Annotated in this window: 43 protein-coding genes (1 of these 43 running past the window's edge); 24 read left to right on the forward strand and 19 right to left on the reverse strand. The window is 71.9% G+C overall.

The features are described from left to right. Window positions 1-439 precede the first annotated feature (439 nt). Window positions 440-889, forward strand: a complete 450-nt coding sequence (locus tag ACFV0T_RS33120; protein ID WP_385787410.1) for a PTS glucose transporter subunit IIA — start codon at window positions 440-442, stop codon at window positions 887-889. A 78-nt stretch (window positions 890-967) separates the two neighbouring features. Further along, window positions 968-2,638, forward strand: coding sequence for a phosphoenolpyruvate--protein phosphotransferase (gene ptsP, locus ACFV0T_RS33125; protein WP_385787413.1), 1,671 nt, complete (start codon window positions 968-970; stop codon window positions 2,636-2,638). Window positions 2,639-2,707: 69 nt separating this feature from the next. Here the strand turns inward: ptsP and ACFV0T_RS33130 are convergent, their stop codons facing one another. Further along, window positions 2,708-3,601, reverse strand: coding sequence for a hypothetical protein (locus ACFV0T_RS33130; RefSeq protein WP_385787416.1), 894 nt, complete (start codon window positions 3,599-3,601; stop codon window positions 2,708-2,710). A gap of 206 nt (window positions 3,602-3,807) precedes the next feature. Beyond that, window positions 3,808-5,775, reverse strand: a complete 1,968-nt coding sequence (locus ACFV0T_RS33135; RefSeq protein WP_385787419.1) for an acetoacetate--CoA ligase — start codon at window positions 5,773-5,775, stop codon at window positions 3,808-3,810. Window positions 5,776-5,989: 214 nt separating this feature from the next. On the opposite strand from ACFV0T_RS33135, the gene ACFV0T_RS33140 reads away from it, so the two are divergent. Further along, window positions 5,990-8,368: a glycoside hydrolase family 31 protein gene (locus ACFV0T_RS33140; RefSeq protein WP_385787422.1), complete on the forward strand. Its 2,379-nt coding sequence runs from the start codon at window positions 5,990-5,992 to the stop codon at window positions 8,366-8,368. Here ACFV0T_RS33140 and ACFV0T_RS33145 read toward each other — a convergent pair. Then, complete coding sequence (locus tag ACFV0T_RS33145; RefSeq protein WP_385787425.1) at window positions 8,359-8,895, reverse strand: NUDIX domain-containing protein; 537 nt, start codon at window positions 8,893-8,895, stop codon at window positions 8,359-8,361. The genes ACFV0T_RS33140 and ACFV0T_RS33145 overlap by 10 nt on opposite strands. Window positions 8,896-9,122: 227 nt before the next feature. Here ACFV0T_RS33145 and ACFV0T_RS33150 point away from each other — a divergent pair, with 227 nt between their 5' ends. The 5 genes from ACFV0T_RS33150 (at window position 9,123) to glpK (ending at window position 15,360) form a co-directional block, all read left to right on the forward strand. After that, the gene (locus ACFV0T_RS33150) at window positions 9,123-9,542 is read left to right on the forward strand and encodes a Zn-ribbon domain-containing OB-fold protein (RefSeq protein WP_385787533.1); all 420 of its coding nucleotides are present in this window, start codon (window positions 9,123-9,125) and stop codon (window positions 9,540-9,542) included. A 4-nt stretch (window positions 9,543-9,546) separates the two neighbouring features. Beyond that, entirely contained in the window at window positions 9,547-10,737 is a 1,191-nt protein-coding gene (locus ACFV0T_RS33155) for a lipid-transfer protein (RefSeq protein WP_385787428.1), read from the forward strand. 151 nt (window positions 10,738-10,888) lie between these two features. Beyond that, window positions 10,889-12,541: an EAL domain-containing protein gene (locus tag ACFV0T_RS33160; RefSeq protein WP_385787431.1), complete on the forward strand. Its 1,653-nt coding sequence runs from the start codon at window positions 10,889-10,891 to the stop codon at window positions 12,539-12,541. Between the two features lie 528 nt (window positions 12,542-13,069). Then, window positions 13,070-13,819 carry an MIP/aquaporin family protein gene (locus tag ACFV0T_RS33165; RefSeq protein ID WP_385787433.1) on the forward strand — a complete coding sequence of 250 codons (750 nt, stop codon included), beginning with the start codon at window positions 13,070-13,072 and terminating at the stop codon, window positions 13,817-13,819. Window positions 13,820-13,839: 20 nt separating this feature from the next. Further along, window positions 13,840-15,360, forward strand: coding sequence for a glycerol kinase GlpK (gene glpK / locus ACFV0T_RS33170; RefSeq protein ID WP_385787436.1), 1,521 nt, complete (start codon window positions 13,840-13,842; stop codon window positions 15,358-15,360). 126 nt (window positions 15,361-15,486) lie between these two features. Here glpK and ACFV0T_RS33175 read toward each other — a convergent pair whose 3' ends face one another. Genes ACFV0T_RS33175 through ACFV0T_RS33195 form a run of 5 tightly spaced genes read right to left on the reverse strand, consistent with a single transcriptional unit; the run spans window position 15,487 to window position 23,433 of the window. After that, a complete protein-coding gene (locus ACFV0T_RS33175) occupies window positions 15,487-16,092 on the reverse strand; it encodes an ATP/GTP-binding protein (protein ID WP_385787438.1) in 606 nt (201 codons plus the stop codon). Beyond that, complete coding sequence (locus tag ACFV0T_RS33180; protein ID WP_385787441.1) at window positions 16,073-19,708, reverse strand: hydantoinase B/oxoprolinase family protein; 3,636 nt, start codon at window positions 19,706-19,708, stop codon at window positions 16,073-16,075. Before ACFV0T_RS33180 ends, ACFV0T_RS33175 begins: the two co-directional genes overlap by 20 nt. Before the next feature lie 24 nt (window positions 19,709-19,732). Continuing rightward, entirely contained in the window at window positions 19,733-20,128 is a 396-nt protein-coding gene (locus ACFV0T_RS33185; RefSeq protein ID WP_385787444.1) for a DUF742 domain-containing protein, read from the reverse strand. Window positions 20,129-20,137: 9 nt separating this feature from the next. After that, window positions 20,138-20,572, reverse strand: a complete 435-nt coding sequence (locus ACFV0T_RS33190; RefSeq protein ID WP_385787447.1) for a roadblock/LC7 domain-containing protein — start codon at window positions 20,570-20,572, stop codon at window positions 20,138-20,140. Continuing rightward, a complete protein-coding gene (locus ACFV0T_RS33195) occupies window positions 20,569-23,433 on the reverse strand; it encodes a nitrate- and nitrite sensing domain-containing protein (RefSeq protein WP_385787450.1) in 2,865 nt (954 codons plus the stop codon). Before ACFV0T_RS33195 ends, ACFV0T_RS33190 begins: the two co-directional genes overlap by 4 nt. 418 nt (window positions 23,434-23,851) lie before the next feature. On the opposite strand from ACFV0T_RS33195, the gene ACFV0T_RS33200 reads away from it, so the two are divergent. After that, complete coding sequence (locus ACFV0T_RS33200; RefSeq protein WP_385787452.1) at window positions 23,852-24,550, forward strand: hypothetical protein; 699 nt, start codon at window positions 23,852-23,854, stop codon at window positions 24,548-24,550. A 50-nt stretch (window positions 24,551-24,600) separates the two neighbouring features. Here the strand turns inward: ACFV0T_RS33200 and ACFV0T_RS33205 are convergent, their stop codons facing one another. Then, a complete protein-coding gene (locus ACFV0T_RS33205; protein WP_385787455.1) occupies window positions 24,601-25,785 on the reverse strand; it encodes an NAD(P)/FAD-dependent oxidoreductase in 1,185 nt (394 codons plus the stop codon). Next, entirely contained in the window at window positions 25,782-26,105 is a 324-nt protein-coding gene (locus tag ACFV0T_RS33210) for a bifunctional 3-phenylpropionate/cinnamic acid dioxygenase ferredoxin subunit (RefSeq protein ID WP_385787458.1), read from the reverse strand. The genes ACFV0T_RS33205 and ACFV0T_RS33210 overlap by 4 nt, the downstream gene beginning before the upstream one ends. Before the next feature lie 405 nt (window positions 26,106-26,510). Between ACFV0T_RS33210 and ACFV0T_RS33215 the strand changes: the two genes are divergently transcribed. The 8 genes from ACFV0T_RS33215 to ACFV0T_RS33250 all read left to right on the forward strand — a co-directional run bounded on the left by ACFV0T_RS33215 (window position 26,511) and on the right by ACFV0T_RS33250 (window position 38,527). Continuing rightward, window positions 26,511-27,341 (forward strand): IclR family transcriptional regulator, encoded by an 831-nt coding sequence (locus tag ACFV0T_RS33215; RefSeq protein ID WP_385787461.1) that lies wholly within the window; start codon window positions 26,511-26,513, stop codon window positions 27,339-27,341. Between the two features lie 203 nt (window positions 27,342-27,544). Beyond that, window positions 27,545-28,630 (forward strand): S-(hydroxymethyl)mycothiol dehydrogenase, encoded by a 1,086-nt coding sequence (locus tag ACFV0T_RS33220; protein WP_385787464.1) that lies wholly within the window; start codon window positions 27,545-27,547, stop codon window positions 28,628-28,630. Between the two features lie 283 nt (window positions 28,631-28,913). Further along, complete coding sequence (locus ACFV0T_RS33225) at window positions 28,914-31,439, forward strand: FAD-dependent oxidoreductase (protein WP_385787466.1); 2,526 nt, start codon at window positions 28,914-28,916, stop codon at window positions 31,437-31,439. 9 nt (window positions 31,440-31,448) lie between these two features. Continuing rightward, a complete protein-coding gene (solA, locus tag ACFV0T_RS33230) occupies window positions 31,449-32,603 on the forward strand; it encodes an N-methyl-L-tryptophan oxidase (RefSeq protein WP_385787469.1) in 1,155 nt (384 codons plus the stop codon). Between the two features lie 11 nt (window positions 32,604-32,614). Continuing rightward, a complete protein-coding gene (locus tag ACFV0T_RS33235) occupies window positions 32,615-33,757 on the forward strand; it encodes an aromatic ring-hydroxylating dioxygenase subunit alpha (RefSeq protein WP_385787471.1) in 1,143 nt (380 codons plus the stop codon). Then, the gene (locus tag ACFV0T_RS33240) at window positions 33,738-35,204 is read left to right on the forward strand and encodes an aldehyde dehydrogenase family protein (protein ID WP_385787474.1); all 1,467 of its coding nucleotides are present in this window, start codon (window positions 33,738-33,740) and stop codon (window positions 35,202-35,204) included. Before ACFV0T_RS33235 ends, ACFV0T_RS33240 begins: the two co-directional genes overlap by 20 nt. A gap of 181 nt (window positions 35,205-35,385) precedes the next feature. Continuing rightward, window positions 35,386-36,957 (forward strand): APC family permease, encoded by a 1,572-nt coding sequence (locus ACFV0T_RS33245; protein WP_385787476.1) that lies wholly within the window; start codon window positions 35,386-35,388, stop codon window positions 36,955-36,957. 19 nt (window positions 36,958-36,976) lie between these two features. Continuing rightward, window positions 36,977-38,527, forward strand: a complete 1,551-nt coding sequence (locus ACFV0T_RS33250) for a GMC family oxidoreductase (RefSeq protein ID WP_385787479.1) — start codon at window positions 36,977-36,979, stop codon at window positions 38,525-38,527. A gap of 3 nt (window positions 38,528-38,530) precedes the next feature. Here ACFV0T_RS33250 and ACFV0T_RS33255 read toward each other — a convergent pair whose 3' ends face one another. The 4 genes from ACFV0T_RS33255 to ACFV0T_RS33270 form a co-directional block, all read right to left on the reverse strand. Further along, window positions 38,531-43,147: a hypothetical protein gene (locus tag ACFV0T_RS33255; protein WP_385787480.1), complete on the reverse strand. Its 4,617-nt coding sequence runs from the start codon at window positions 43,145-43,147 to the stop codon at window positions 38,531-38,533. Window positions 43,148-43,200: 53 nt separating this feature from the next. After that, on the reverse strand, window positions 43,201-44,079 hold the full coding sequence (locus tag ACFV0T_RS33260) for a hypothetical protein (protein WP_385787483.1): 879 nt from the start codon (window positions 44,077-44,079) through the stop codon (window positions 43,201-43,203). A 52-nt stretch (window positions 44,080-44,131) separates the two neighbouring features. Next, window positions 44,132-45,658, reverse strand: a complete 1,527-nt coding sequence (locus tag ACFV0T_RS33265) for a hypothetical protein (protein ID WP_385787486.1) — start codon at window positions 45,656-45,658, stop codon at window positions 44,132-44,134. Between the two features lie 101 nt (window positions 45,659-45,759). Continuing rightward, window positions 45,760-46,455 carry a GntR family transcriptional regulator gene (locus tag ACFV0T_RS33270; protein WP_385787488.1) on the reverse strand — a complete coding sequence of 232 codons (696 nt, stop codon included), beginning with the start codon at window positions 46,453-46,455 and terminating at the stop codon, window positions 45,760-45,762. A gap of 173 nt (window positions 46,456-46,628) precedes the next feature. On the opposite strand from ACFV0T_RS33270, the gene ACFV0T_RS33275 reads away from it, so the two are divergent. From ACFV0T_RS33275 to ACFV0T_RS33295, 5 genes are read left to right on the forward strand one after another with little or no spacing between them, the layout of a single operon-like run. Beyond that, window positions 46,629-47,948 carry an MFS transporter gene (locus tag ACFV0T_RS33275; RefSeq protein ID WP_385787490.1) on the forward strand — a complete coding sequence of 440 codons (1,320 nt, stop codon included), beginning with the start codon at window positions 46,629-46,631 and terminating at the stop codon, window positions 47,946-47,948. Continuing rightward, window positions 47,945-48,790, forward strand: coding sequence for a putative hydro-lyase (locus tag ACFV0T_RS33280; RefSeq protein ID WP_385787493.1), 846 nt, complete (start codon window positions 47,945-47,947; stop codon window positions 48,788-48,790). The genes ACFV0T_RS33275 and ACFV0T_RS33280 overlap by 4 nt, the downstream gene beginning before the upstream one ends. A 20-nt stretch (window positions 48,791-48,810) precedes the next feature. Continuing rightward, window positions 48,811-49,569 (forward strand): LamB/YcsF family protein, encoded by a 759-nt coding sequence (locus ACFV0T_RS33285; protein ID WP_385787495.1) that lies wholly within the window; start codon window positions 48,811-48,813, stop codon window positions 49,567-49,569. Next, the gene (locus tag ACFV0T_RS33290) at window positions 49,566-50,183 is read left to right on the forward strand and encodes an allophanate hydrolase subunit 1 (RefSeq protein WP_385787498.1); all 618 of its coding nucleotides are present in this window, start codon (window positions 49,566-49,568) and stop codon (window positions 50,181-50,183) included. The genes ACFV0T_RS33285 and ACFV0T_RS33290 overlap by 4 nt, the downstream gene beginning before the upstream one ends. After that, entirely contained in the window at window positions 50,180-51,049 is an 870-nt protein-coding gene (locus ACFV0T_RS33295) for a biotin-dependent carboxyltransferase family protein (protein WP_385787501.1), read from the forward strand. The genes ACFV0T_RS33290 and ACFV0T_RS33295 overlap by 4 nt, the downstream gene beginning before the upstream one ends. 4 nt (window positions 51,050-51,053) lie before the next feature. On the opposite strand, the gene ACFV0T_RS33300 is transcribed toward ACFV0T_RS33295, so the two are convergent. The 5 genes from ACFV0T_RS33300 to ACFV0T_RS33320 form a co-directional block, all read right to left on the reverse strand. Beyond that, complete coding sequence (locus ACFV0T_RS33300) at window positions 51,054-51,902, reverse strand: SGNH/GDSL hydrolase family protein (protein ID WP_385787504.1); 849 nt, start codon at window positions 51,900-51,902, stop codon at window positions 51,054-51,056. Then, entirely contained in the window at window positions 51,899-53,065 is a 1,167-nt protein-coding gene (locus ACFV0T_RS33305; RefSeq protein ID WP_385787507.1) for a glycosyltransferase, read from the reverse strand. Before ACFV0T_RS33305 ends, ACFV0T_RS33300 begins: the two co-directional genes overlap by 4 nt. After that, window positions 53,062-54,195, reverse strand: a complete 1,134-nt coding sequence (locus ACFV0T_RS33310) for a glycosyltransferase family 4 protein (protein WP_385787510.1) — start codon at window positions 54,193-54,195, stop codon at window positions 53,062-53,064. Before ACFV0T_RS33310 ends, ACFV0T_RS33305 begins: the two co-directional genes overlap by 4 nt. A gap of 139 nt (window positions 54,196-54,334) precedes the next feature. Beyond that, window positions 54,335-55,753 carry a HEAT repeat domain-containing protein gene (locus ACFV0T_RS33315; RefSeq protein ID WP_385787512.1) on the reverse strand — a complete coding sequence of 473 codons (1,419 nt, stop codon included), beginning with the start codon at window positions 55,751-55,753 and terminating at the stop codon, window positions 54,335-54,337. Between the two features lie 400 nt (window positions 55,754-56,153). Next, window positions 56,154-56,546: an ankyrin repeat domain-containing protein gene (locus tag ACFV0T_RS33320; RefSeq protein WP_385787515.1), complete on the reverse strand. Its 393-nt coding sequence runs from the start codon at window positions 56,544-56,546 to the stop codon at window positions 56,154-56,156. Between the two features lie 325 nt (window positions 56,547-56,871). On the opposite strand from ACFV0T_RS33320, the gene ACFV0T_RS33325 reads away from it, so the two are divergent. Both ACFV0T_RS33325 and ACFV0T_RS33330 read left to right on the forward strand, forming a co-directional pair. Beyond that, entirely contained in the window at window positions 56,872-57,066 is a 195-nt protein-coding gene (locus ACFV0T_RS33325) for a hypothetical protein (protein ID WP_385787518.1), read from the forward strand. 40 nt (window positions 57,067-57,106) lie between these two features. Beyond that, window positions 57,107-57,671 carry the beginning of a hypothetical protein gene (locus ACFV0T_RS33330; RefSeq protein ID WP_385787521.1) on the forward strand. Its footprint extends 1,019 nt past the window's final position, so only the first 565 of its 1,584 coding nucleotides appear in the window; the start codon lies at window positions 57,107-57,109; its stop codon lies off the right edge, out of view.

Here is a 57,671-nt window from a genome sequence, read left to right on the forward strand (position 1 = left end):
CCCTCTCGGGCTTTCCTCCGGGCGCTTCCCTTCGGTCTTGCGTTTCCGACTCTATCAGATCTTTCCGACCCGATTTCCTCGGTGCTTTCCAGGTTTCCGCTTCCGCGTTTCCCTTTCCGGCGATTCCGACTCTATCAGTGTTTTTCCGTCTCTCTGACCACCGTCCTGCAGGCATGCAGAAGATGACCCCGAGATAGGATCTGACAAGTTGGGTTCCGCTGAGCAAGGGCACCAAGTGGCGCCGCTCGTTCTCAAGCAGGGGTACGACTGTACACGGGGCCGCGGAGCGGGTGCAAATCGATTCGGGATGTGGTCTAGACCATGATTCGGGAGCTCTCGTGCGGAACCGGCACTTCATATGACATACCCTGCTGCCCAGTGCGCCGTTCGATACCAGCAGTGACGGCCCCTATGCAGCTCCATCTCCGGGAGGCTTCCCATGACCACCGTGACGTCCCCTATCGCAGGACGCGCCATCGGACTGGCAGCTGTGCCGGATCCCGTCTTCTCCGGGGCCATGGTCGGTCCGGGGACCGCCATCGACCCCGCGCGTGAGCCTTCGGAGGCGGTCGCTCCGGTGGACGGAGTCATCGTTTCCCTTCACCCGCACGCGTTCGTCGTCGTCGACGAGAGCGGTCACGGGGTCCTCACCCACCTCGGGATCGACACCGTGCAGCTCAACGGCGAGGGATTCGAACTCCTCGTCAACAAGGGAGACACCGTGACGCGCGGCCAGGCCGTGATCCGCTGGAACCCGGGCGCCGTCGAGGCCGCCGGCAAGTCCCCGATCTGCCCGATCGTGGCCCTGGAGGCCACAGCCGAGGCGCTCTCCGAGCTCCGTGACGACGGCGACGTCAAGGCCGGCGACAGCCTCTTCCTCTGGAGCTGACGTCAGTGCCGTCTTATGACGGCGCGCAGGACAACCACCGCGGCGGCGGGACCCGCCGCACTATCGGAGACGGGTGAGATGGAGACAACGCTGCGAGGCGTCGGCGTGAGCCACGGTGTGGCGATCGGCGAGGTTCGGCACATGGGAACGGCGGTGCTCGAACCGCCGGCCAAGCAGATCCGGGCGGAAGAGGCGGAGCGCGAGCAGGGACGGGCCCGACAGGCCGTCGAGGCGGTGGCCGCCGACCTGATGGCGCGCGGCAATCTGGCGGGCGGCGAAGCCCAGGCGGTGCTCGAGGCGCAGGCCCTGATGGCCCAGGACCCCGAGCTGATGGCGGATGTGGACCGGCGGGTAGCCGTCGGCAGCACCGCCGAGCGGGCGGTGTACGACGCCTTCGCTTCCTACCGCGAGCTGCTCGCGAACGCCGGGGAGTACCTGGCCGGTCGAGTGGCCGACCTCGACGACGTGCGGAATCGTATCGTCGCCCGGCTTCTTGGGGTGCCCATGCCGGGTGTCCCGGACAGCGACGAGCCGTACGTCCTGGTCGCGCGTGACCTCGCCCCGGCCGACACGGCACTGCTGGACCCGACGCTGGTGCTCGGCTTCGTCACGGAGGAGGGCGGGCCGACCAGCCACAGCGCGATCCTCGCGCGAGCGTTGGGTGTTCCGGCCGTGGTGGCGCTGCCCGGTGCCGGGGAGCTGGCCGAGGGAACGCTGATCGCCGTCGACGGCAGCACCGGCGAGATCTTCGTGAATCCGAGCGATGAGAAGAAGGCGCAGTTGCGCGCGGCGGCCGCCGAGCGCAAGGCCGCACTGGCGGCCTCGAGCGGGCCCGGTGCCACCGCCGACGGTCACAAGGTGCCGCTGCTGGCGAATGTCGGAGGCCCGTCCGACGTGCCGGCCGCTGTCGCGGCCGGTGCCGAGGGTGTCGGCCTGTTCCGGACCGAGTTCCTCTTCCTGGACGACAGCAAGAACGCTCCCTCCGAGGAGAAGCAGATCGAGGCCTATCGGCAGGTCCTCGAGGCGTTTCCCGAGGGACGGGTCGTCGTCCGTGTGCTGGACGCGGGTGCGGACAAGCCGCTGGACTTCCTGACCCCGGCCGACGAACCGAACCCGGCGCTCGGCGTGCGCGGTCTTCGGACCCTGCTGGACCATCCCGATGTGCTGCGCACCCAGCTCACCGCGCTGGCGAAGGCGGCCGAGGGCTTGCCCGTCTACCTCGAGGTGATGGCCCCGATGGTGGCGGACCGTGCCGACGCCAAGGCGTTCGCCGACGCCTGTCGCGAGGCCGGACTGCGGGCGAAGTTCGGTGCGATGGTGGAGATTCCCTCGGCCGCGCTGCGGGCGCGTTCGATTCTTCAGGAGGTCGAGTTCCTGTCGCTGGGGACGAACGATCTCGCGCAGTACACGTTCGCCGCCGACCGTCAGGTGGGCGCGGTGTCCCGGCTCCAGGACCCGTGGCAGCCCGCGCTGCTCGACCTGGTCGCGTTGTCCGCGGAGTCGGCGACGGCCGAGGGCAAGAGCTGTGGTGTCTGCGGTGAGGCGGCGTCCGACCCGCTGCTCGCCTGTGTGCTGACCGGTCTGGGTGTCACCTCCCTTTCCATGGGTGCGGCGTCGATTCCCTACGTCCGCGCGGCTCTGGCGAAGTACACGCTGGCCCAGTGCGAGCGGGCCGCCGCGGCGGCGCGGGCCGCGGACAGCGCCGAGGAGGCGCGCGAGGCGGCTCGGGCGGTGCTGTCCGGCGAGTAGCCGGACCGCACCGTCCGCCGGCTCTTGTCGAGGGGCGCTCCACCCGTGGGTGGGGCGCCCCCGCTGTGTTCAGTGGTGGTGGCCCGGCTTCGGCTCCTCGTCTCCGAGGTCGGGTGGTTCGCAGTAGTCGACGCCGGACTCCGGGGAGATGATGTCGCCGTTCTCGACGTCCGTGCAGTAGGCGTCGAACACCTCGCCCGCGGTGAGGGGTGCGAGACCGTCGCCACGCAGTCGCCAGCCGTAGATCCGGTCGGGGCTGCCGGGTGCGCTGGTCCTCATGACGAGTCCGCCGGGGCTGTGGGTGGCGATTCCGAGGGCCAGGACCGTCGTGAATTCGAGTGCTTCCGCCTCGTCGAGACTTGTGGTGCCGTCGATGTCGTCGTCGGCGTGGAGTACGGCGGCGAGTGGTTCCGGTGTGCCCGAGACGCTGCACACGAGGTGTCGGTCGCCGGGTGGGGCGGTGTCGAGGATGCGGGCCAGGAGGTTCGAGGCGTTGGTGAAGGCGGCGCGGCCGATGTCCTCGCCGCAGGACGCGCAGGCGCCGAGGCGGGCGAGGAGTGTCGTCGCGTACTCCCAGGTGGCCTGCCGGACGGCTTCGTCGACGAGGTCCGGCACAAGGTCGCTGAGGGGCTGGCCCTCGTAGGCCACGGTGGGGCCTGTGGCCGCGAGTTCGGCGGTGAAGCGTGTGCGGCTCGACGGGGTGTCGGGGTCGAGGCCGCCGGCCGTGCAGTACTCGGCGTACTCCTGTGGGTCGAAGAGGGCGATCGTGGTGTGGTTGCCCTCGGCCGCGCGGGTCTTGAGGAGTGTCTCGACCTGTTCGAGGTAGGTCGTGTGGTCGTCGAAGGTGAAGCTGCGGTAGTGCCGCATGGCGTGGAAGTCGTGTTCGTCGGTCAACAGGCCGATGGTGCCCGCGATTTCGCGGCGCAGGACGCGTCGCATGGTCCGGTGGTCGGTGTGCGCCATGTTTCCCCCTGTGCACGGTCGATCAATGCTCACTCACAGTAACCGGCGGCACTGACAGCGGGAGTCCGGCGAGGGGATCCAGGACTACCTGGCGTCTGATCATGCAGGTCAGAGCGCCGATGCGTGGCGGCCTGCGCCGGACTTCGCCGTGACGCTCGGCGCAGTCCGGCGCGGCTACGGAAGGTGACCGGCCGTCCGAAGGCCGGTCAGGCGCGTTTGCGGGCCAGGTCCTCGTAGAAGTGCAGCAGGTCCAGGTTGTCGATGGAACCGGGGTTGACCGCCTTCTCCAGCGGAGTGCCCTGGAGCAGGCGCTTGACCGGGACCTCGATGCGCTTTCCGGTCAGAGTGTGGGGGATTCCCGGGACCTCGACGACCTCGTCGGGGACGTGGCGTGGTGAGAGCTGTTCCCTGATGGTCTGCTTGATGCGCTCCAGGAGGGCGTCGTCGAGCGCCGCGCCGGGGGCGAGGTGTACGAAGAGGGGCATCCAGTAGCCGCCGTCGGGCTGTTCGACGCCGATGACGAGGGATTCCTTGATCTCGGGGAGTCGTTCGACGGCTTCGTAGATGTCGGCCGAGCCCATCCGGACACCTTGGCGGTTGAGGGTGGAGTCGGAGCGGCCGTGGATCACGACGGAGCCGCGGGAGGTGACCGTGATCCAGTCGCCGTGGCGCCACACGCCGGGATAGGTGTCGAAGTAGCTGTCGTGGTAGCGACTGCCGTCGGGGTCGTTCCAGAAGCGGATCGGCATCGACGGCATGGGGTTGGTGACGACGAGCTCGCCGACCTCGTCGACGACGGGCCGGCCGTTCGGGTCCCAGGACTGCAGGTCGGTGCCGAGGCCGGGTGCCTGGAGTTCCCCGACGTACACGGGGAGGGTGGGTACGGCTCCCGCGAAGCAGGAGCAGACGTCCGTGCCTCCGCTGACCGAGGCGATCCAGAGGTCGTCGCGCACCTCGTCGTGCAGCCACCGGAACCCGTCGGGCGGCAGGGGCGAGCCGGTCGTGGCGACGCACCGCACGCGGGAGAGGTCGAAGTCCCGCGCCGGATGGACGCCCGCCTTGCGGCACGCCATGACGTACGCGGCCGAGGTTCCGTAGAGGGTGGCTCCGGTGCGTTCGGCCACCCGCCACTGGGCACCGGTGTCCGGGTAACCGGGGCTGCCGTCGTAGAGGACGATCGTCGTGCCGGTCAGCAGGCCGGAGACGAGGAAGTTCCACATCATCCAACCGGTCGAGGTGTACCAGAAGAAGCGGTCCTCGGGGCCCAGGTCGCAGTGCAGGCCGAGCTGTTTGAGGTGCTCGACCAGGATGCCGCCCTGGGACTGGACGATGGCTTTGGGCAGGCCTGTCGTACCGGAGGAGTACAGCACCCAGAGGGGGTGGTCGAAGGGGACCTGCTCGAAGACGGGGTCCACGTCCGCGGCGGTCAGAGCCGACCACTCCAGCGCCCCTTCGGGGGCCTCGGTGCCGAGGAGGGGGATGTGGACGACGGCACGCAGGGTCGGCAGCTCGCCTCGCAGTTCGGCGACGGTCTCGCGGCGGTCGTGCTGCTTGCCTCCGTAGCGGTAGCCGTCGACGGTGAACAGGACCACGGGTTCGACCTGCTGGAAGCGGTCCAGGACGCTGCGGGCGCCGAAGTCGGGGGCACAGGACGTCCAGACGCCGCCCACGGCGGCCGTCGCCAGAAGCGCGACGACGGCCTCCGGGATGTTGGGGAGGTATCCGCTGACGCGGTCTCCCGGGCGTACGCCCAGCGCGCGCAGCTCGGCGGCCAGGGAACCGACCTGGCGGCGCAGTTCGGTCCAGCTCACCGGGCGCGGCTCGTGGGTCTCGTCGACGTACAGGAGCGCCGGTTCGTCCGAGCGGGTGGCGCTCGCGCGCAGAGCGTGCTCGGCGTAGTTCAGCGTCGCCCCGGGGAACCACTGCGCGCCGGGCATCGACCGATCGCCCAGCACGCGCGCGTAGGGCGTCGAAAACCGTACGTCGAACCACTCCGTGAGGGCCTGCCAGAACGTCTCCAGCTCGTCGACGGACCAGCGGTGCAGCGCCGGGTAACCGCCCTCGGCCGGGCCTGCGTATCGTTCCGCCGCCCAGGTCTGGAACCTTGTGACCTGGGCCTTGGCCATATGATCCGGATCGGGCTGCCAGAGAGGCTGGGGGTTCACGGTCGACATGGGGCGGCTCCCGGACTGTGCGCGTCGTGTGCGTCGGTCGCGCACGGGCTGGGGGTGTGCGCGTGACGCGGCTGACACGGACGATGCCATGTGATCGACTTCTGCACCAGGGTGCGCCGCACATAGTCCGTGCCATGAAGGTGTGGTCCCGTCACGGGTGAACGGAAGTTGAACGGCACGCATGCGTGGGGCAGTCAATGGCAGGGTGAGCAGCATGGACGGTCGTGACCTGGTGCGTTCGGTGAAAGCGGTCGGCTCCGCGGGGGCGACCCAGAGGTTGCGCACGGTCCGGGCCGCGTGGCGCAGGAGGCGTGCCGACGCCGCCGCGCTGCCGTCGCGGGGCGCCGAGCGTGCCCGGGTGCCCGGTGCCGTCCAGGGCGCGGAGCCGGGGCCTGGGGGTGGCACGGTCCGGTTCAGCCGTTCCGAGCTGCGGATTCTCGTCGCCGTCAACGGTGCGGTCTTCTGGGGGTGGGACGGGGCGGGTCCCGAGCCGTCGTACGCGCTGGCTGGGCGTTGTCCGGATCCCGATCCGCGGGCGGTGCTGGAGCCGGACAAGGACGGCGGCTGGCGGGTCGTGGCCGAGCGGGTGACGGTCGCCGTCTCGCGGCACGGCGCGGTCGAGGTGCGCACGCCGGGAGGCGTGACCCTGCGCCGCGACCTGCCGCCCCGCTGGTGGGAGCCCGTCGGCGGCGGCCCGGCGCGCTGGATGCAACGGTCCGAGGTGTCCGCCGACGCGCGGTTCTTCGGGCTCGGGGGGCGGTCGTCGGGTCCCCGCCTGGGGGACGGAACGTACCGTCTGTGGAACACCGATCCCGGTCGTCCCTTCACGCCCGGCGACGATCCCCTGCACCTGACCATGCCGGTGCAGCTCGTGGTGGCCGACGCGGCCACACATCTGGTGTTCCACGACACGTCGTGGGACGGCACGGTGGCCCTGCGGGAGGGCGAGGAGGGCGCCGGTTCCGGACACGACCGGGCCGGCCGGTGCGAACTGCGCGTGGACGGCGGTCCGCTGCGCTGCTGGGTGATGGTGGGCACCCCCGCGCGCGTGCTGCTCGCCTGGGCCTCGCTCACCGGTGCGCCCGCGCTGCCGCCGGCGTGGGCTCTCGGTCACCAGCACGTCCGCCGGGGTTTCGGCGACGAGCAGGAGCTGAGACGGGCCGTCGCCGGATACCGGGAGCACGGTCTGCCGCTCGACGCCGTCCACCTCGACGGCGCCCACTTCGACGGACACCAGGGGTTCACCGTCGACCCCGGCCGCTTTCCCAAGCTGCCGGCGTTCGCCAAGGAACTGCGCCGGGAGGGAATCCGTCTGGTGTCGGTCGTCGATCCCGCGGTCAATGTCGCGCCTGGGAACGCCGTCTACGACAGCGGGGAAGCCCTGGGTGCCTTCGTCCGGGACGCCTGCGGGGAACTCGTCCACGGGGTGGCACGGCCAGGGGAGGCGGTGTACCCGGACTTCACCCACGCGCGCGTGCGCAAGTGGTGGGGCGGTCTGTACGCGGAGCGGCTGGCGGAGGGCTTCGCGGGGTTCTGGCACGACATGAACGAGCCGACCTCGTTCACGGCCTTCGGGGAGTCGACGCTGCCGCGGTCGGCCCGGCACTCGCTCGACGAGCGGGGCGGTGACCACCGCGAGGCGCACAACGTCTACGCGCTGTGCATGGCCAGGGCCGCGTACGAGGGGTTGCGCGAACTGGCTCCCCAGGAGCGCCCGTTCGTCGTCTCCCGCTCGGGATGGGCCGGCATGCAGCGGTTCGGGGGCGCGTGGTCGGGCGGGGTGGCCACGGGCTGGGCCGGGCTGCGGACCTCGCTGTCGCTGGTCATGGGGCTGGGGCTGTGCGGAGTGCCGTACTCGGGGCCGGACGTGGGCGGCCGCGACGGGACCGGTTCGCCCGAGCTGTATCTGCGCTGGTTCCAGCTGGGCTCGTATCTGCCGTTGTTCCGCACGCAGGCGGGCCCGCGCGCGGGACGCCGGGAGCCGTGGGAGTTCGGCGCCGACACGTTGGAGCACGCGCGCGTGGCGCTCGCGGAGCGCCGGCGGCTGCTGCCGTACTTCATGACGCTGGCACATCTGGCCCGGCGTACCGGAGCGCCGTATGTGCGGCCGCTGTGGTGGAGCGCCCCCGAGGACCGCGTACTGCGTGACTGCGGCGACGCGTTCCTTCTGGGTGACTGCCTCCTGGTGGCGCCGGTGCTCGATCCGGGCGCGGACCGGCGTGCGGTGCAACTGCCGCGGGGGCTCTGGTACGACACGGCGACGGAGCAGGCCTACGAAGGGCCCGGCCAGGTGCTCGTCGACGCCCCCGTGGCACGTATACCGGTGCTCGCGCGCGCTGGTGCCGTCATCCCCGTGCGCGGCGAGGACGGCTGCCTCGAACTGGAGGTGTGGGCACCGGCCCTGGGACGCACGGGAGGCGGCCTGGTGGTCCAGGACGGGGGCGACGGCTGGGACGAGCCGGAGATCGAGCGCTACACGGCCCGCTGGGAGGGCCGCCGCGTGGTGGTCGAGCGGGAGGGTGAGGACGGCGTGCGCGAGCCGTCCCACCCGGTGCGCGTGCGAGGGCTCGCCGGGCGCGGGGCTCAGACGTAACGGCCCTCGAAGAACGCGCGCACGGCCAGCGTGTGCAGGGGGAAGGCGAGCTCCTCCGGCCTGCGCAGGAGATGCCAGCCCTCCGTCTCGTCCGTGGCGGCGGACTCCGGAAGGCGGTCGGCCGGATATTCCGGGAGGAGGCCGAACAGCAGCAGGTGGCCGTCGGGAGAGCTCATCGCGTCGGCGAGCCGCACCTCGCGGCTCACGGCGTCGATGCCGGTCTCCTCCTTGAGTTCGCGGACGACGGCGTGGCGCCAGTCCTCACGGTCGTCCAGGTAGCCGCCCGGCAACGCGATACCCCCACGCGCGGGAGCGATGGTGCGGGTGATGACGACCAGCGCGGTGCCTTTCGTGTCGTACACGGGCTGGAGCGCGACCGCCACGGGAAGCGGATTACGGTAGGCCACGGTGCCGCAGACCTGGCAAGTGCGGGGCCAGCCGGAGATGCCCTCTCCGAAGGGCGATCCGCAGCTCGAACAGTGTGAGCCGGGCGCGGAGTTGGGAGCGGAGTGTTGGGTTTCGGACACGCGGCGGACTGTATCCGATCACGTAGTTGACGTCTTCCCCGGGCTCCTCGGTGGTGCCCGGCGAGCGACTTGGCGGGCACCGGGAAGCCGAATCGGGCGGCAGGAGCCGAGTGCGTGAGGGAAGCCGTCGTATGCGGTCCTGCCCAATTCCGTTGTCCCGTGGCACACTCCTGACGTGCCGTCAGTTTCGTTGCAGGGGAGGCATCGTGGAGCGTGCACGGACACCCGTGGTTCCGGGGTGGTTCACGGGCGGCGCGCAGGACTTCAGGCTTCTCGGCACCCGCTGCGCGGCCTGCGCCTGTGTCTTCTTCCCCCGCGAGGACACCCACTGCCGCAACCCCGGGTGTCCCGGCGGCGAGCTCGCGGAGGTGCCGCTGTCGCGGCGCGGGCGCGTCTGGTCGTACACGGACAGCAGATACCGGCCACCGTCACCGTATGTGACCGACCCGGAACTTCCTTGGGAGCCGTACGCGTTGATCGCTGTGGAGCTGGAGTCCGAGCGGATCGTGGTGCTGGGACAGGCGGCTCCCGGGGTCACCGTCGCCGATCTGACGGTGGGCATGGAGGTGGAGGTCGTCCCCGGAGTGCTGCACGAGGACACGGAGACGACCTGGACGACCTGGCAGTGGCGGCCGACGGGGGTGTGACGGCATGGCGGACGACGTGGCGGTGCTCGGCGCGGGGATGCACCCGTGGGGCAAGTGGGGACGCGGCTTCGTGGAGTACGGCATGGTGGCGGCTCGCGCGGCCCTCGCCGACGCCGGTCTGGAGTGGCGGGACATAGGCTCGATCGTGGGCGCGAACACGGTCCGCGGCGGCTATCCGGGATATGTGGCGGGGGCGACGTTCGCGAAGGCGCTGGGCTGGCAGGGTGCCCAGGTCACCAGTGTGTACGCGGCCTGCGCGTCCGGGGCGCAGGCCGTGAACACCGCGCGGGCGCAGATCCTCGCGGGCCTGGCGGACGTCGTGCTCGTGGTGGGGGCGGACGCCGCGCCGAAGGGGTTCTTCCGGCCGGCGGGCGGAGACCGGCCCGACGATCCCGACTGGCTGCGCTTCCGGGTGCTCGGGGCGACGAATCCGGTGTACTTCGGGCTGTACGCGCGCAGGCGCATGGCCGTGCACGGGGACACACCCGAGGACTTCGCCCAGGTGAAGGTGAAGAACGCGGCGATGGGATCGCTGAATCCGTACGCGCGCTACCGCGCGCGGGTCACCGCCGAGGAGGTCGCCGCCTCCGCCGTGGTGGCCGATCCGCTACGGCTGCTCGACATCTGCGCGACCTCGGACGGCGGGGCGGCTCTGGTGCTGTCCAGCATGGACTTCGCGCGTCGGAACGGGTCGAGAGAACCGGTGCGGATCCGGGCGGTGTCGACGCTGACGCCCCGGTACCCCAGCGCGGTACTCGACCTTCCGGACATCGCCACGGACTCGGCCGCGGCGGTGGAACCGGCCGTCGAGTCGTTCCGTGCGTCGATCGGCCTGGCCGCCTACGAGGAGGCCGGCCTCGGACCCGAGGACCTGTCCCTGGCCGAGGTCTACGACCTGTCCACCGCTCTGGAGTTGCAGTGGTACGAGGATCTGGGGCTGTGCGGCGAGGGCGAAGCCGTGAAGTTGCTGCGCGAGGGCGCGACGGGACCGGGCGGGCGCATACCCGTGAACGCGAGCGGGGGGCTGGCCTCCTTCGGGGAGGCGGTTCCCGCCCAGGCGATCGCCCAGGTGTGCGAGCTGACCTGGCAGTTGAGGGGGGCCGCGGGCGAGCGCCAGGTCGTGGGGGCGCGCGTGGGGATCAGCGCCAACCAAGGACTGTTCGGGCACGGGTCGGCGGTGATCGCCGTACGCTGAGCGAAGGAGGCCCGGGAGGCGGCTGCCGCCGGGGGCGGTGGTCACGGTCGCGCGGACCGGCTTCCGCACGCTGTGTGATCACCTCGGAATCCTGCGTGAACGTCTTATGAACTGGGCCTGAGCGCTCTCCGGTAGGGCCATCATGCTTCCCGTGCCCTCCTGGACGGATACTCTCCGTTTCGCTTTCCAACCGGTGATCAACCTCTCGACCGGCGGGGTCGCGGGGCTGGAGATCCTTGCCCGACCGGAGACCGGCGACATCCTGGCCGAGGCCCGTCGTGACCCCGAACTCGACGGCAGGCTGGCGGTGTTGGCGGTCCGTGCGGCGACGCGCAAGGAGACGCTGCTGCCGCTGCACGTGAACGTGTTCGCCGGCACCCTGGCCGACCTCGGCGGGCTCACCCCGCTGCACGAAGCGGTGCGCCAGGCGGGCCGACTGCCCTGGGAGGTGACCGTCGACGTCGGACCGCCGTTCACGCATGTGCCGCAGCGCGCGCTCCTGGAGGCGGTGAACACCCTGCGGGCGCAGGGTTTCCGGATCAGTGCGGACGGTGTGGGCGACGGGGACGTACCCCTGCGGCTGCTCGCGGACATGGCACCCGACCTGGTGAAACTCGACGCGTCGCTGCTGGCGCGGCCGTCGGCGGTACGAGCGATGCGGACGCTGTGCGACGGGCTGGGCGCGCTGCTGTGCGTCGAGGCCGTGGAGACCGAGGTGCAGTACGGCACGGCGCTCTCGGCGGGCGCGCAACTGGCGCAGGGCGCGCTGTTCGCGCCGCCGTCCCGGCTGCCCGCGGTGGACGTATACGTTCCGCCGCGTTCCCCCGACGCCCTGCCCGACCCGCGGTCGGGCCCGTCGATCCGGGAGTTCGTGCGACCGGCCGCACTGCTGCCCGTGACCGCGTCCGCGATCCAGGTACGCACGCTGCTGACCGGATCTCCGGAGGTGTCCGGGGTGCTGCTCGTGGACCGCGCCGGGGTCCCGGTCCGGTCCGTGCACCGGTCCAGGTTCCTGCTGTCGATGTCGGGACGGTACGGACATGCCCTGTACGCCGATCGACCGGCCGCGAAGCTGGGGGACCCGCCGCGCACGGTCGGCATCGACGCCACGGCGTGGGAGGTGCTCGACGTGGTGGCGGTCGGCGGTCAGGGCCGTACCTCGGACGATGTGGCCGTGGTCGACCACCACGGGCGATGCGTGGGCGTCGTACGGTTCGCGGACCTGGTCCGGGCGCTGGCCGAGTCCCGGGTCGAGGAGGCGGCCGGGCTCAATCCGCTGACGCGACTGCCCGGCTCCGACGCGATCACCTGGGAGGTCGACCGGCGGATCGCGGACGGGCGGACGTTCGCGCTCAGTTGGCTGGACGTGGACCACTTCAAGCAGGTCAACGACGGGGCCGGGTTCGCGGCGGGTGACGAATTGATCCGCTCGGTGGGACGGGCGTTGCAGGGGGCAGCGTCCGGGAGCACGCAGGTGGGGCACATCGGCGGGGACGACTTCCTGGTGCTCGCGGACCCGGAAGGGCTGGATCCGCTGGCCGCCTCCTTGCTGGACGCGCCCTGGTCCGCGGGCGGGCGTCTCGTCACGCTGTCCCTTGCCACGGTCATGTGCACTGCGGGCAGCGTGGCGGACCATCGGCAGGCGGCCGCCTGGCTGGCGCCGCTGAAGAAGACCGCGAAGGCGTTGCACGGTGCGAGTTGGGTTCTGGGGCGTGCGGGGCTGCCGGGGCACGAGGTCCTGCGGGGTGAGGGTGCGACGCCGGCCGGAACGCAGTGGGCGGCGGCCGAACCGGGGACCGGCTGACCGGCTGACCGGCTGACCGGCTGACCGGCGGTGCAACGCCGGGGCTCGGACCGCGACCCGGGCCGGCCGCTCAAGGCTGAGTGGGGTGGGCGCACCCCCCGTCGCCGCAGGCCACGCGCGTGTCCACGGCAGGATGCGCCTGACGGGCCCCCACGCCCGGGGCGCGGTAGCCTGACTCTGAAGGTCGCTGCGCCACAGCGAGCTCACCGGGCGACGACGGGTTGAGGCGGCACGCTCCGCCGGGTCGGGCTCAACCGTTGCTGTCGGTGCGCTTGACGCTCCTTGGGTGCCGGTGAACACTTCCCGGTGTCAGTCGACATCGCCGTACATTCTCGGCGTATTCCGGCACTGCGCCGCGCGGGCCTCCGAGCCAAGGCTCGATCCCTCATGGGCGGTTCGACTGCGACGGCACGCTCGTCATGGACGCCGGGCGGGGCGCGGGACTCCCTGCCCGGCAGAAGTCGCCACGGGAAGCGCACCCCGCACGGAGCACCGGATCGATCCCCGGGGCTCGGCCTAGGAGCCGCCATGAGCAATGGAGACATATTCGTCGGCGAGACCATCGGAACAGCGATCCTGATCCTCTTCGGCGCCGGAGTCTGCGCCGCGGTCACCCTCAGATACTCCAAGGCACGGGCCTCGGGCTGGGTGGTGATCGCGTTCGGCTGGGGATTCGGCGTGCTGGCGGGCGCGTACACCGCCGCCCCGCTCTCCGGCGGGCAGCTCAACCCGGCCGTCACCATCGGCATCGCGGTCGACACCGGCAAGTGGGACAAGGTCTGGGTCTACCTGCTGGGCCAGATCGTCGGCGCGGTGCTGGGGGCCGTACTCGCCTATCTGGTCTATTTCGCGCAGTTCCAGGCGAACGTCCGGGAGAAGGGCGCCACCGAGGACACGGCGGACGGACCCACCCCGACGCTCGGCATCTTCTCCACGATTCCCGAGATCCGGAACCCGGTGGCCAACCTGGTCACGGAGGTCATCGCGACGGTCGCGCTCGTTCTGCCGATCCTCGCCTTCGGACTGGTCGGCGGGCTCGGCGAGTCCGGCACGCTGGTGCTGATCGTGTCGCTGCTCGTCGTCGGCATCGGTCTCTCGCTCGGCGGCCCGACCGGATATGCCATCAACCCGGCACGCGACCTCGGCCCCCGTGTCGTGCACACCTTCCTGCCGATCCCGAACAAGGGCACCTCCGACTGGGGCTATGCCTGGATCCCGGTCGTCGGTCCGCTGGTCGGCGGAGCACTGGCCGGTCTCATCTACAACGCAGCCTTCTGAACCGAGCTCAAGGGGTAGCCATGACCGACAACGCCGAGAAGTACGTCGCCGCGATCGACCAGGGCACCACGTCAAGCCGTTGCATCGTCTTCAACCAGGACGGCGCGATCGTCGCCGTCGACCAACGTGAACACCGCCAGATCTTCCCCAAACCCGGCTGGGTGGAGCACGACGCCACGGAGATCTGGGCCAAGGTGCAGGCGGTCGTCGCCGGGGCGCTCGCGAACGCCGGTCTGCGTGCCGACCAGCTCAGCGCGCTCGGTATCACCAACCAGCGTGAGACGACGGTGCTGTGGGACCGGGCCACGGGCAAGCCGGTGCACAACGCCATCGTGTGGCAGGACACCCGCACCGCCGCCCTGTGCCACGAACTGGGCGGCACGGACGGACAGGACCGCTTCCGCGAGCAGACCGGGCTGCCGTTGGCCAGCTATTTCTCCGGCCCGAAGGCCGCCTGGCTGCTCGACAACGTGCCGGGCCTCAGGGACCGCGCCGAGCGCGGCGAGATCGCCTTCGGCACGATCGACTCCTGGCTGATCTGGAACCTGACCGGTGGCACGGACGGCGGACAGCACGTCACCGACGTCACCAACGCCGGCCGCACCATGCTGATGAACCTCGAGACCCTTCAGTGGGATCCCTCCATCCTGTCCGCGATGAACGTGCCGGAAGCCGTCCTGCCCGAGATCAGGTCGTCCGCCGAGGTGTACGGAACCGGCGTCGGCCAACTCGCCGGTGTGCCGGTCGCCTCGGCGCTGGGCGATCAGCAGGCGGCTGTGTTCGGGCAGGCCTGCTATGACGTGGGAACGGCGAAGAACACGTACGGCACGGGCAGTTTCCTGTTGCTCAACACCGGCAACCGGCCGGTGCCGTCCAAGAACGGGCTGTTGACGACGATGGGTTACAAGATCGGCACCGAGGCGCCGGTCTACTGTCTGGAGGGCTCCATCGCGATAACGGGTGCGCTGGTGCAGTGGTTCCGCGACCAACTCGGCATCATCCGGACCTCCGACGAGATCGAGACACTGGCCGAGAGCGTCGAGGACAACGGCGGCGCGTACATCGTGCCCGCGTTCTCCGGACTGTTCGCCCCCTATTGGCGCTCCGACGCGCGCGGTGTCGTCACGGGCCTGACCCGGTACGTCACGAAGGCACATCTCGCGCGCGCGGTGCTGGAGGCGACGAGCTGGCAGACGCGCGAGGTCGTGGACGCCATGTTCCAGGACTCAGGGGTGCAGATCACGACCCTGAAGGTGGACGGCGGGATGACCAAGAACAACCTGCTCATGCAGCATCAGGCGGACGTGCTCGACGTGCCCGTGATCCGGCCCAAGGTCTCCGAGACGACCTGCCTGGGCGCCGCGTACGCGGCCGGCCTGGCGACGGGTGTGTGGAACGACCTCGACGAGCTCAAGGCGCACTGGCAGAAGGACGTCGAGTGGACGCCGTCCATGGACGCCTCGGTGCGCGACCGCGAGTACCACAACTGGCGCAAGGCGGTGGAGAAGAGCTTCGGCTGGATGGAGGAGGGCGACCACTAGACACACCCGCGTACACCGGCCGTACGGCACACGCGCGTGGGTGTACGCGCTGAGCAGCGGCCCGTACCCCGGTCGGCGGGGGTACGGGCCGCGCGCGTGCGGTCGGGGTGGCGAGGGCGCGCGCGGTCAGGTGGTGAGGGTCTGGCGGCGTTCCGCGGCGTACGCCATCGCGTGCTCCACCACGCCGATGAGGATGTCCTTGACCGACTCGCGCTCGCGGGCGTCGCACAGCAGCAGCGGCACGTCGTCGTCGAGGTCGAGGGCCCTGCGGACGTCCTCGGCCGGGTAACGGGAGGCTCCCTCGAAGCAGTTGACGCCGACGAGGAAGGGTATGGAGCGCCGCTCGAAGTAGTCGATGGCGGCGAAGCAGTCCTCCAGGCGGCGCGTGTCGGCGAGGACGACCGCGCCGAGCGCACCCTCGGAGAGTTCGTCCCACATGAACCAGAAGCGCTCCTGGCCCGGCGTGCCGAAAAGGTACAGGACCAGATCCTCGCGCAGGGTGATGCGCCCGAAGTCCATGGCGACGGTGGTGGTGTGTTTGCCCTCCACGCCGCTGACGTCGTCGACCGGGCGGCCGGCCTCGGTGAGCAGTTCCTCGGTGCGCAACGGCCTGATCTCGCTCACGGCGCCGACCAGCGTCGTCTTGCCCACGCCGAAGCCGCCGGCCACGAGGATCTTGAGCGTGACGGGCTCGACCGGGGGCTTGCCGCGCTCAGTACGCCCGAAGATCATCGATCTCTTCTCCTGCTTGATGGGGGTCAGCCGGCGGGGGGCCGTAGCCTCCGCCGCCGGGGGTTTCGACGACGAGTACGTCGCCGGGGTGGACGTCCGCCGAGTCGCTGCCGCGGAGTCGGACGACGGTGCCGTCCGCGCGTTCCACTCGGTTGGCGCCCAGGGCGCCGGGTTCGCCGCCGGCCATGCCGTACGGCGGCACCCTGCGGTGCTGGGACAGCGTGGAGACGGTCATGGGCTCGGTGAACCGGATGCGGCGCACGGCTCCGTCGCCGCCGCGCCAGCGTCCCGCACCGCCGCTGCCGGGCCGGACCGCGAACTCGTCGAGCCGGACGGGCAGCCGCCACTCCAGGACTTCGGGATCGGTCAGGCGGGAGTTGGTCATGTGGGTCTGGACGACGCTCGCGCCGGGAAAGCCCTCCCCCGCACCCGATCCGGAGGCGATCGTCTCGTAGTACTGGTGGCGTTCGTTGCCGAAGGTCACGTTGTTCATGGTGCCGGAGCCCTCCGCCTGCACGCCGAGCGCCGCGTAGAGGGCCCCGGTGATCGCCTGGGAGGTCTCCACGTTGCCCGCCACGACGGCGGCCGGCGGCTGCGGCGCGAGCATGGAGCCCGGCGGCACGACGATGTCCAGGGGCCGCAGGCAGCCGTCGTTGAGCGGGATGTCGTCGTCGACCAGGGTGCGGAACACGTACAGGACCGCCGCGTTGACCACGGCGAACGGCGCGTTGAAGTTGGTGGTGAGTTGCGCCGAGGTGCCGGTGAAGTCGACGGTGGCGGAGCGGCTTTCGCGGTCCACGCGCACGCGTACGCGGATGACGGCGCCCGAGTCGGTCTCATAGGCGTACTCGCCGTCGTCCAGGGCGTCGATGACTCGGCGCACCGCTTCCTCGGCGTTGTCCTGGACGTGGCTCATGTAGGCCTGCACGACGTCGAGGCCGAAGTTCTCGATCATGCGGCCGACTTCCTCGACGCCCTTGTGGTTGGCGGCGATCTGGGCCCGGAGGTCGGCGAGGTTGGTCTTCGGGTTGCGGGAGGGGTGGGGTGCCTCGGTGAGCAGGCGGAGGGTCTCCTGCTCACGGAAGCGGCCGTGCTCGGCGAGCTGCCAGTTGTCGAAGAGGACGCCCTCCTCCTCGATGGTGCGGCTGTCGGCCGGCATGGAACCCGGGGCGATGCCGCCGATCTCGGCGTGGTGGCCTCGAGAGGCGACGTAGAAGAGGATCCGGTCACCCTGCGTGGTGCCGGTTGTCCCGGTGCCGAAGACCGGGGTGATCACCGTGACGTCCGGCAGGTGGGTGCCGCCGTGGTACGGGTCGTTGACCGCGTAGGTGTCACCGGGCCGCATCGCGTCGCGCCGGCGGCGGATGACCTCCTTGACGCTCGTGCCCATGGAGCCCAGGTGGACGGGGATGTGCGGGGCGTTGGCGACCAGGTTTCCGTCCGGGTCGAACAGGGCGCAGGAGAAGTCCAGCCGCTCCTTGATGTTGACGGACTGGGCCGTGGACTCCAGGCGGGCGCCCATCTGTTCGGCGATCGACATGAAGAGGTTGTTGAAGACCTCGAGGAGAACCGGGTCGGCTTTCGTGTCGAGATCGGAACTCTGCGTGACCGCCGCGCGTTCCATGACCAGATGCCCGTCGTCGGTCGTCGCGGCCCGCCAGCCGTCGTCGACGACGGTCGTCGCACTGGCCTCGGTGATGATCGCGGGGCCGGTGACGGTCTCGCCGGGAGGCAGTCCCTCGCGGCGGTACAGGGGGACGTCGCGCCAGACGCCGCCGGTGTGCAGGCGGACCGTCTCGGGTGGGACGGGGTGGCCTTCGTAGGGGGCGAGGGCGGACAGATCAGGGGGTTCGGTGATGCCGGTGGCTTCGACGGAGAGCGCTTCGACGACGATCGGGCGGTCCAGAACGAAGGAGTACGTGGCGCGATGACGTTCTTCGAAGGCGTGGCTCATGGCGTCGGGCTCGGTCAGCTCGACGGTGAGGGTGGTGTCGGTGCCGTCGTAGCGGAGCTGGGCGCGACGGGTGATGCGGATGCGCTCGGGCGGGACGTCCTCGGCGAGGAGTTCGGCGCGGGCGGCGGTTTCGAGGTCGTCGGCCGTCTTGTGGACGCCGGGCATGGCGGCGGATTCCAGCGGTGCCTCGACGGACTGTTCGCGCATGGCCGTGGTGTCGGCCAGGCCGATGCCGAGCGCGGACAGGACACCGGCCATGGGCGGCACGAGGACCGTACGCATGCCGAGCGAGTCGGCGACCATGCAGGCGTGCTGACCGCCCGCGCCACCGAAGGTGGTCAGGGCGTAGCGGGTGACGTCGTGGCCCTTCTGGACCGAGATCCGTTTCACGGCGTTGGCGATGTTGGCCACGGCGATCTGGAGGTAGCCCTCGGCGACCTGCTCGGGGCTGCGGTCGTCGCCGGTCTGTTCGCGGATCTCGCGCGCGAGGGTGGTGAAGCGGTCGCGGACGAGCCCTGCGTCGAGGGGCTGGTCGCCGTCGGGGCCGAACACCTGGGGGAAGTGGGCGGGCTGGATGCGGCCGAGCATGACGTTGGCGTCGGTGACGGCGAGCGGGCCGCCGCCGCGGTAGCAGGCGGGGCCCGGGTCCGCGCCCGCCGAGTCCGGCCCCACGCGGTAGCGCGAGCCGTCGAAGTGCAGGACCGAACCGCCGCCGGCCGCGACGGTGTCGATGTCCAGCATGGGCGCGCGCAGCCGCACCCCCGCGATCTGGGTGGTGAAGACCCGTTCGTACTCGCCCGCGAAGTGCGAGACGTCGGTGGAGGTACCGCCCATGTCGAAGCCGATGACGCGGTCGAAACCGGCGAGCTGCGACATGCGGGCCATGCCGACGATGCCGCCCGCGGGGCCGGAGAGGATGGCGTCCTTGCCGCGGAACTGCCCGGCTTCGGTGAGTCCTCCGTTGGACTGCATGAACATCAGTCGTACGCCGTCGAGTTCGCCGGCCACGTGCTGGACGTAGCGGCGCAGCACGGGCGAGAGGTAGGCGTCGACGACGGCGGTGTCGCCTCGCGGGACGAGCTTCATCAGCGGGCTGACCTCGCTGGAGAGCGAGATCTGCGGGAAGCCGACGCGGGCGGCCAGCTCGCGGACGGCGTGTTCGTGCCCGGGGTGGAGGTGGCTGTGCATGCAGACCACCGCGACGGCCCGGATCCCGTCGTCGTAGGCCTGCCGGAGGGGGCCCACGAGGGAGTCCAGATCCGGGGTGCGCAGGACGGTGCCGTCGGCGGCGATGCGCTCGTCGATCTCGACGACACGTTCGTACAGCAGCTCGGGCAGTTCGATGCGGCGGGCGAAGATGCGGGGCCGGTTCTGGTAGGCGATGCGCAGGGCGTCGCGGAAGCCGCGGGTGATGATCAGCAGGGTGCGCTCGCCCTTGCGCTCCAGGAGTGCGTTGGTGGCGACCGTGGTCCCCATGCGCACGGACTCCACGGCCTCCCCCGAGCCGTCGAGCAGCTCGCGCACGCCCGCTACCGCCGCGTCGGCGTAGCGCGCGGGTTGGTCCGACAGCAGCTTGTGCGTCAACAGTCGGCCGTCCGGGCGCCGCGCGACGATGTCGGTGAAGGTACCGCCCCGGTCCACCCAGAACTGCCAGCCTGTCACGTCTTCACTCCGCTTCCGCGCTGCTCACAGCGCCCGGAGGCCGTTGATCACGTCGCGCAGAATACTCTCGTCCGGCAGTTCGGCCGGGGGGACGGGCCGGTTCACATGAACGAATTCCCCGGCGACCAGATCCCCGATGAGGACCCGCACCACTCCGATGGGCAGGTCGAGCCCGGCGGCGAGTTCGGCGACCGACTGCGGTGTGCCACGGCACAGCTCGACGATGTCCACGTGTTCCGGGGACAGGCTGTGGTCCACTTCCGGGTCGTCCCCGTGGGGCTCCGTGACGACCACCGCGATCAGATCGAGTCGGTGCTGAGCCGCACTGGCGGTGCGGCCGCGCGTCATGGCGTACGGGCGGACGACCGGTCCGGCGTCGTCGTCGAACCAGTGTCTTCTGCGCTGACCGTCTGTGCTCATGACATCTCACTACCCGCCCGAGGGCAGATCGGTGCGCGGGGCGGCGCCCAGATGTACGCCCACCCGCTTCACCAGCAGCGTCATCTCGTAGGCGACCTGGCCCACGTCCGAGTCGGCGTCCGCGAGGACGGCGAGGCAGCTGCCGTCGCCGGCGGCCGTCACGAACAGGAAGGCCTCGTCGAGTTCGACGACCGTCTGACGGACGCTGCCGGCCTCGAAGTGACGGCCCACGCCCTTGGCGAGGCTGTGGAAGCCCGAGGCGACGGCTGCGAGGTGCTCGCCGTCCTCGCGGGTGAGGTCCTTGGACACCCCGGTCGCGAGGCCGTCTCCGGAGAGCACGACGGCCTTGCGAATGCTCGCGACGCGGTCCACCAGCTCGTCGAGGAGCCAGTTCAGCTCGCCCTTGCCGGTCGTGCTGTCGTCGGTCGCCTTCGGTGCGGTCATCGACCGTCCCCCTTTGTCGTTCGTTGTGGTGCTGTGCCGCTGTGTGCGTCGTCGCCCGCGGCGTTCTCCTCGCGACCGCGTTGCCAGCCGCGCTGGAGCGAGGCCATGCGGCTGCGTACCTCGTCGGCGTCGCGCTCCGCGGGTTCCATGCGGTCCTCACGCCGCACCGGACTCTGTCTCAGCTGCGGAGCCAGGTTGGCCTGGCGTACGCGGCGGGGCAGCGCGCCGGTACCGGTTCCCGCCTCGTGAGGCGCGGTGCCGAGGGACGGAGCGGTGTCGTCCAGGCGGTTCGAAGGAACGGCGGCGGGCCGGTTGGCCCTCCTGGGGAGCGCCGGGGCGTCCGGCGACTCGTCCGAGGCGTGGGTCCGGGGGGCGGCGGGATCGGTGCGCTCGGTGCCCTGGTCGGCCACGCCGGTCCCGCGTCGCAGAGGCGTCGTGGCACCGCGGCGGCGGGTCGGCAGGGGGGCCGGGCCGTCCTGCTGCGAACCGCGCGGGCCGGGGAGTGCGGAGCGTTCCTCGTCCGCCTCCTCGCGTCGGGAGCGCTGCTCGGTGACCGGGCGGCCGTGGGAGCTGACCAGCTTGGGCGTGCTGCGGCGGGGCAGCGGGACGGGAGCGCTGAGGCGCTGGTCGGGGTCGATGCGATCGCCTCCGCCGTGTGGGTCGGGCAGCCGGTGGTGTCGCTCTTCGCCAGGTCCGCTCGGCCCGTCCTCCACGGGAGCGACCGTGCGGCGCGGACGGAACAGTCCGCCGCGTTCGCTGTCCTCGCTGTCGAGCACGCCCGGATAACCGTCCAGGGCGTCGAGATCGACGGGCGCCTCCAGTTCGACCGGCCCGTCCAGCAGCGAGGGCAGACCGGGAAGCTGCACGGGCAGCTGGGCGAGCGCGGCCCGTCGGCTCTCGGCGGGCGCCTCCTCCTTCGGCGGATGAGGCCGGTCGAGGCGGAAGCCGATGCCGTTGGTGTCGGGGACGTCGTCGGTGAGCAGGATGTCGGGGATGAAGACGACGGCGGTGGTGCCGCCGTAGGGGGACGGTTGCAGGGAGACCCGGACGTTCTGCCGCTGGGCGAGCCGGCTGACGACGAACAGGCCGAGCCGGTCGGTGTCGGACAGCTCGAACTCCGGGGTCTCGGCGAGCCGGAGGTTGGCGTCCAGCAGCGCTTCGGCGGCCATGCCGAGACCACGGTCGTGGATCTCCAGGGTGAAGCCGTTGGCGACCCGTTCGCCCAGAACCTGGACGGCGGTGTGCGGCGGCGAGAACACCGTGGCGTTCTCCAGGAGCTCGGCGACGAGGTGGGTGAGGTCGGTGACCGCCGGGCCGGTGATGGCCGTCCGGGGCAGCCTGCGGACCTCGATGCGTTCGTAGTCCTCGACCTCGGCGACGGCGGCGCGGACGATGTCCATGAGCTGGATGGGCTTGCGCCACTGCCGCGAGGGGGCCGCGCCGGAGAGGATCACCAGTCCCTCGGCGTGCCGCCGCATGCGGGTCGTGAGGTGGTCGAGGCGGAACAGGTCGGCGAGTTCCTCGGTGTCGTCGGTCCGGCGCTCCATGGTGTCGAGCAGCGTCAGCTGCTTGTGCAGGAGGACCTGGCTGCGGCGGGCGAGGTTGACGAAGACCTCGGAGACCCCGGACCGCAGTTGGGACTGTTTGACGGCGGCCTCGACGGCGGCCCGTTGCAGGGTGTTGAGGGCCTGGCCGACCTCACCGATCTCGTTCCTGTCGAACTCCAGGCGCGGTACTTCGGTCTCGACGTCGACCTGTTCCCCGGCAGACAGCCGACGCATCACGCTGGGCAGTCGCACACCGGACGCCTCGTGGGCCTCGAGGCGCAGTTGGCGCAGGTCACGGATGAGGCCGCGGCCGACGCGCACGGACAGGAAGAGCGAGAACAGCACGGCGATCAGTCCGAGGACGCCGACGGCGGCGGCCTGGACGATGACACCCATCGCGACCGGGCGAGCCCGGTCCTGGTAGCGGTCGCCGGCCTGGGCGTCGAGGGTCCCGAGTTCGTCGAGCACGCTGCCCGCCGCGGTGTCCCAGTTCTTGGCGGTGACGCCGCGGGGCATGCTGTCCGGCCTGGCCGCGATCACGGCCTGCTCGGCCGTCCGCAGCGGGGCGGTGGTGGCGTTCTTCCAGAACCGCTCGTAGCGGTCCCGCTCCGCGGTGGGCAACTGGGCGAGGCTGATGTCGTACACCGCGTCCCGCTGGGCCTCGAAGTCGGAGACGTCGCGGATCTCGTCGTGGGTGACCCGGCCGACGACCAGGGCGGAACCGAGCAGCGCGTCTTCCTGCGAGAGCAGTTCCCGGGCGCGGGCCACATTGACGAGTGCCCGGTACTGCTTGTCCATGTCGACGCTGTCGACCACGTCCAGGGTGGACAGAAGGGCGTAGCAGGGGTCGATCAGGCGGTTGTAGAGGTCGAGGGCCTGGGCCCGGGTGACGGTGCCCTCCTCGACGCTGCGGCGCAGGGAGTCGACGCCGTCGAAGGCGTCGAGGACGGCGGTGAGGGCCTCGGCGTCGTCCTGGTCGAGGACGTCACGCAGACCGGCGTCCCCTGCGTTGCCGCGGATCTCGGCGATGGCCCGGTCCGTCGCGGTCCGGGTGCGATGGAGCGCGGACAGGGCGTCGGAGGCCCGGGGGTCGGCCAGATAGACGAGGGTCTGGCGACGTTCCTGCTGGACGACGTGGACGGTGTCCTCGATCGGGTATCCGATCTTCTCCACCACCGACGACACGTTGAACAGCCGGTTCGCCTCGCGACCCGTGAGTACCGTGGCGAAACCCCAGACGGCGGTCAGGGACACCAGCGGCACGAGAAGCAGCGCCACGATCTTCCGACGGATCGACTTCCCGCGAAAGCGCATGGCCTCCCCCAGCTCGACCCCCGTACGGCAGGGGGTACACAGTGCGTCAACAAACGGCGCGAGCCTACTACTGACGCGCAGGTAACTCGAAGGGCCGTCCGGAGGCCGAACTTCCGTGCCCGCGGCAAGACATACGGAGTTGTCCGGTCATTGCGGGAGATTGCCTCCCCGGATCCGACCGTGTTCGAGAAGCCGGATCCGCCCTACGTCTTTGGCCAGTTGGCCAGAATTTTGCGCCTGTTGGGAATCTTCGGGCGAGTTCGCTCGTCTATCTCTACGGGAACCGGGGGCGGAATCGGCCACAGGAGCCGCATCTCGCACCCGGGCGGCGTAAAACAGCGCAAGCCGGGCAGCCACTGGGGAGTCGGGGTCTTCGGACCGAACACGCGGTCTGCTGGCGGTGGGGAGTGACACGGTGATGGGCACGGTGGAGCGGCACGAGGCGGCTCAGGAAAGCGCGGTGGCGCACGGGGTGGCACAACGGCGCCCCGAGGCACCAGATCGCGACATTCCGGCGGACGCACGCGAATCGGCGGACGGACGTGGGGGCGGACGCGGATCGGCGGACGGACGTGGGGGCGGACGCGGATCGGCGGACGGACGTGGGGGCGGACGCGGCTTTCCGGCAGGCGTGAGCGCGGGCCGGAGCACGGACGGGGGCACGGCGCGAGCGGCCGTGCCCAAGGCCCGCGGATCGGCGGAGGACGTGGCGCAGGAGCGACCTCGGTATCGCCCGTTGTGGGTCGAGGAGCCCGCCCGGCGGCGCCGGATGCCCGACCCGGTGCGTACGGCGGCCGTGCGCGCGGTGATCATCATCGCCGTGACGCTGATCCAGGCGATGACGGCCTTCCTGTGCACCATGGCCGGCTCGTGGCTGGCCTTCCCCATGGTGATCAGCAGTGTGGCCAGCACCGTGGCCGCCACGTGGGGTGCGCTCGACGTGTGGGTGACCCGCCAGGTGTGGAACCAGCGCAACGGAGTCGTGTCGGCCCCGAACAGCACCGCCCGGTCACTGCGCCGCGAACGCCGCCGGGCCCGGCGGCAGGCACGGACCACCGAGCGGGCCAACGAGCGGATACGCAGGGCCGGCGGTACCGGGCAGCTGTCGCACTCCTGACGTCACAGCCGCCCGCACCACATCCCGGCATCGCGCAGTCCCCCACGGCTTCAGAGCACGACCGATGCCACCCGGCCCTCCCCACGCAGCAGCTCGCGCCGTGCGCGCAAGAAGGGGCGCGGCCGGTCCACGGAGAGCACCGCGGTCGTCCGGCCGCCTCGTTCGTACCGGGCCAGGAAGCCGTCGTCGGCAGGTGTCCCATCGGCAAGGGCGCCCTCGGTGATGCGGACACTGTCGCCGTCCCGGCGCCGGCCGGCGAACTGGATACGGGCGCCGTACTGGTCCGACCAGAAGTACGGCACCGACCGCGAGGTCTCGACGGTTCGCCCGGCGAGCAGGTTGGCCACGGCGACGCGCGGCTGCTCCGTCGCGGAGGTCCAGTGCTCGGCTCGGATCCCGCCGACGCGGGCGACATCGCCGACGGCGACCACCTGGGGCAGTGCGGTCACACAGCCGTCGTCGCACCGGACGCCGTCCTCCAGGGCGAGCGTCGAGCCTGCCAGCCAGCCGGTGTTGGGGGTGGCGCCGATGCCGACGATCACAAGGTCGGCGGGGAGGGTACGGCCGTCGGAGAGTTCCACGCCGGTGACGGCGACCGGGCCCCGCAGCCCCCTTACGCCGGTGCCCGTGACCAGCTCCGTCCCGCCCCGGCGGTGCAGGGTGGCACACACGGCGGCCATCTCGGCGCCCAGTTGGGGCACGAGCGGAAGCGGGGCGACCTCGACGACCGTCACGCGGTGGCCGAGGGCGGCGCACGAGGAGGCGGTCTCGGCGCCGATGAAGCCGCCTCCGATGACGACGACCTGGCGCGGGCCGCGACCGAGTTCCGCGCGCAGGGCTCGGGCGTCGTCGAGGGTGCGCAGGGTGTGGACGCCGGTGAGGCCGTCACCCGGCAGGCGGCGGGCGCGGGCGCCGGTGGCGATGACGACACCGTCGGTGGAGACGGTACGGCCGTCGTCGAGGAGCACGGCACGACCGCGGGCGTCGAGCCCCCCGGCCCGGACGCCGAGGACCCATTCGGCGTCGAGTCCGGCGGATTCCTCGCTGTCGGTGAGGGCGAGGTCGCCCTCGCTCGCACGGCCGGTGAGGAAGTCTTTGGAGAGGGGAGGGCGGTCATAGGGGTGGTGGGGTTCGTCGCCGACGATCACAAGTCGTCCGTCGAATCCCTGGGCGCGCAGTTCCCGGGCGGCGTACAGACCCGAGAGCGAGGCGCCGACGACGGTGACGGTCCTCATGCGGCGCTGCCCTCCTCCACGACGAGGTGCACGTGGATGACGCCGTCGTCGACGGTGACCCGGTGGGTGCGGACGGGGCGGCGGGCCGGCAGGCAGGCCGGCTGTCCGGTGCGGAGATCGAACGATGCGGCGTGCAGCGGGCATTCGACGAGGCAGCCCTCCAGCCACCCCTCGGAAAGGGAGGCGTCCTGGTGGGTGCAGGTGTCGTCGATGGCGTAGAGCTCGCCGTCGTCGGTGCGGAACACGGCGACGGGCGGGGTGGTCTCGATGCGGACGGACTCACCCTCGGGGAGGTCTTCAAGGCGGCAGACGGGAATCACGGGCCCCCCTCTCGGTCCCGGGACGCTCGGTCCGGGACCTGCTCGGTCCAGGCGGTCAGGGAGCTCGGACCTTCATCGGTCCGAGCGGTGAAAGCGGCACGGAGAAGCGGAGTACGGAGAACGGAAACAGCGGGCGGCAGGCGGCAGGCGGAAAGCACGGGAGCGGAGGTATGGAAGCGCGGCAGAGCAAAAGTGCGTGCGAGCGAAGCGGGCCGAAGCGACGGAGCGTCCTCGGTCCGGCTCGTGCGGACCCCTTCCGAGATCCGGACGCTTCGGTAACATGATGTTTCGTATGGCGCATGAAGAAGCGCTATGCGCAACAGAATCCGGGCGGGGCGACCGCCGCGTCAAGGGTTTCCCGCAGATGCGGCCCAAACAGGGCTGTCAGGTGGTGAGAGTCGAGCTATGACCCGCACGCAGAAGCAGTCCGACCGCGGCGCGGAGAACGAGGCGAACCAGGAGCGGCCCGGCGGCAGGGGCGCGGCGAGCGCCGTGCAGTCGGTGGACCGCGCCGTGAGCGTGCTGGAGATCCTCGCCCGGCACGGCGAGGCGGGCGTCACCGAGATCGCCGAGGAGTTGGACGTGCACAAGTCCACCGCGTTCCGGCTGCTCGGTGTCCTCGAGAACCGCGGTCTGGTGGCCCAGGCCAAGGACCGCGGGAAGTACTACCTGGGAGCCGGCGTACTACGCCTGGCGGGGGCGGCGGCAGTGCGGCTGGACATCTCGCAGGAGGGTGTCCCGGTGTGCCGGGAACTCGCCGACGAACTGGGCGAGACGGTGAACATCGCGGTCCTGGACGACGACGCGGCCGTCAACATCATGCAGGCTCGTGGCACCGCGTCCGTGACGGCGCAGAACTGGCTCGGCAGACGCACTCCGCTGCACGCCACCTCCAGCGGGAAGGTGCTGTTGGCGCACACGACGCCGACCCTGCGCGAAGGTCTGCTGGCACGCCCCCTGCCGCGTTTCACCGAGCGCACGATCACCGGTGCGTCGATGCTCCGCGGCGAACTGGAGGCCGTGGTCCAGGAGGGCTACGGAATCACCGTCGAGGAACTCGAACTCGGCCTGACCGCGGTGGCCGCGCCGGTCCGCTCCCACGACTGCAAGGTGATCGCCGCGATCAGCGTCTCGGGACCGGTGTACCGGTTGAACAGCGACCGTCTGCCGGAGCTGGCGAAGCGGACGGTGGCGGCGGGTGCCGAGCTGTCCCGCCGGATGGGGTACGGCTTCTGACGTAGGGGGCGTCCTACCCGAAGTACGGCGCGGGGCCGGGATCCGACCGGCCCCGCGCCGCTGTGTGTCCGTCAGGTTTCGTCCGCCCGGCTGCTTTTGCCAAGGGTTAACTCGCACCTCTTGACGGCCGCTTGATGGCGTTCTCAAGATGTTCCCCATCGCGCAACCGATCGTGCACTGCGCAACAGCAGAGGAGCTTGGTCGTGCCCCACGAGGTCCGTGCCGTAGTCGCTGTGAAGAAGGGCGCACCCGTCGAGGTGCAGACGATCGTCGTCCCCGACCCGGGTCCCGGAGAGGTCCTGGTCGCCGTACAGGCGTGCGGGGTCTGTCACACGGACCTGCACTACCGGGAGGGCGCGATCACGGACGACTTCCCGTTTCTGCTGGGCCATGAGGCGGCCGGCACGATCGAGGCGGTCGGCGAGGACGTCACCGGCCTCGTCCCCGGCGACTACGTCGTGCTGGCCTGGCGTGCCCCCTGCGGTTCCTGTCGCTCGTGTCGCCGCGGTCGGCCGTGGTACTGCTTCGACTCCCGCAACGCCACCCGGCCGATGACGCTCCTCGACGGCACCCCGCTCTCCGCCGCGCTCGGCATCGGCGCCTTCGCCGAGAAGACGCTGGTCGCCGCGGGCCAGGCGGTGAAGATCGACCCCGCCGCGCGCCCCGAGGCGGCCGGTCTCATCGGCTGCGGTGTCATGGCCGGTTACGGTGCCGCCGTCAACACCGGCAACGTCGGCCGCGGCGACACGGTCGCCGTCATCGGCTGCGGTGGCGTCGGGAACGCGGCCATCGCGGGCGCCTGTCTCAACGGCGCCATGAAGGTCATCGCCGTCGACATCGACGACCGGAAACTCGACCAGGCGGAGAAGTTCGGCGCCACGCACACCGTCAACTCCCGGGGCACGGACCCGGTCGAAGCGGTACGGGCCCTCACCGACGGTTTCGGCGTGGACATCGCGATCGACGCCGTGGGCCTCCCGGAGACCTTCAAGCAGGCCTTCCTCATGCGCGACCACGCGGGCGTGCTGGTCCAGGTCGGGGTCCCGTCCCCGGAGATGACGGTCGAACTCCCGCTGATCGACGTGTTCTCACGCGGCGGCGCGATCAAGCCGTCCTGGTACGGGGACTGCCTGCCGAGCCGCGACTTCCCGTTCCTCGTCGACCAGTACCTGTACGGGCTGCTGGACCTCAACGCCTTCGTGACCGAGACGATCGCCCTCGACCAGGTGGAGGAGGCGTTCGCCAAGATGCACCGCGCAGAGGTGCTGCGCTCGGTGGTGGTCCTGTGAGTCCGACTTCCCGCAACCCGGCTCCCTGACGAACCGCGGGGCCCCACCACCCATCCCCAGCACGACCCACAACCCCGCAACCCCACTTCACGACCCCACGACCCCACGACTTCACGACTTCACGACTTCACGACTTCACGACCCCACGACTTCACGACTTCACGGCCTCACCGCCCAACCGCCCGGCCGCCCAAACGCCGAGCCCCAGCGGCCCGGCCGCCCAGTCCCCGAAAGGCTCCGATCACACTTCCCAGCGCCTCACCCCACCCCGGCAAGGAGGGGCATGTCCAGCACCCCCGTACACCGTGCCCACGAGAACCGCCCCCCGTCCCCGCGCGTGATCGTCATCGGCGCCGGTATCGTCGGCTGCTCCCTGGCCGACGAGTTGACCGCCCGCGGCTGGACCGACGTCACGGTCCTCGAACAGGGCCCCCTGCCCGCCCCCGGCGGCTCCACCTCCCACGCGCCGGGCCTCGTCTTCCGGACCAGCCCGTCCAGGACGCTCGCGGAGTTCGCCAAGTACACGGTCGAGAAGTTCGGTGCCCTGGAGGTCGACGGCGTCCCCTGCTTCCACCGGGTCGGCGGCCTGGAACTGGCCACCACCCCCGAGCGCCTGGCCGAGCTGCACCGCCGGGCCGGTTACGCCGCCGCCTGGGGCATCCGAGGCGAGGTGGTGGACGCCGCCCGCTGCAAGGAACTCTGGCCGCTCATCGACGAGGCGACGGTCCTCGGCGGTTTCCACACCCCCGACGACGGCCTGGCCCGCGCGCTGCCCGCCTCGCGCGCCCAGGCGGACCGGGCCACCGCCCGCGGCGCCCGCTTCCTGGACCGTCACACGGTCACCGGGATCGAGCAGGAGCACGGCAGGGTCACCGCCGTGGTCACCGACCAGGGCACCTTCCCGGCCGACCACGTCGTCTCCGCGGCCGGTTTCTGGGGCCCGGTGATCGGCCGCATGGCCGGGGTGGACGTACCTCTCCAGCCGCTGGCCCACCAGTACGCGAAGACACCGAGGCTGCCCGAGCTGGCCGACGCCACCGCCGAGGCGTCGATGCCGATCCTCCGCTTCCAGGACCGGGACCTCTACTTCCGCGAGCACACCGACCGTATCGGCGTCGGTTCGTACGCCCACCGGCCGCTGCCCGTCGATCCGTTCGCGGTCCTGCCGTACGACGAGGCGCGCGCACAGCACAGGGACATGCCGTCCTCATATCCGTTCACCGCCGAGGACTGGGCACCGAGCTGGGACGACTGCCGTCGGCTGCTCCCCGCCCTGCGGGACGTCGACACAGCCGACGTCGAGGAGGGCTTCAACGGCGTCTTCTCCTTCACCCCCGACGGCATGCCGGTCCTCGGCGAGTCGCGCCGGCTGCGCGGCTTCTGGCTGGCCGAGGCCGTCTGGGTGACCCACTCCGCCGGGGTGGCGAGGGCCGTCGCCGAGTGGATGGTCGACGGGCGCCCGTCCCTGGACCTGCACGAATGCGACCTCACGCGGTTCGAGGAGGCGCAGTGCTCACCGGCGTACGTCCGTGAACGCGGCGCACAGCAGTTCGTGGAGGTGTACGACGTCCTCCACCCCCTCCAGCCGATGGAACAGCCACGCCCGCTCCGCGTGAGCCCGTTCTACCCCCGTCAGCAGGAGCTCGGCGCGTACTTCCTGGAAGGCGGTGGCTGGGAGCGCCCGCACTGGTACGAGGCGAACGCCCCGCTCGTCGACGCCCTCGGCCCGCTCCCCGAACGCGACGCCTGGTCGGCCCGCCACTGGTCGCCGATCGCGGCCGCCGAGGCGAGGGCCACACGCGAGAGGGTCGCCCTGTACGACATGACCCCCCTGCGGCGCCTGGAAGTCACCGGCCCCGGAGCCCTCGGCTTCCTGAACCGCATGACCACCAACAACCTCCGCAAGAAGCCCGGCGCGGTCACCTACACCCTCCTCCTGGACGAGACGGGCGGCATCCGCTCCGACCTCACCGTCGCCCGCCTCGCCCCCGACCGCTTCCAGGTCGGCGCCAACTCCCCCGCCGACCTGGACCGACTGCTGCGCCACGCCCCGGCGGACGTACAGGTCCGGGACATCACCTCCGGCACCTGCTGCGTCGGGGTCTGGGGCCCGCTGGCCCGCGACCTCGTGCAGCCGCTGACCCGCGACGACTTCTCGCACGAGGGCTTCGGCTACTTCCGCGCGAAGCAGACGTACGTCGGACACGTCCCGGTCACGGCGCTGCGCCTGTCGTACGTCGGCGAGCTGGGCTGGGAGCTGTACACCACTGCCGACCTGGGGCTGAGGCTCTGGGACACGCTGTGGGAGGCCGGCCAGGAGCACGGCGTGGTCGCGGCCGGGCGCTCGGCCTTCAACTCCCTGCGGCTGGAGAAGGGATACCGCTCCTGGGGCACCGACATGACCGACGAGCACCACCCGTTCGAGGCGGGCGTCGGCTTCGCCGTCCGCATGGACAAGGACGGCTTCGTCGGCCAGGAGGCCCTCCGCACCCTCCGGACCCACCCCGGACGATCCGGCGAACCGCGCCGGCTCACCCCCCTCCTGCTCGACGACCCCGCTGCCGTCGTCCTCGGCAAGGAGCCCGTGTACGCCCCCGCTCCCGGCTCCGCTCGGCCGAAAGACGCCCCCGCCGGGTACGTGACCAGCGCCGGTTACGGCTACACGCTGGGCCGCTGCGTCGCGTACGCCTGGCTGCCGGTGCTGGCCACCGGCACCGGTGTGCACATCGAGTACTTCGGCCAGAGGATCCCGGCCACCGTCGCCGACGAGCCGCTCTTCGACCCGAAGATGACCCGCATCCGCCGATAGGAGACGCGCATGTCCCCCACGTACGACGTGATCGTGATCGGTCTCGGCGGTATGGGCAGCGCCGCCGCGCACCATCTGTCCGCGCGCGGCGCCCAGGTGCTCGGTCTGGAGAAGTTCGGCCCGGTCCACAACCGGGGTTCCAGCCACGGCGGCTCCCGGATCACCCGGCAGTCCTACTTCGAGGACCCGGCGTACGTGCCGCTGCTGCTGCGCGCGTACGAGCTGTACGACGAGCTGGAGCGGGCGACCGGCCGGGAGATCGCCGTTCTCCGCGGCGGTGTGATGGTCGGCCGGCCCGACTCGCGGACCGTCGCAGGCTCGCTGCGCTCCGCGCGTCAGTGGGATCTGCCGCACGAGATGCTGGACGCGCGCGAGATCCGCCGCCGCTTCCCGACGCTGACGCCGAAGGACGACGAGGTGGCGCTCTTCGAGGAGAAGGCGGGGCTCGTCCGGCCCGAGAACACGGTCGCGGCCCATCTCCAGCTGGCCACCCGGCAGGACGCCGAGCTGCACTTCGAGGAGCCGATGACGCGCTGGGAGCCGTACCGGGACGGCGTCCGTGTGCACACGGCCGAGAACACCTACACGGCGTCCCAACTGGTCATCTGCCCGGGCGCGTGGGCACCGCGGCTGCTCACCGACCTCGGGGTGCCGTTCACCATCGAGCGGCAGGTCATGTACTGGTTCGAGCCCGAGGGCGGTGTCGAGCGGTTCCTGCCGGAGAACCATCCGATCTACGTCTGGGAGGCCGCGGACGGCGTCCAGGTCTACGGATTCCCGGCCATCGACGGCCCCGGCCTCGGCGCCAAGGTCGCCTTCTTCCGCAAGGGGCGGGTCACCACCCCGGAGACCATCGACCGGACGGTCCACGAGGAGGAGGTCCGGGCGATGGCCGACCACATGTCGGGCTGCATCCCGGACCTCCCCGGCACCTTCCTGAAGGCCGCCACCTGCATGTACTCCACCACCCCCGACGAGCACTTCGTCATCGCCCGCCATCCCGCGCACCCGGAGTCGGTGACCGTGGCCTGCGGGTTCTCCGGGCACGGCTTCAAGTTCGTGCCGGTGGTCGGGGAGATCCTCGCCGACCTCGCGCTGACCGGCTCCACCGAGCACCCCATCGGTCTGTTCGACCCCGCCCGCCTCGCCGCCGCGCCCGCCTGAGGAGCCCGCACGTGACGACGACCCCCGTCTCCCCGAGCCTGATCGCCACCCTCCCCGGGCGCTACTACACCGACCCGGAGATCTTCCGGCAGGAACAGGCACTTCTGTTCGAGTCGATGTGGTTCTGCGCCGTGCGTGGCGCCGACCTGGCCACGCCGGGCGCCTTCCGTACCGTCCAGGTGGGCCGCGAGAACGTCATCATCACCCGCACCCGCACCGGCGAGTTGCGCGCCTTCCTGAACGTCTGCCGGCACCGCGGGGCCCGGCTGTGCACGCAGGAGTCCGGCGAGGTCCGCCGCAACCTCCAGTGCCCGTACCACGCGTGGACCTACGACCTCGACGGCAGACTGGTCGCCGCGCCCAACCTGATCAAGATGCCGGACGTCGACCGGGTCGCGTACGGCCTGATCAAGGTAGCCCTGCGTGAGTGGCTCGGGTACGCCTGGGTGTCCCTGGCCGCCGAACCGCCGTCCTTCGAGGAGACCGTGCTGCACGCGGCCGTAGAACGGCTCGGCGACGCGGCGGCGATCGACCACTACGGCACCGAGCACCTCGCCCTCGGCAGACGGATCACCTACGACGTGCGGGCGAACTGGAAGCTGATCGTCGAGAACTTCATGGAGTGCTACCACTGCGCGACGATCCACCCCGAGCTCACCGACGTCCTGCCGGAGTTCACCGACGGCTACGCGGCCCAGTACTACGTCGGCCACGGCGCCGAGTTCGGTGACGGCGTCCGGGGCTTCACGGTCGACGGCAGCGAGGGCTTCGCCAGGCTGCCGGACGTCTCCGACGACCAGGACCGGCGCTACTACGCGATCACGGTGAAACCGACGGTCTTCATCAACCTCGTGCCGGACCACGTCATACTGCACCGCATGTTCCCGCTCGCGCAGGACCGCACGGTCGTCGAGTGCGACTGGCTGTACGCGCCGGAGGTCGTCGCGTCGGGCGCGGACGTGTCGAAGTCGGTGGAGCTGTTCCACCGGGTGAACGAACAGGACTTCGAGGCGTGCGAACGCACCCAGCCCGCCATGACCTCGCGGGCGTATCGCAACGGTGGTGTGCTGGTGCCGAACGAGCATCACCTCGGGATCTTCCACGAGTGGCTCATCGACCAGCTCGGAGGCGGCCATGCCGGACCTGTTCATTGACGGCGAGTGGCGGGGAGCTCTCGACGAGCGCACCCGCGAGATCCGCTGTCCCGCCGACGGCTCGCTGGTCGGGGTCGTGGACGAGGCCGGCGGCAAGGACACGGTGGAGGCGATCGCCGCCGCGCGGCGCGCCTTCGACACCGGGCCCTGGCCGCACACGTCCGCCGACGAGCGCGGCGCGCTCCTGCTGCGGGTCGCCGACCTCCTCGTACGCGACAAGGCCGCGCTGGCCCGCGCCGAGTCCCTCGACACCGGCAAGCGGCTGGTGGAGAGCGAGTACGACATCGACGACATCGCGAACTGCTTCCGCTACTTCGGCCGACTGGTCGCGAGCGAGACCGGCCGGGTCATCGACACCGGCACGGAAGGCGTCGACAGCAGGGTCGTGTACGAACCCGTCGGGGTCTGCGCGCTGATCACGCCCTGGAACTATCCGCTCCTGCAGACGGCGTGGAAGGTCGCCCCGGCGCTCGCGGCCGGCAACACCTTCGTGCTGAAGCCGAGCGAACTGACCCCGCACACCGCGATCCACCTCATGCGGCTGCTGAGCGAGGCAGGGCTGCCGCCGGGCGCGGGCAACCTGGTCCTGGGCGCCGGCCCGGAGGCGGGCGCCCCGCTCGGCGACCATCCGGACGTCGACCTGGTGTCCTTCACCGGCGGCCTCCAGACGGGCCGCCGACTGATGGCGGCCGCCTCCGGGACGGTGAAGAAGGTCGCCCTCGAACTCGGCGGCAAGAACCCCAACATCGTCTTCGCGGACGCCGACTTCGACACGGCCGTCGACATGGCGCTGACCGCCGTGTTCCTGCACTCCGGGCAGGTCTGCTCGGCGGGGGCGCGGCTGCTGGTCGAGGATCCGCTGCACGACCGGTTCGTGGACGAGGTCGTGCGGCGGGCCGCGGAGATCAGGCTCGGTGGGCCGTTCGACGAGCGGGCCCGGACCGGACCGCTGATCTCCGCCGCGCACCGGGCGAAGGTCGAGGCCTATGTGGCCCAAGGGCTGGCCGAGGGAGCCGTGCTGCGATGCGGTGGCGCCCGCCCGACGGGGGACGGGTTCGACGAGGGGTTCTACTACCTGCCCACCGTGCTGGACGAGTGCGCCGCCGGGATGTCCGTGGTCCAGGAGGAGTCCTTCGGTCCGGTCCTGACCGTCGAACGCTTCACCGGCGAGGACGAGGCCGTCCGGCTCGCCAACGACACCATCTACGGCCTCGCCGGCGCGGTCTGGACGAGCGACGAGGCGAGGGCCGCGCGTGTCGCGGCCCGGCTGCGGCTCGGCACGGTCTGGATCAACGACTACCACCCCTACGTCCCGCAGGCCGAGTGGGGCGGCTTCAAGCAGTCCGGCTTCGGACGCGAACTCGGGCCCTCGGGGCTCGCCGAGTACCGCGAGGCGAAGCACATCTGGCGCAACACCGCCCCCACGCCACAGGGGTGGTTCGCGTGAGCCGCCCGTAGAAGAGCAGCACCGGCGATCCAGGGACCCGCAGGAGAGCACCGCCGACCCAGGGACCCGCAGGAGAGCACCACCACCGACCCAGGCACCCGCAGAAGAGCACCACCACCGACCCAGGCACCCGCACGAGCCGCTCCATCCCTCCTTCCCCAGGCCCACCAGGAGTCCGCTCATGACGACGACCGAACGACCCTCGTCCGGAACGCACGGCCACGACGACGCCGAACTCGCCGAGTTCGGCTACCGGCCCGAACTCAAGCGCACCCTCGGCAACTTCCACACCTTCGCCGCCGGGATCAGCTACATCTCGATCCTGACCGGCACCTTCCAGCTGTTCTACTTCGGCTACGGCAGCGGCGGCCCCGCCTACTGGTGGTCGTGGCCGATGGTCTTCGTCGGCCAGTTCATGGTCGCCCTGTGCTTCGCGGAACTGGCCGCCCGCTACCCCGTCGCGGGCTCGGTCTACAACTGGTCCAAGAAGATAGGCAACCCGCACCTGGGCTGGCTCGCCGGCTGGATGATGCTGATCGCCTCGATCGTGACGATCTCGGCCGTGGCACTGGCCTACCAGCTGACGCTGCCGCAGATCTCCTCCGTCTTCCAGTTCGTGGGCGACGGCACCGGCAAGTACGACGTGGCGACGAACGCGGTCATCCTGGCCGCGGTGTTGATCCTGTTCACCACGCTGGTGAACGCCTTCGGCGTCAAGCTGATGGCCACCATCAACACGGCGGGCGTGTTCATCGAGCTGGTCGCCACGGTCGTACTGATCGTCCTGTTCGCGGTGCACATCACCCGCGGCCCGCAGGTGGTCATGGACACCCGGGGGACGGGGGCCGGTTACTCGACCGGCTACCTCGGCGCCTTCCTCGTGGCCTCGCTCGCGTCCGCGTACGTCATGTACGGCTTCGACACGGCCGCCTCGCTCGGCGAGGAGTCCCTGAACCCGTCCCGCAACGCGCCCCGCGCCATCATCCGCGCCATCGTCGCCTCCTTCGTCCTGGGCGGTCTGGTGCTGCTGCTCGCGCTGATGAGCGTCTCCAGCCTGAAGAGCGGCAAGCTGTCCACGGACGGTCTGCAGTACGTCGTGCTGGACGTGCTCGGCCCGACGGCCGGCAAGGCCATGCTGTGGTGCGTGCTGATCGCGGTCACGGTCTGCGCGCTGGCCGTGCACACGGCGGCGATCCGGCTGGCGTTCGCGATGTCCCGCGACAACAACCTGCCCGCCTCCGCGCTGCTGGCCAGGGTGAGCCCGCGCTTCCGGACCCCGGTGCTGCCGGCCGTGATCATCGGGATCCTGGCGCTGGCGATCCTCGTGGTCAACATCCGCCAGCCGCAGATCTTCACCGTCGTCACCAGCATCGGCATCGTCATGATCTACCTCGCCTACCTCGGCGTCACCGGCCCGATGCTGGTGGCCCGACTGCGCGGCAGATGGCAGCCGGCGGGCGACGGCAAGTTCTCGCTGGGCCGCTGGGGACTGCTGGTCAACATCGTCGCGGTGCTGTGGGGCGGTGCGATGACCCTCAACCTGATCTGGCCGCGCGCCGCGGTCTACAACGCGGCCGCCCCCTTCCACTGGTACCTGAAGTGGGGCGCGGTCCTGTTCGTCGTGGTCATCGCGGGCGGCGGCTACGCCTACTACTGGTTCGTCCAGCGCCACCGCACCGGCGTGCTCGCCGATCACCGGCTGGACGAAACCCCCGCCCCGCCCGCTCCCCTCGCCGCCCCGGCGGCCGACTGAGACACGGAGGCCCACGCTCATGAGCATCGATGAGTTCGACTACGTCGTGGTCGGCGGCGGCACCGCCGGCAACGTGGTGGCGGCGCGGCTCTCCGAGGATCCGTCGGTCACGGTGTGCGTCCTGGAGGCGGGCCCGAGCGATGTCGGCGACGACGACGTCCTCAGGCTCGAACGCTGGATGGGCCTGCTGGAGTCCGGCTACGACTGGGACTACCCGGTCGAGCCGCAGGCCAGCGGTAACAGCTTCATGCGGCACGCGCGGGCGAAGGTGCTCGGCGGCTGTTCGTCCCACAACTCCTGTATCGCCTTCTGGGCCCCGGCCGAGGACCTCGACGACTGGGCTGCCGGGGGCTGTACGGGCTGGAGCGCGGCCGACCTCTTCCCGCTGTACCGGCGGCTGGAGAACAACGACGCCCCCGGCGACCACCACGGCCGCACGGGACCGGTGAAGGTGCGCACGCTGAAGAGCGACGACCCGTGCGGCACCGCGCTGCTCCAGGCGTGCGCACAGGCCGGGATCCCGACGGTCGCGTTCAACACCGGCACGACGGTGGTGCGCGGCGCGAACTGGTTCCAGATCAACTCCGACGAGAACAACTTCCGCCAGTCGTCGTCCGTGGCCTACCTGCACCCCGTCATGGGCAAGCGGCCCAACCTGGAGGTCCGCACGGGGGTGCGGGCCAAGAGGCTGGTGCTGGAGGGGCGGCGCTGCGTCGGCGCCGAGTACCTGGACCCCGACCTGATCCACACCCGGACGGTCCGGGCCAGGCGCGAGGTGATCGTGTCGTGCGGCGCCATCGACTCCCCCAAGCTGCTGATGCTGTCCGGCATCGGGCCGGCCGCACACCTGCGCGAGGTCGGCGTCGAGGTGGCCGTGGACGCGGCGGGCGTCGGGGAGAACCTCCAGGACCACCCCGAGGGCGTGATCATGTGGGAGGCCGCCCAGCCGATGACCACCACGTCCAGCCAGTGGTGGGAGGCGGGCGTCTTCTACGACACCGAGCCCGGCCTGGACCGGCCGGACCTGATGTTCCACTACGGCTCCGTGCCGTTCGACATGAACACCGCCCGGCACGGCTACCCCACTTCCGAGAACGCCTTCTGCCTCACACCCAACGTGACGCGGGCGAAGTCGCGGGGCACGGTCCGGCTCCGGACCCGGGACCACCGCGACAAACCCCGGGTGGATCCGCGGTACTTCACCCACGAGCACGACGTGCGGGTGATGACGTACGGGCTACGTCTCGCCCGGCGGATCGCCGAGCAGCCCGCGCTGAGCGGCTGGGCGGGTGCCGAACTGGCCCCCGGCCCGGACGTGCGCACCGACGACGAGCTGCTCGACTACATCCACAAGACCCACAACACCGTCTACCACCCGTCCTGCACCGTGCGGATGGGTGCGGACGACGACGCCTCGGCCCCGCTCGACGCGCGGCTGCGGGTCAAGGGGGTCGAGGGCCTCAGGGTCGCCGACGGGTCGGTGATGCCGGATCTGGTCTCCGTCAATCCGTGCATCACGACGATGATGATCGGCGAGAAGTGCGCGGACCTGCTGAAGGAGGACGCGTGACGGTTACGCGGGCCGTTTGAACATCCGGGTCGCCGTGATCTCGCTGTGCACCGATGCGTCGTCGCCGGCCGGGGCCTGCTGCGGCAGCCCCGGCCGGAGGTGTTCCTCCACGCTGATGTACTTCAGGCCCGCGCGCAGGTCGGCGTCGTTGCGCAACCGGATGACCAGTGGGAACTCCGCGAGCGCCGTGGTGTCGAAGAGGCCGGTGGTGTAGAGGAGCTGGACGCCGAGCGCGTCGGACACCGCCCGCTGGAGCTCCAGCAGGTAGGTGGCGTTGGCGCGCCCGATGGGGTTGTCGAGGAAGAGCGTGCCGGCGTGCCGGTGCTTGTCGCGGCCCCGGTCGTTGGAGCGCAGGGCGGCCATGGTGCAGTACAGGGCGATGGCCGCCGTGAGCAGCTGGCCGCCGGAGAACACGTCGCCCATCTGGCCGACGGGGACGCGCTCGGCGCGCAGTACGGCATCGGGCTTGAGGATCTCGACGGCGACGCCCTTGGGCTGGAGGGCCGCGGCGACCCCGCGCAGCAGCAGGGACATGCCGTCCCGGCGCAGGTCGGAGTTCTTCTTGACGGCGGCCCGGGTCGCCTCGTCGACGACCTCGCCGAGCCGCTCGGTGAGCGTGGCCTGGTCGGGTTCCTCGAAGCGGATGCGCAGGAACTCCTGCCCGGACCACTCGCCGAGCCCCTCGGGCAGCCGGGAGAGCCGCTGGGCCGAGCGCAGGGTGGCGAGGGCGGACTCCACGAGTCCGCGCAGCCGGTCCACGATCGAGTCCCGGTTGCGCTCCAGCTGGGCCAGCTCGTCGGTGAGGACGCGGAGCCGGGGCGCGAAGGCGTCCGCCCACTTCTGGGCGTGTTCGGGCAGCGCGGCGGCGGGCAGTTCGCGGATCTGCTGCCGGGCCGGGGTGCGGACCTGTTCGTAGCGCGTGGCGTTGGCGTGCCGGACGAGGATGTCGCTCGCCTCGCGCACGGACGCCTCGGCGGCGGACAGGTCGGCGGCGCAGCCGCGCAGCGAGCGGCGGGACTCGGCGGCCGCCTGCCGGGCCTCCTCCAGGCTGCCGGGGTGCGGCTCGACCTCCTCCTGGTCCTCGTCGGACGCGTGCTCGCGCAGCAGGTCGCGCAGCATGGCGGCGGTCTCCTCGAAGCCGCCGACGGCGTCCTCGGCGGCCCGGTGGGCGTCCAGGAGTTCGGCGTGCGCCTCGCGGGCCTGGGACAACGCCTCGGTGCGGGAGGCGAGTTCCGCGGTGGCGGTCCGGCGCAGGGCCTGCGCGTGTTCGGCGTCGCGCGGCTGGAGCTCCTCGGGCAGTTCGGTGTGCGCCCCGCCGTCCTCGGGGGCGTGCCGCTCGGCCTCGCCGCGCAGCCGTCCGAGCTGCTCGCTCGCCTGCGACATCCGGGTCTCCAGGAGTGCCACCAGTTCCTCGGCGCGCGCGGCGGCTGCCTGCCGGGACGGTCCGTCGGAGCCGTCCGGCGACTGGAGCAGTTGCTCCGCGCGCGTGCGGACCTTGTTGCTCAGCCGGTCCAGCTCGGTCCGTGCCGCGCTCTCGTCGCTCTCCGCGCGGGCCTGCTCGGCGCGCAGGTCGGCGCCGACGCCGACCTTCTCGTACACCTGGGAGGCGGCCCGGTAGGCCTCGCGCAGCGCGGGCAGGGACGCCCTGGAGGCGTCCGGGTCGCCCTGCGGTACGTCGTCGGGGGCGCCGGCGATCTCGGCGCGCTCGGCGCGCAGCGCACGGGCCGTACGGCGGGTGTCGTCGGCGGCTCGCTGGGCGGCACGGCGGTCCTCGTCGGCGGCGCGGGCGCGCTCCAGACAGGTCTGGGCGCGGGCCTCCGACTCGGTGGCTTCGTCGGCGAGTTCACGCAGCTTGACCTGCCAGCCGGCCCGCTCGCGCAGCCGGAAGGCGAGGCCGGCGAGGGCGTCGGCGGCGCGCCGCGCCTTCTGCGCGGCCTCCTGCCGTTCGTCGCGCACCTGCGCGGCCTCGGCGGCGGTCTCTTCCGCCTCGGCACGCACGGTGCGCGCCTCGGCGAGTTCGGCCTCGGCCTCCTCGGCGAACGCGCGGGCGTCCCCGGCGGCCCGCTCCAGCTCCCCCAGCCGTCCGGCGGGGCAGCCGGTACGCCACGAGGCGAGCCGGGCGGCGAGCTCCCGGTCCTTGCCCAGCCGCGCGGCGAGCGCGCGGATCTCGTCGTCGCGCTCCGCCGCCCGCGCGCGCAGCGCCTGCCGCTCCTCGTCGGCGGCGTGCTCGTCGTGCATGGCCGGGTTCGGCGGTACGAGGAAGACGTCGCCGTCCGCCGAGTCCGCGGCCGGGGTGGGGGCGAGCAGGGCGGCCGCGGTGCCGACCGCCACGGCCGACCGGGGCAGCAGCGCGGCGTCGCCGAGCGCCTCCCGGGCCCGGCTGTGCGAGGCCGGTTCGGTGATGATCACGCCGTCGACCAGTTCGGGGCGGGCGGCCAGCACGCGCGCGTGGTCGGCGGGGTCGACGGCCTGGGCGAGGTACCGCCAGCCGGGCAGCGCGGGGATGCCGTGCTCACCGAGGAACTCCACGGTGGCCAGCACGTCCGGGCCGGGCGGCAGCAGTCCGCCGTCGCCGAGCGCGCCGAGGATACGGGAGTCGTCGGCGGCGGCCGTCCGCAGCTCGAAGAGCTGCCGTTCCGCGGCGGAGACGGCGTCGTCGAGGAGCTCGCGCAGTTCGTCGGCGAAGCGGTCGAGCTCGGCGGGGGCGAACGCGCCGCCGGGGCCCTGCGCGTCGGCGTCCCGCCGGGGCTGTGGGATCCCCCGGCGCGCGTCGCCGGTGGTCAGACTCAGCAGCTCCGCGAGCCGCTCCTCGTCCGCCAGTGCCTCGGCGATGCGCAGTTCGGCCTCGTGCGACCGTTCGGTGGCGGTCGCGGCGTCCGCGGCGCGGGCCGCGGTCAGTTCCGCGCGGGACTCCGCGGAAGCCGCCTCGCGCGCGTGTTCGGCGGCCCGGCGCGAGGTCTCCCGCGCGGTGTCCCAGGCCGTGACGGCGGTCTTCTCCGCGTCGCTGGCGGCAAGGGCCGCGCGCGCGGGGTCGGCGTCGGGCGCGCTGTCGTCCAGCCAGCCCGCGCGCACCGCCTCGGCCGTTTCCTGCTCGACCTCGGTGAGGCGCTGGCGCAGGTGCCCGATCTCGCTGCGGGCGCGCTGCGACTCGGTCGCGGCGGAGGTGGCGTCCCGGTGGGCCGTGTCGCTGACCTCCTGGAGCGCGGCGGACCGCTCCTCCTCCTCGTTGGCGAGGGTCTCGGCGCTCTCGGCGGCCGTGTGCAGGGCCCGTACGAGCTCTATGGCGGCCTTGGCGCGGGCGGCGAGCGCCGGGGCGGCGTCCCGCTCGGCCTCCTGGATCGCGGCGGACACCCGGGTGACCCGGTCGGCGGCCGCGCGGTGGCGCAGCACGGCCTCGGCGGCCTGCCAGGCCGAGTGCAGGGTGCGGGCCTCGGCGAGCTCGCGCTTCTGTGCGGCGGCGGACTTCTCGGCCACGGCGAGCGCCAACGACGCGTGTCGGTAGGCGAGTTCGGCGGCGACCAGGGCACTGCGCCCGCGTGCGCTCTCGGCGTGGGTGACGGCGTAGGCGGCGGCCGTGACCCGCTGGGCGAGGTCGGTGGCACGCGTGCGTTCCCGCGCGGCGCGGGCGGAGAGCCGGCGTGCCAGGGTGCGCGTGCGGCGCTCGGCCGCCGTGTGGATGTCACGCGCACGCGCGCGTGCCTCGGCGGCCTCGACGATCCGGCCGAGCAGGTCGACCGACCCGGCCGTGAAGTCCCGTTCGGCGATCAGCTCGGCGCGCCGGCCCAGCTTGTTGCCGAAGCCGCCGACGAGGTCGGCGAGTCCGTCGGTGTCGCGGGTGTCCGTGACGGCGCGCAGCAGCAGGTCGGTGAAGTCGGAGTCCTTCTTGACCGCGAACAGGCCCGCGGCCTCGCCCTCGTCGGCGTTCATCTCCCGCTGGTAGCGGAAGAGTTCGGGGTCGAGACCGAGGTCGCCGAGGTGCTCGATCCAGCGGTCGTGGATCTCCTCCCAGTGCACCTCCAGATACGGGTAGGCCTTGCCGGCCTCGGTGATGGCGTCCCTGAAGCCCTTCATGGTGCGTCGGCGCCCCTGTGCGCCGGACTGGCCCTCGACGGACGGCCGTACGGCGGTGGCCTCGGCGACCGGCAGGTTGTCCAGGCTCAGCCCGGGGCCGGGCCGGAACGAGTACCAGGCCTCGGCGAACTTCCGCGGGTCGTTGGAGACCTGGCGCCCGCGCCACTCGCTGACCTTGCCGACGACGACGCACTCGCCGGTCAGCACGTGCTGCCATTCCAGTGCCACGTGCCCGCAGTCGTCGGCGAGCAGGAACTTGCGCAGCACGCCGGAGCTGGCGCCGCCGAGCGTGTTGCGGTGGCCCGGAAGCATCACCGAGAAGATCAGTTTGAGCAGGACCGACTTGCCGCCGCCGTTCTCCAGGAAGAGCACTCCGGCGGGCGCGGGCCGGCGGGGCGGGCCGACGGGCTCGTCCTCGAAGAACTCCGCCTGGGTGGGCGCGGGATCGGGCACGGGCTCGCCCACGCCCCGCAGGTCAAGCATGGTGTCGGCGTAACGCGCACCGGCGGGTCCGATGGAGTAGAGGCGGACCCGGGACAGCTCGTACATGGCGGACTCTCGTAAGTCTTCGGCAGATCGGGGGATCGGACGGTTCGGGGGCTTCAGGAGTGGAACGGGAGCCCGGCGTCGGCCACCAGGTCCAGGTCGTCCGTCTCCTCGGCGGGCAGCAGGGTCGGTGTGCCGTCGGTGACCGGGACGACGCCCAGTTCGATCAGCTCGGCCATGGCCGCGCCGCCCGCCATGTCGCGCACCTGGAGCTGGTAGCGGGCCGTCGTGCGGTAGGTGCCGCCGTTGTCGTCGCCGGTGCGCTGGAGGAAGCCGGAGTCGGTGAGGAAGGCGGCGGCCTTGCCGACGATGCCGGTGGTGGAGCCGGCCAGCCGGCGTGCGTCCTTGGTGGCGCCGGTCGCGCTGCGTCTGGCCCAGATCCGCCAGGCGGTCTCCAGGCCGGGGGCGTCGGTGGCCGGGTCGGTGTTCTCGCCCTGTTCGTCGGCGCGCTCCTCCAGCCGACGGCAGGCCTGGCGGACGAAGGCGTCGACTCCGTTGACGCTGACCCGGCCGATGTAGCCGTCGTCGGCGAGGTCCTCGGGCCGCGGGAACGCCATGGCGGCGACGGCGAGGTGGGCCAGCCCGTGCAGGAACCGGTCGCCGGAGTCGGCGGACGTCCGCCGCGCGTAGTCGCCCATGCGAACGGCGAACACGGAGTCCTCGGCCGCGGTCACGGCCATCCCCGCGCGTGGGGACACCTCGAGGACGACGAGCCCGAGCCCGGCGGCCACGGCGTCGGCGAGCCGCGCGAACGGCGGATCCTCCCGGTAGCGCCGCAGCAGCTCCGTGTACTCCTGGTCGCGCGCGGGCTGGAGTTTGGGTTGCAGCCCGAAGGCGACGAGCCGCGCCGCGTCGGCGGCGTCGGCGGGGGTGACGGCGGCGGTCGCCGGCGCGGGACCGGCGTCCGGCTCACTCCACTCGACGTGCTCGGTCACGGTCGGGGCTCCTTGCTGCGCTGATGGTCGTTCGTAGGGTTCTCGGCCCGGCTCACGCCGCCTCCGTCCGGTCCGCGGCCATCCCGGCGGCGTCCAGGAGGGCGGTGCCGACGATCAGGTCGGCCCCGCCGAACTCCGGGTCGTCCAGTTCCGTCCCGTCGTCCACCGCGAACAGGAGCTTCTGCTCACCCTGGCGGTAGGCCGTGCCCACCGGCGGGCTGGCCGCGTGCACGGCCAGCAACGCCACCAGGTAGGGCAGTTCGGCATCGCGTCGGCGTGCTTCCGCGAGGAGGCCCGACAGCCGCCGCGGCGCGTCCGCCGGCAGGTCGAGCAGTTCCATCGCCGCCGCCAGCTGCCCCTCGCTGAACCGGCTGTCGTCCGGTGTGGCGATGAGCTCGGGCTCGGGCATCTCCGCCCCGAGGTGCTCACGCTCCAGCGGCGGCGTCAGCAGGATGTCGACCAGGTCCCCGACCCGGACCGACACCGGTGTGCGCAGGCCGGTGCCCCGGGCGAAGAACGCGTCGGTGACCCGGACCGCCTGCTCCAGCGGCAGCGGCAGGACCGGCGCGACGAGGTGGCCGTACAGGTCGATGCCGGACGTGGTCATCGGCGTGGCGAAGGCCTGCCGGTCCTGCTCCGCGCGGAAGAGCGGCCCGGCCTCCAGCAGTCGCGACTGCAACTGCGTGTGGCGCCGGATGCAGTCCTTCACGATGTCGACGAGTTCCGCGGCCCGCCGCTTCTGCTCGGGGTCCTCGGACTCGTCGCGCGCTCTGCGGATGTTCGTCAGGATCGCGTTCTCGTGGCGGTAGCGGTCGGCGACGTGGTCGAGGGCCTCGGCGATCATGTCCGGCACGGTGTTGAGCCAGTCCACGGCCCGTACGTTGCGCCGGGTCGCGTCGAGCGCCCTGCGCAGGGTCTCGGCGTACTGGACGGTCCGGTACCGGGCCTGCTCGGCGGCGAGCTGGGCGTCGGCGAGCCGGCCGCGGCTGATGAGCACCTCCAGCTTGACCTCGGCGGCGATCTGGGCGCTGGTGACGTCGGTGTCGAGGGCGCCGACGAGGACGTTCACGGCCTCGTCGGTGGTCCGCAGGTAGACGCTGCCGCCCGGGCCGGGAACCTCTTCGATCAGCTTGAAGTCGTAGTCGCGACGCACGTAGCTGCCGTCGGTGGCGAACATGCCGTACACGGCGCGGAAGCCGCGGTCGACGCTGCCGACGTTGATCAGGTTCTCCAGGACCCAGCGGGCCACGCGCTCGTGCTCGGCGGCGGACCGCCCCGGGGCCTGCGCGGCGATGCGCGGGATGAGCCTGGCCACTATCTGGTCGTGGTCGGCGCCCGTGTCGAAGTCCATGTTCAGGGTGACGAGGTCGATCACGGCGAGGGCGAGCTCCGCCATGCCGTACACCGAGTACTCACCCGCGAGGTTGGCCTTGCGCGCGTCGAGGTCGTGGATCGGCGCGGTGCAGGCGAGCGCGCGCAGCCGCCGCGCCAGCCCCTCGTCGGCGGCCGGCCCCGGTGCGGGGCGCGGCGCCGCGCTGAGCTGGGGCGGAACACGGTCCGTCGATGCAGGCGAAGTCACGGTGCACAGACTAGGTCCTCCGTATGACAACGACCCAAACGACGCAGATGCCCCCCGGGGTCGTGGTCGTCACACCGCCGTGGCGACGGCGTCCCGCCCGGCTACTCGCCCTCCCCGACCCGCCGCTGGTACACCTCGACGACCCGCTCCAGCGAATCCGCGAGATAGATCTGGAGCAGCTTCTCGGCGCCCTCCTTGTCCCGTGCCTGGAGGGCCTGGAGGATCTGGCGGTTGCGGGCGAGGTAGGGCTCGTGCAGCCGCCGGGGGTCGTCCACGACGTGGAAGGCCAGCCGCAGCTCCGCGAAGACGCTGCGCATCAGCTCGTCGGTGCGCTCGCTGCCGGCCAGGGCGACGAGTTCCCGGTGGAAGTGGATATTGGCCGTACCCACCGCTTTCCAGTCATCCTCCAGGGCCGCCGTCTGTCCCGCGGTGACCGCGGCGGCCAGGTCCTGCACCGCGTAAGGGGGCTCGCCGAGCCCGCGTACGACGGCGCACTCGACGAGGGCCCGGGTGCGGTAGATGTCCTCGACGTCCTCGACGGTCAGGACCCGGACGAAGACGCCCCGGTTGAGTTCGTGGACCAGCAGGCGTTCGTGGGTGAGCAGCCGGAACGCCTCGCGCAGTGTGTTGCGGGAGACGCCGAGCGCCCCGCCGATGCTGTCCTCCGACAGGCGGGTGCCCGGCGGGAAGTAGCCGTCGGCGATCCGGCTTCTGAGGATGTCGGAGACCCGTTCGGCGGTGCTGGTGCGCCCCAGGAGCGCGCGGTCGTCGGCCAGTCCCGTCAGCTGCTCTGCCATGCCCGGAATTCAATCGCAGATACAAGGACGAAACAACGGGGGTATTGAGGGATCGTTGAACGATCCTCTACGGTGCTACGCACGGTGCCGCCCCCGTCCCCAGGGCGACGCCCCCGCTCCCGCACGGCACGGCTCAGTCCCAGCACCCTCTGTCATCCCTCTGCGAGGTGCCCATGAGCACGACTCCCCCAGCTCGGTCCCTGACCCCCGAAAACCCCACCGCCACGGGCGAACGCCTCCCCGAGGACGGCGCGTTGGGCTGGCTGCACGCCCTCGGTCCGCGTGGCCGCCGCGCCTTCGGCGGCGCGTTCGGCGGCTATGCCCTGGACTCCTACGACTACTTCACGCTCCCGCTGAGCATGGTCGCGCTGGCGGCCTACTTCGGCCTGGACAGCGGTCAGACAGGCCTGTTCACCACCGTCACGCTGGTGGTCTCGGCGATCGGCGGCGCCCTCGCGGGGGTCTTCGCCGACCGGGTCGGCCGGGTCAAGGCGCTGATGATCACCGTGATCACGTACGCCGTGTTCACGGTCGCCTGCGGCTTCGCGCCCAACTACGAGACGCTGCTGGTCTTCCGGGCCCTCCAGGGACTCGGCTTCGGCGGCGAGTGGGCGGTCGGCGCGATCCTGGTCGCCGAGTACGCGAGCGCCAGGCACCGCGGCCGCACGCTCGGCGCGGTCCAGAGTTCGTGGGCCGTGGGCTGGGCGCTGGCCGCGGTCGTCTACACGCTGGTGTTCTCCTTTCTGGGCGACGACCTGGCCTGGCGCGTGATGTTCTGGACCGGCGCGCTGCCCGCGCTGCTCGTCGTGTGGGTCCGACGCCGGGTGCAGGACGCGCCCGAGGCGGCGGAGGCGCGGGAGAGGAACCCGCGGAAGGGGTCGTTCGCCGCGATCTTCAAGCCGGGCACGGCCGAGGCGCCGGGACTGCTGCGCACGACGGTCTTCGCGGGCCTGCTCTCCACGGGGGTCCAGGGCGGCTACTACACCCTCGCCACCTGGGTGCCGACCTACCTGAAGTCCGAGCGCGGGCTGTCGGTCGTCGGCACGGGCGGCTATCTGACCTTCCTGATCTCGGGTGCCTTCATCGGCTACCTCACCGGCGGCTACCTCACCGACCGGCTGGGCCGCCGGCGCAACATCTGGCTCTTCGCCCTCCTGTCGGCGGTGTGCATCCTGGCGTACGCCAACATCCCGGACGGCGCCAACACCCTGCTCCTGGTGCTCGGTTTCCCGCTCGGGTTCTGCATGTCGGCGATCTTCAGCGGCTTCGGCTCGTACCTGAGCGAGCTGTACCCGACCGAGGTGCGGGGCACGGGACAGGGCTTCACGTACAACACCGGCCGCGCCGTGGGGGCCGTCTTCCCCACCACCGTCGGCTTCCTGGCCGACAGCTGGGGCGTGGGCGGCGCGCTGGTCTTCGGCGCGATCGGCTACGGCCTGGCGGCACTCGCGCTGCTGGGGCTGCCGGAGACGCGCGGGAAGGAACTGGAGTGAACCGCACGCAGGACCGTCCCACGCCCGGCACGGTGGATCGCCCCCTGACCCTCGTCGACGAGTACGCCCACGCTTGGAGCCCGAGAACCGCCCGGACCCGCTTCCGTGAGGGCCTGTCCGGTCCGACGGCCGGGGTCGCGGCCGGCCACACCCAGGTCAACCTGATCTCGGTGCCCGCCGACTGGGCCTACGACATGCTGCTGTTCTGCCAGCGCAACCCCAAGCCCTGCCCCGTGCTGGACGTCACGGACGCGGGCGCGTGGACCACCGTCCTCGCGGACGGCGCCGACCTGCGCACCGACCTGCCGCGCTACCGGGTGTGGCGGGACGGCGAGCTGGTGGACGAGCCGACGGACGTGCGCGCGTACTGGCGCGACGACCTGGTGTCGTTCCTGATCGGCTGCAGCTTCACCTTCGAGTGGGCCCTGGCCGGGGCGGGCGTACCGGTCCGGCACATCGAGCAGGGGCGCAACGTCCCGATGTACGTGACCTCCCGGCAGTGCCGCCCGGCGGGACGGCTGCACGGCCCCCTGGTGGTGTCGATGCGCCCGGTGCCGCCGCAGCACCTGGCGGCCGCCATCCGGGAGAGCAGTCTGCTCCCGGCGGTGCACGGCAGCCCCGTCCACTGCGGCGACCCCGCGGGGCTCGGCATCCGCGACCTCGCCCGCCCCGACTTCGGTGACCCGGTGGACGCGGACCCGGACGACATCCCGGTGTTCTGGGCCTGCGGAGTGACCCCGCAGGCCGCCGTGATGGCCTCGCGCCCGCCGTTCGCCCTCACCCACGCCCCGGGACAGATGTTCCTCACCGACGCCCGCGACGAGCAGTACCGCGTGGCCTGAGCAGGAGAGACGAGGAAGCGATGACCTCCATCGATCTGAACGCCGACCTCGGCGAGGGCTTCGGCCGCTGGCGGCTGACCGACGACGAGCAGCTGTTGTCCGTCGTTTCCAGCGCCAATGTGGCGTGCGGCTTCCACGCCGGGGACGCGGTCACCATGCGGCGGGTGTGCGAACTGGCGGCCGAGCGCGGTGTGACGATCGGCGCCCAGGTCTCCTACCGGGACCTGGCCGGGTTCGGGCGACGCGCGATGGACGTGCCGCCTGCCGAGCTGGCCGCCGAAGTGGCGTACCAGATCGGCGCCCTGGAGGTCTTCGCCCGCGCGGCCGGCGCGCGCGTGGCGTACGTCAAGCCGCACGGCGCGCTCTACCACCGTGTCGTGCGCGACGAGGAGCAGGCCGGCGCCGTCGTGGACGGCGTGCTCCTCGCCGACGCGACGCTGCCGGTGCTCGGGCTGCCCGGCTCGCGCCTGCTGGAACTGGCCGCGAAGGCGGGACTGCCGGCGGTCACGGAGGCGTTCGCCGACCGCGCGTACACCGAGCAGGGCACGCTCGTGCCGCGCGGCCGGGACGGCGCCGTGGTCACCGACCCGGAGGCCGTGGTGGAGCGCTCGGTGGGCCTGGCCCGCTTCGGAGCGGTCACCGCCGACTCCGGGGCGCGGATCGAGGTACGCGCGCGTTCCCTGTGCCTGCACGGCGACACGCCCGGCGCGGTGGACCTGGCCCGGCGGGTCCGGCGGCACCTGGAGGCGGCGGGCGTCCGGGTGGAGGCCTTCGTATGAGGGCGCTGCCCGTCGGTGACGACGCCCTGCTCGTGGAGGTCTCGTCGGACGAGGAGGCCCAGGCCCTGCACGCCGAGCTGCAGCGCCGCCGGGCGCAGGGCCTGCTCGTGGTCCGCGAGATCGTCCCGGCGGCCCGCACGGTCCTGCTCGACGGCGTCGAGGCCCCGGCCCGGCTGGCGTCCGAACTGACCGCCGTCGAGGTGCCGTCCGCCGCTCCGCCCGCCGCGGACTCGGTCGACATCCCGGTGCGCTACGACGGCCCCGACCTCGCCGACGTCGCCTCCCACTGGGGCGTCGGCGCGGCGGAGGTGGCCCGCATCCACGCGGCCACCGAGTTCCGCGTCGCCTTCTGCGGCTTCGCCCCGGGCTTCGGCTATCTCACCGGTCTGCCCCCGCGCTACGACGTCCCGCGCCGGGCCACCCCGCGCACGGCGGTCCCGGCCGGCGCGGTGGCGTTGGCGGGCCCCTACACGGGCGTCTACCCGCGCGCGTCGCCCGGCGGCTGGCAACTGATCGGCAGCACGGACACGGTGCTGTGGGACCACGCGCGTGTGCCGGCCGCGCTGCTGTCACCCGGCACGCGCGTGCGCTTCGTCGCGGTGGGGGGCGCATGACGGACCGTGCGCTCTCCGTCGTACGGGCCGGGGCGCTGACGACCGTGCAGGACCGGGGGCGTCCGGGGCACGCCCATCTCGGCGTGCCCCGCTCGGGGGCGCTCGACGCGCCCGCGGCGGCGCTCGTCAACCGGCTGGTCGGCAATCCGCCGGAGGCCGCCGTGCTGGAGACCACGCTCGACGGCTGCGCGTTGCGCCCGCGTTCGACGGTCGCCGTGGCGGTCGGGGGCGCGCCCTGCCCGGTCACGGTGGACGGGCGGCCGGTCGCCTGGGGAGCGCCGGTGCGCGTCCCCGCGGGGGCCGTCCTGGAGGTGGGTGCGGCCACGTGCGGCATCCGCAGTTACGTGGGGGTCTCCGGTGGGGTCGCGGTCGAGCCGGTGCTCGGCAGCCGTTCCACGGATCTGCTGTCGGGCCTCGGCCCGCCGCCGCTCACGGACGACTCGGTGCTGCCCCTCGGCCCGGTCACCGGTCCGCACGCGCGCGTGGACGCCGCCCCGCAGCCGAGGCCGCCGACGGAACTCGTCCTGCGGGTGACGCTCGGCCCGCGCGACGACTGGTTCACGCCACAGGCGGTGGGGGCCTTCACGTCCCGCGTCTACCGGGTGTCGTCCGCGAGCAACCGCATCGGTCTGCGAACGGAGGGACCCACGCTCCAGCGGGCCCGTCCCGGCGAACTGCCCAGCGAGGGCATGGTCCTGGGCGCGGTCCAGGTCCCGCCGGACGGCCGCCCGGTGGTCTTCCTCGCCGATCACCCGACCACCGGGGGTTACCCGGTGATCGGGGTCGTGCGTGCCGCCGACCTCCCGTCGGCCGCGCAGGCCCGGCCCGGCATCCCGGTCCGGTTCGTGGCCGTGCGCCGCCGCTGAGGCCCTACGCGACGTCCGCCTGCTCCACCGCCGAGAGCGCGGCGAGCGCGGTGGACACCGCCGCCGTGGCCCGCAGGTCGAGCCGGGCGCTCGTCCCGCGGGCCCGATGACGCATCTCGTCGGCGGCGAGGGTGAGCAGCTGCGGCAGGAGGTCGGTGCACCGCCGGGCCACCCAGGCGGTGCCCGCGGTGGCCAGCCACAACAGGCTCGCCGACTTGGTCGGCGTCGGGAACTCGGGCTCGGGCGAGGGCTCGACGCCCGTCGCACGGCCCTTGTCCGCCAGCAGCGCGTGAAAGCGCGTGGCCAGCTGCCGGTGTCCCCGCTCGCCGGGGTGCAGCCGGTCCGCGCTCCACATGGCGCGGTCGGTGAGCCACGCGCCCTCGGCCGCGTGCAGGTGCAGCGCCCCGTATCGCTCGGACAGCGCGTGCACCACGGCGTTGACCGCCCGCTGCCGCCGAGCCAGCGGTCGGGCCAGGGCGCCCGGGAGCCGGAGCATCGCCCCGGGATCGGGCAGACACGCCGTGAGCAGGACCGCGCCCCGTGCGGTGAAGGCCGCGTACACCTTGTCGAGCCGTGCGGCGACGGCGTGGATGTCGAAGGTGCAGCGCAGGGTGTCGTTGACACCGATGACGACGGACACCACGTCCGGGTTCAGGGCGAGCCCGTCCGGCGTCTGCCGTTCCAGCACGTCCCGCGTCTGCGCCCCGCTGACCGCGAGGTTGGTGAACTCCACGGGCCCGGCGGCGAGCCCGCCGGCGAGCAGCGCGGCCCAGCCTCGCCACCCCTCTCCCACAGGGTCGCCCACCCCCTCGGTCAGCGAGTCCCCGAGTGCCACGAAGCGGACCGGTCTCATGCGGCACTCTCCGGCATCACAGGGCTCATCCGTACAGTCGGTGCCGGCGCGTCGTGCGCGGCCAGGAACGCCTCGACCGCGATGTTCCAGCCGAAGCACTCCGCACGCGCGCGTGCGGCCTCCCGTCGCTCCGCCTCGGTACGGGCGAGGAGTTCCTCCACCGCGTCCGCGAAGGCGTCGCCGTTGTCGGCGGCGGTGGCACCGGCCGACCCGATCACCTCGGGCAGCGCCGACGAGGCACTCGCCACCACCGGGGTGCCGCAGGCCATGGCCTCCAGCGCGGCGAGCCCGAACGTCTCGGCCGGCCCGGGGGCCAGACACACGTCGGCGGACGCCTGGAGCGCGCCCAGCAGCGCGCGGTCGGCGACGTGCCCGAGGAAGGTGACCGGCAGTCCGCGCTCCCGCGCGCGCTGTTCGAGGCGGGCCCGCAGGGGCCCGTCCCCGGCCACCACCAGCACCGTCCGCCGGCCGCGCCGCAGCAGCGCGTCCAGGGCGTCGAGTGCCGTGCCGGGCCGCTTCTCCACGGACAGCCGGGAGCACATCACCAGCAGCGTCTCGTCCTCGCGTGCGTGCCGGTCCCTCACCCCCGGGTCGCGCAGGGTGGGGTGCCGGTCCACCAGATCGACGCCCAGGGGGGCCCGTACGACGTTGCGGGCCCCGATCCGGATGAACTCGCGCTCGGCGAACTCGGTGGTGCACACCACGCGCGCGTAGGTGTGCGCCGTACGTACGTTGAGGGCGTCGGAGGCACGGCGGGCCGCTCCTTCCGACAGCCCCCAGGTGCGCAGGACCCCGTCGGCGGTCTCGTGGGAGACCATCACGGCGGGGACCCGGGCGCGCCGCGCCCACTTGCCGGTCCACCGCAGGGTGGTGCGGTCGGACACCTCCAGCCGGTCGGGTCCGAGCTCTTCGAGTAGCCGGGCCACCCGCCGCTTGTCGGTGAGCACGCGGTAGCCGCCGGTGCCGGGCAGCAGCGGTCCGGGCAGGGTGATCACCCGGCCCTGCTCGGTCTCGCGGTCGGTGTACCGCTCGCCGGGGACGATCAGGACGGGCTCGTGCCCCGCGTCCTTGAAGCCCTTGCCCAGCTCGCGCAGCGCGGTGCGCAGCCCGCCGGAGGCGGGGGCGACGAAGTTGGCCAGTCTGACGATGCGCAACCCGCTCATGCCGCCACCACCGGCTTCCGCTTCCGCGCGGCCAGGACGTCCTCGTAGTGCCCGATGAGCAGGTCACCGACGGCCGACCAGGTGCGTCCCTCGACCATCTCGTGTCCCGCGGCCCCGTAGGCGGCGCGCAGGGCGGGGTCGGCGGCCAGGGAGGCCACCGCGTCCCGTACGGCGTCGGCGTCGCGCGGCGGCACCAGGAGTCCGGTGCGGCCGTGGGCCACCAGGTCCAGCGGACCGCCCGCGGCGGGCGCCACGACGGGCACACCGCTGGCCATGGCCTCCTGCACGGTCTGGCAGAAGGTCTCGAAGGGGCCGGTGTGCACGAAGACGTCCAGGGAGGCGAAGATCCGGGCGAGGTCGTGGCCGGTCCGGCGGCCCAGGAAGACCGCGCCGGGCAGTGCCTCGCCGAGGCTGGTCCGGCTGGGCCCGTCGCCCACCACCACGACCCGCACGCCGTCCAGGCCACAGACACCGGACAGGAGCTCGATCTGCTTCTCGGGCGCGAGCCGCCCGACGTAGCCGACGATCACCTCGCCGTTCGGGGCGAGTTCGCGGCGCAGTGCCTCGTCGCGGTGCTCGGGGCGGAAGCGGGTGGTCTCCACACCGCGGGGCCACAGCTTCACCCGGGGCACCGCATGGGCCTCGAGGTCGTGCTGGGCCGAGGTGGACGGGGCGAGGGTGAGGTCGGCGGCGGCGTGGACGGAGCGGATGCGCCGCCAGGCCGCCGCCTCGCCCGCGCCCATGTAGGTGCGGGCGTATCCGGCGAGGTCGGTCTGGTAGACGGCGACGGCCGGGAGGCCGAGCCGGGCGGCGGCGGCCATGCCGCGGACGCCGAGGACGAAGGGGCTGGCCAGATGGACGATGTCGGCGCGGTGCTCGGTGATGGCCGCGGCGACGCGTCGGCTGGGGAGGGCGACGCGGACCTGCGGGTAGCCGGGGAGCGGAATGGAGGGGACTCGGACGACGGGGCACGGCGCCAGAGCGTCGGGCCCGTTCCCGGCGGCTGTGGCCGGGGCGACGACGATGGGAGCGTGACCGCGATCGACGAGGTGCCGGGCGGTCTGGAGCGCGCAGTGGGCCACGCCGTTCACATCGGGGGGAAAGGATTCGGTCACGATGACGACACGCATACGGGTGTTCTCGCCGTGCTGGACGTGGTCGCGTCAACGTGGATCTTTCCGGACGGGGAACGTCCCATTGACGTTGTGCTGCACGCCCGAGCAGGTCAGACCCCGTCCATGCCCGCCTGACCCGCGAGTCACCCGCTGTTCACACTGAGGGGATGTCCGGCCCGATCCGGCTCCGTACGGCTGTCTGGACCTCGTCCTCCTCGGCCGGGTCGGCGGCCAGCCTGCGCAGCCGTTCCACCACTCGCGCATCACCCGTCTCGGCGTGCCGGGCGGCGACCTCGCGGGTGGTCTCCTCGCAGTCCCACAGACACTCGACGGCGAAGCCGGTGGCGAAGGAGGGGTCGGTTGCGGCCAGCGCCCGGGCGCAGCGCCCCCGGAGGTGGGACGAGGCCGTCTCGCGGTAGATGTGGCGCAGGACGGGGGCCGCGCACGCGATGCCGAGCCGTCCGGTGCCGTCGACGAGGGTCCACAGGGTCGGTGCGTCGGGGCCTTCGCCGCGTACGGCCTCGCGCAGGGCGCCGAGGACCAGGTCGCTGTCCTGGGCGCTGCCACGACAGGCCAGCACGCGTCCGGCGGCGGACCCGAGCTGATCGGGCCGGCGGGCCCAGCCGCGCGCCCGCTCGACGGCGGCGGTACTGCGCATGCGTTCGAGGGCGTCGACGGCGGCCTCCACGACGGTCACCGAGCCGTTGGCCACGGCACCCTCGATCAGGCCGAGGGCGTCAGGATCGTCGCCGTCGGCGAGATAGCGCAGGGCGGTGCAGCGGGCTCCGTCGTCGCCGTCCCTCGCCGCCTGGATGATCTCGGGCCGGTCCTCGGGCCCAGCCACGGCGACGAGACAGCGAGCGGCCGGCACATGCAGCGCCGCACCGCGCTCGACGCCCTGCTGGGCCCACTCGAAGACGGCCCGCACGCTCCATCCCGGACGTGGTCCGGTCGGGCTGAGCTGGCGTTGCCAGCGGTCGAAGCAGCCGGCTTCCTGGGCGGCACGCACGCGCGTGGAGACGTATTCGCGCGGATCCTCCGCCCACAGCCGCCAGGGCCGGGGTTCGAAGGCGTCGCGGACCACGACGGCCAGTTCGGCCTCGCCCTCGGCGTCGGTCGCGAACCGCGCCAGCACGGGAGCCGCGAGGGCCCGCAGACCCGCGTCGTCGTCGCGCAGTGCCAGCTCGTCCAGGGCCCAGGCCCAGTTGGAGCCGGAGGCGGCGTATCTGCGCAGCAGTTCGAGGGCGTCCCGCCTGCCGTAGGAGGCGAGGTGGCCGAGCACGGCGAGGGCCAGCCCGGTGCGTGACTCCTCGGTGTCGAAGGCGTCCTCGACGTCGAAGAGGTGGGTCTCGATCTGGTCGAGGTCGCCACCGAGATCGAGGTAGAGGCGGGCGTAGTAGAGGGAGCGGTTCTCCACCTGCCAGTCGTGGCGGGGGTCGCGCAGCACACAGTGGTTCAGGGCCGCGAGCGCTTCGGCTCGCGGGGCGGTGAGCGCGTGCAGAGTGCCGTCGCCGCGCCCCCGCTGGAGCAGGCCGAGCAGCGTACCGCTGGGCGCTATGACCGGATCGAACATGGGAAACAGCCTCACATCAAGCGTCGACGCAACCGGGGACGTGCATTACCTGGCCGCGTGACAACACGTCGGGGCGCCCGCCGCTTCCTGCTTGCTGTAGACCATTTTCCTCTGCCTCTCGTCGGTGGGCCCATGCGGACCGCGTCACGGCCCGCGCGGTGCGGCAACACCTGCCCGGCCATCGCGTCCGTGAATCACGTCGTCATGATGACTCGGCAGTTCAGTCTGCCGCGACCGAAATTTCCGGCGGCCCCGTTCCGCCTCCCCCGTGCTCTGCGCTGTACCTGATCAGGAAGTCTCTTGCGCCTGCTCAGCGCGGTCGGTCGACGCGCGATCACAGCGGGATCGACACTTGGCCAACGCGCGCACAACGCGTGGGCAACACGCGCTCAACGCGCGGTCAACTCGCGCCGAACAGTTCGAGCAGCTCGGCCTTGCCGAACATACGGGCGGTGTCGACGGCCGAAGGAGTACCGGCGGACGGGTCGGCGCCACCTTCCAGCAGGGCCTTGATGACCTCCGTCTCGCCCTTGAAGACGGCCCCGGCGAGCGGGGTCTGACCCCGGTCGTTCACCCGGTCGGCCTGGGCCCCGCGGGCCAGCAGCGCGCGCACCGCCTCCGCGTGACCGTGATACGCGGCCAGCATGACCAGACAGTCACCCCGGTCGTTGGTGAGGTTGGCCGGGACGCCCGCGTCGACGTACGCCACGAGCTCCTCCGTGCGCCCCTGCCGAGCCAGATCGAAGATCTTGGTCGCCAGCTCCACGACCTCGGGGTCGGGGACATCAGCCATCGGCCGGACCGCCTCTCGCTACGCACGACGAACGTGGGGGACTGTTGCGGACTGCTGGGGAGCAATCGTACGGCCGCGAGCGATGCAGCCGTACGGGTGAATCGCCAGCGTACTGGCTCGGCACGCACATGACGGGGCCCGCCCGAGGCAAAGATCACCACACGACCCGTTCGACGCAACGCTCCTGATCAGGCAGCCCACCAGACCTCCCCCGTCAGGGGGAAAACAGACAAAATTCGCCCAGTTGCACCCTTTTTCGTATGGATACATCCTGTGATCCTGGAAGTACTCATGGTGACTGTCCCCACGAACCAGGAGAGCTCAAATGATCCTGTCCATGTCAGGTGTGGTCCTGCTCGGCATCGTCGTCTTCCTCTTCTTCCGCAAGGACGGCCTCAAGCCGTCGCACTGCCTGGCGTCCACACTGTTCGGCTTCTACCTGGCGAGCACCGCGATCGCGCCGAGCATCAAGGCCGGCGGCGAGAGCCTGGCGAGCCTCCTCGGCGGCATCAAGTTCTGACCCCGCCCCACCCGCCCGTACGCACCTCCAGGAGACAGCAGTGGTTCGGCGCCCCCTCCCCCGCATCCTGAGCAACGGCAGCGCACAGATCGCCCGGAGCCGGGAGCTGGCCCGGACGGCGGCCGACAGCGCCACCGATGTCCTCCACCCGCTCATCACGATCACGCGCGGGTTGCGCCGGCTGGCCTCGGCCGGACGGCGCAAGGTGGCCGAGACGCCCAAGGACAAGCGGGGGTCCCTGCTGTTCCTGACGGCGTCGGTCGTGCTGGTGGTGGCGCTTTTGCCGTACGGACCGCTGCTCGCCGCCATCACCCTGATGGCGGCGAGCGCCTGGCACGGCCGGGACCGCAGCCCGTCGGAGCCCGAGGGCCCCGACGAGACGCAGACCCAGCGGCTCCAGTCGCTGCACGAGGCCCTGGTCCCGTATTTCTCGACGGCCGATGACCCCGCTCCCCTGTACGCCCACGGCGGCGACTGGGAGAAGACCTTCCCGTCGTACGAGTTCGACGACGCGGGCCGCGTCACCCATCTGGTGATCCGCTACCCGGCGTACTTCACCGATGCCGAGGCCGAGTCCCGCACGCGGATCGAGCACCTCCTCACCG

Source organism: Streptomyces sp. NPDC059582 (assembly GCF_042735715.1).
In the GTDB taxonomy this organism is placed as follows: domain Bacteria; phylum Actinomycetota; class Actinomycetes; order Streptomycetales; family Streptomycetaceae; genus Streptomyces.

Bases quoted from the DNA above. Each gene is read 5' to 3' on its own strand.
- ACFV0T_RS33295 (WP_385787501.1), top strand. From the start codon at position 50,180: ATGACGGACCGTGCGCTCTCCGTCGTACGGGCCGGGGCGCTGACGACC.
- glpK (WP_385787436.1), top strand. From the start codon at position 13,840: ATGACCGACAACGCCGAGAAGTACGTCGCCGCGATCGACCAGGGCACC.
- ACFV0T_RS33310 (WP_385787510.1), bottom strand. From the start codon at position 54,195: ATGCGTGTCGTCATCGTGACCGAATCCTTTCCCCCCGATGTGAACGGC.
- ACFV0T_RS33195 (WP_385787450.1), bottom strand. From the start codon at position 23,433: ATGCGCTTTCGCGGGAAGTCGATCCGTCGGAAGATCGTGGCGCTGCTT.
- ACFV0T_RS33270 (WP_385787488.1), bottom strand. From the start codon at position 46,455: ATGGCAGAGCAGCTGACGGGACTGGCCGACGACCGCGCGCTCCTGGGG.
- ACFV0T_RS33140 (WP_385787422.1), top strand. From the start codon at position 5,990: ATGGACGGTCGTGACCTGGTGCGTTCGGTGAAAGCGGTCGGCTCCGCG.
- ACFV0T_RS33135 (WP_385787419.1), bottom strand. From the start codon at position 5,775: ATGTCGACCGTGAACCCCCAGCCTCTCTGGCAGCCCGATCCGGATCAT.
- solA (WP_385787469.1), top strand. From the start codon at position 31,449: ATGTCCCCCACGTACGACGTGATCGTGATCGGTCTCGGCGGTATGGGC.
- ACFV0T_RS33205 (WP_385787455.1), bottom strand. From the start codon at position 25,785: ATGAGGACCGTCACCGTCGTCGGCGCCTCGCTCTCGGGTCTGTACGCC.
- ACFV0T_RS33130 (WP_385787416.1), bottom strand. From the start codon at position 3,601: ATGGCGCACACCGACCACCGGACCATGCGACGCGTCCTGCGCCGCGAA.
- ACFV0T_RS33190 (WP_385787447.1), bottom strand. From the start codon at position 20,572: ATGACCGCACCGAAGGCGACCGACGACAGCACGACCGGCAAGGGCGAG.
- ACFV0T_RS33290 (WP_385787498.1), top strand. From the start codon at position 49,566: ATGAGGGCGCTGCCCGTCGGTGACGACGCCCTGCTCGTGGAGGTCTCG.
- ACFV0T_RS33175 (WP_385787438.1), bottom strand. From the start codon at position 16,092: ATGATCTTCGGGCGTACTGAGCGCGGCAAGCCCCCGGTCGAGCCCGTC.
- ACFV0T_RS33305 (WP_385787507.1), bottom strand. From the start codon at position 53,065: ATGAGCGGGTTGCGCATCGTCAGACTGGCCAACTTCGTCGCCCCCGCC.
- ACFV0T_RS33245 (WP_385787476.1), top strand. From the start codon at position 35,386: ATGACGACGACCGAACGACCCTCGTCCGGAACGCACGGCCACGACGAC.
- ACFV0T_RS33165 (WP_385787433.1), top strand. From the start codon at position 13,070: ATGAGCAATGGAGACATATTCGTCGGCGAGACCATCGGAACAGCGATC.
- ACFV0T_RS33275 (WP_385787490.1), top strand. From the start codon at position 46,629: ATGAGCACGACTCCCCCAGCTCGGTCCCTGACCCCCGAAAACCCCACC.
- ACFV0T_RS33325 (WP_385787518.1), top strand. From the start codon at position 56,872: ATGATCCTGTCCATGTCAGGTGTGGTCCTGCTCGGCATCGTCGTCTTC.
- ACFV0T_RS33200 (WP_385787452.1), top strand. From the start codon at position 23,852: ATGGGCACGGTGGAGCGGCACGAGGCGGCTCAGGAAAGCGCGGTGGCG.
- ptsP (WP_385787413.1), top strand. From the start codon at position 968: ATGGAGACAACGCTGCGAGGCGTCGGCGTGAGCCACGGTGTGGCGATC.
- ACFV0T_RS33250 (WP_385787479.1), top strand. From the start codon at position 36,977: ATGAGCATCGATGAGTTCGACTACGTCGTGGTCGGCGGCGGCACCGCC.
- ACFV0T_RS33225 (WP_385787466.1), top strand. From the start codon at position 28,914: ATGTCCAGCACCCCCGTACACCGTGCCCACGAGAACCGCCCCCCGTCC.
- ACFV0T_RS33285 (WP_385787495.1), top strand. From the start codon at position 48,811: ATGACCTCCATCGATCTGAACGCCGACCTCGGCGAGGGCTTCGGCCGC.
- ACFV0T_RS33320 (WP_385787515.1), bottom strand. From the start codon at position 56,546: ATGGCTGATGTCCCCGACCCCGAGGTCGTGGAGCTGGCGACCAAGATC.
- ACFV0T_RS33240 (WP_385787474.1), top strand. From the start codon at position 33,738: ATGCCGGACCTGTTCATTGACGGCGAGTGGCGGGGAGCTCTCGACGAG.
- ACFV0T_RS33215 (WP_385787461.1), top strand. From the start codon at position 26,511: ATGACCCGCACGCAGAAGCAGTCCGACCGCGGCGCGGAGAACGAGGCG.
- ACFV0T_RS33120 (WP_385787410.1), top strand. From the start codon at position 440: ATGACCACCGTGACGTCCCCTATCGCAGGACGCGCCATCGGACTGGCA.
- ACFV0T_RS33155 (WP_385787428.1), top strand. From the start codon at position 9,547: ATGGCGGACGACGTGGCGGTGCTCGGCGCGGGGATGCACCCGTGGGGC.
- ACFV0T_RS33315 (WP_385787512.1), bottom strand. From the start codon at position 55,753: ATGTTCGATCCGGTCATAGCGCCCAGCGGTACGCTGCTCGGCCTGCTC.
- ACFV0T_RS33255 (WP_385787480.1), bottom strand. From the start codon at position 43,147: ATGTACGAGCTGTCCCGGGTCCGCCTCTACTCCATCGGACCCGCCGGT.
- ACFV0T_RS33185 (WP_385787444.1), bottom strand. From the start codon at position 20,128: ATGAGCACAGACGGTCAGCGCAGAAGACACTGGTTCGACGACGACGCC.
- ACFV0T_RS33300 (WP_385787504.1), bottom strand. From the start codon at position 51,902: ATGAGACCGGTCCGCTTCGTGGCACTCGGGGACTCGCTGACCGAGGGG.